The 55,237-nt window shown below is 70.2% G+C and carries 55 protein-coding genes (2 of these 55 only partly in view); 20 read left to right on the top strand and 35 right to left on the bottom strand.

The window, feature by feature from the left end; genetic code table 11:
- The 4 genes from NVS89_RS08240 to NVS89_RS08255 all read right to left on the bottom strand — a co-directional run.
- Positions 1-268: the 5' portion of an alpha/beta hydrolase gene (locus NVS89_RS08240; protein WP_258732125.1), read on the bottom strand. Its footprint begins 656 nt before the window's first position; the window shows 268 of its 924 coding nt (coding positions 1-268); it begins with the start codon at positions 266-268; the stop codon falls past the left edge of the window.
- A gap of 14 nt (positions 269-282) precedes the next feature.
- Positions 283-1,395 (bottom strand): ABC transporter ATP-binding protein, encoded by a 1,113-nt coding sequence (locus NVS89_RS08245; RefSeq protein ID WP_258732126.1) that lies wholly within the window; start codon positions 1,393-1,395, stop codon positions 283-285.
- The gene (locus NVS89_RS08250; protein ID WP_258732128.1) at positions 1,395-3,137 is read right to left on the bottom strand and encodes an ABC transporter permease; all 1,743 of its coding nucleotides are present in this window, start codon (positions 3,135-3,137) and stop codon (positions 1,395-1,397) included. The genes NVS89_RS08245 and NVS89_RS08250 overlap by 1 nt, the downstream gene beginning before the upstream one ends.
- A 76-nt stretch (positions 3,138-3,213) precedes the next feature.
- Positions 3,214-4,074, bottom strand: coding sequence for a fumarylacetoacetate hydrolase family protein (locus NVS89_RS08255; protein WP_258732129.1), 861 nt, complete (start codon positions 4,072-4,074; stop codon positions 3,214-3,216).
- 171 nt (positions 4,075-4,245) lie between these two features.
- Between NVS89_RS08255 and NVS89_RS08260 the strand changes: the two genes are divergently transcribed.
- Positions 4,246-4,944 (top strand): FadR/GntR family transcriptional regulator, encoded by a 699-nt coding sequence (locus tag NVS89_RS08260; protein WP_258732131.1) that lies wholly within the window; start codon positions 4,246-4,248, stop codon positions 4,942-4,944.
- Between the two features lie 28 nt (positions 4,945-4,972).
- Here the strand turns inward: NVS89_RS08260 and NVS89_RS08265 are convergent, their stop codons facing one another.
- From NVS89_RS08265 to NVS89_RS08290, 6 genes are all read right to left on the bottom strand, one after another.
- Positions 4,973-6,760 (bottom strand): monovalent cation:proton antiporter-2 (CPA2) family protein, encoded by a 1,788-nt coding sequence (locus tag NVS89_RS08265; protein WP_258732132.1) that lies wholly within the window; start codon positions 6,758-6,760, stop codon positions 4,973-4,975.
- Positions 6,761-7,167: 407 nt separating this feature from the next.
- A complete protein-coding gene (locus NVS89_RS08270; protein WP_258732133.1) occupies positions 7,168-7,455 on the bottom strand; it encodes a formate dehydrogenase subunit delta in 288 nt (95 codons plus the stop codon).
- Complete coding sequence (gene fdhD, locus NVS89_RS08275) at positions 7,445-8,278, bottom strand: formate dehydrogenase accessory sulfurtransferase FdhD (RefSeq protein ID WP_258732134.1); 834 nt, start codon at positions 8,276-8,278, stop codon at positions 7,445-7,447. Before fdhD ends, NVS89_RS08270 begins: the two co-directional genes overlap by 11 nt.
- 13 nt (positions 8,279-8,291) lie before the next feature.
- On the bottom strand, positions 8,292-11,147 hold the full coding sequence (gene fdhF, locus NVS89_RS08280; RefSeq protein WP_258732136.1) for a formate dehydrogenase subunit alpha: 2,856 nt from the start codon (positions 11,145-11,147) through the stop codon (positions 8,292-8,294).
- 14 nt (positions 11,148-11,161) lie between these two features.
- On the bottom strand, positions 11,162-12,718 hold the full coding sequence (locus NVS89_RS08285; RefSeq protein ID WP_258732137.1) for a formate dehydrogenase beta subunit: 1,557 nt from the start codon (positions 12,716-12,718) through the stop codon (positions 11,162-11,164).
- Positions 12,715-13,188, bottom strand: coding sequence for a formate dehydrogenase subunit gamma (locus tag NVS89_RS08290; RefSeq protein ID WP_258732138.1), 474 nt, complete (start codon positions 13,186-13,188; stop codon positions 12,715-12,717). The genes NVS89_RS08285 and NVS89_RS08290 overlap by 4 nt, the downstream gene beginning before the upstream one ends.
- Positions 13,189-13,429: 241 nt before the next feature.
- On the opposite strand from NVS89_RS08290, the gene NVS89_RS08295 reads away from it, so the two are divergent.
- The 4 genes from NVS89_RS08295 to NVS89_RS08310 all read left to right on the top strand — a co-directional run bounded on the left by NVS89_RS08295 (position 13,430) and on the right by NVS89_RS08310 (position 17,971).
- On the top strand, positions 13,430-14,962 hold the full coding sequence (locus tag NVS89_RS08295) for a YifB family Mg chelatase-like AAA ATPase (RefSeq protein ID WP_258732139.1): 1,533 nt from the start codon (positions 13,430-13,432) through the stop codon (positions 14,960-14,962).
- 1,075 nt (positions 14,963-16,037) lie between these two features.
- A complete protein-coding gene (gene olsB / locus NVS89_RS08300; protein ID WP_258732375.1) occupies positions 16,038-16,910 on the top strand; it encodes a l-ornithine N(alpha)-acyltransferase in 873 nt (290 codons plus the stop codon).
- A 311-nt stretch (positions 16,911-17,221) separates the two neighbouring features.
- Positions 17,222-17,644, top strand: coding sequence for an Hsp20 family protein (locus NVS89_RS08305; RefSeq protein ID WP_258732140.1), 423 nt, complete (start codon positions 17,222-17,224; stop codon positions 17,642-17,644).
- A 42-nt stretch (positions 17,645-17,686) separates the two neighbouring features.
- A complete protein-coding gene (locus NVS89_RS08310) occupies positions 17,687-17,971 on the top strand; it encodes a BQ00720 family protein (protein ID WP_258732141.1) in 285 nt (94 codons plus the stop codon).
- Between the two features lie 183 nt (positions 17,972-18,154).
- Here NVS89_RS08310 and gshB read toward each other — a convergent pair whose 3' ends face one another.
- The 3 genes from gshB to rsmI form a co-directional block, all read right to left on the bottom strand.
- Entirely contained in the window at positions 18,155-19,099 is a 945-nt protein-coding gene (gene gshB / locus NVS89_RS08315) for a glutathione synthase (RefSeq protein ID WP_258732142.1), read from the bottom strand.
- Positions 19,100-19,210: 111 nt separating this feature from the next.
- Positions 19,211-19,573, bottom strand: coding sequence for a YraN family protein (locus NVS89_RS08320; protein ID WP_258732143.1), 363 nt, complete (start codon positions 19,571-19,573; stop codon positions 19,211-19,213).
- Entirely contained in the window at positions 19,566-20,513 is a 948-nt protein-coding gene (rsmI, locus tag NVS89_RS08325) for a 16S rRNA (cytidine(1402)-2'-O)-methyltransferase (protein WP_258732144.1), read from the bottom strand. Before rsmI ends, NVS89_RS08320 begins: the two co-directional genes overlap by 8 nt.
- Positions 20,514-20,732: 219 nt before the next feature.
- On the opposite strand from rsmI, the gene NVS89_RS08330 reads away from it, so the two are divergent.
- The gene (locus tag NVS89_RS08330; protein ID WP_258732145.1) at positions 20,733-21,980 is read left to right on the top strand and encodes a penicillin-binding protein activator; all 1,248 of its coding nucleotides are present in this window, start codon (positions 20,733-20,735) and stop codon (positions 21,978-21,980) included.
- 6 nt (positions 21,981-21,986) lie between these two features.
- Here the strand turns inward: NVS89_RS08330 and hemW are convergent, their stop codons facing one another.
- Genes hemW through rph form a run of 3 tightly spaced genes read right to left on the bottom strand, consistent with a single transcriptional unit; the run spans position 21,987 to position 24,549 of the window.
- Complete coding sequence (gene hemW / locus NVS89_RS08335) at positions 21,987-23,189, bottom strand: radical SAM family heme chaperone HemW (RefSeq protein ID WP_258732146.1); 1,203 nt, start codon at positions 23,187-23,189, stop codon at positions 21,987-21,989.
- Complete coding sequence (gene rdgB, locus NVS89_RS08340; protein WP_258732147.1) at positions 23,182-23,832, bottom strand: RdgB/HAM1 family non-canonical purine NTP pyrophosphatase; 651 nt, start codon at positions 23,830-23,832, stop codon at positions 23,182-23,184. Before rdgB ends, hemW begins: the two co-directional genes overlap by 8 nt.
- Positions 23,833-23,835: 3 nt before the next feature.
- Positions 23,836-24,549, bottom strand: a complete 714-nt coding sequence (rph, locus tag NVS89_RS08345) for a ribonuclease PH (protein ID WP_258732148.1) — start codon at positions 24,547-24,549, stop codon at positions 23,836-23,838.
- A 132-nt stretch (positions 24,550-24,681) separates the two neighbouring features.
- Here rph and hrcA point away from each other — a divergent pair, with 132 nt between their 5' ends.
- A complete protein-coding gene (gene hrcA / locus NVS89_RS08350) occupies positions 24,682-25,782 on the top strand; it encodes a heat-inducible transcriptional repressor HrcA (protein ID WP_258732149.1) in 1,101 nt (366 codons plus the stop codon).
- A gap of 94 nt (positions 25,783-25,876) precedes the next feature.
- Positions 25,877-26,497: a nucleotide exchange factor GrpE gene (grpE, locus tag NVS89_RS08355; protein WP_258732150.1), complete on the top strand. Its 621-nt coding sequence runs from the start codon at positions 25,877-25,879 to the stop codon at positions 26,495-26,497.
- A 122-nt stretch (positions 26,498-26,619) separates the two neighbouring features.
- On the opposite strand, the gene NVS89_RS08360 is transcribed toward grpE, so the two are convergent.
- From NVS89_RS08360 to hisB, 9 genes are all read right to left on the bottom strand, one after another.
- A complete protein-coding gene (locus NVS89_RS08360; RefSeq protein WP_258732151.1) occupies positions 26,620-27,582 on the bottom strand; it encodes a hypothetical protein in 963 nt (320 codons plus the stop codon).
- An 80-nt stretch (positions 27,583-27,662) separates the two neighbouring features.
- Complete coding sequence (locus NVS89_RS08365; protein WP_258732152.1) at positions 27,663-28,337, bottom strand: alpha-ketoglutarate-dependent dioxygenase AlkB family protein; 675 nt, start codon at positions 28,335-28,337, stop codon at positions 27,663-27,665.
- Positions 28,338-28,347: 10 nt separating this feature from the next.
- Positions 28,348-29,307, bottom strand: a complete 960-nt coding sequence (coaA, locus tag NVS89_RS08370; RefSeq protein ID WP_258732153.1) for a type I pantothenate kinase — start codon at positions 29,305-29,307, stop codon at positions 28,348-28,350.
- A gap of 240 nt (positions 29,308-29,547) precedes the next feature.
- A complete protein-coding gene (locus tag NVS89_RS08375; RefSeq protein ID WP_258732154.1) occupies positions 29,548-29,883 on the bottom strand; it encodes a phosphoribosyl-ATP diphosphatase in 336 nt (111 codons plus the stop codon).
- Positions 29,880-30,686, bottom strand: a complete 807-nt coding sequence (gene hisF / locus NVS89_RS08380) for an imidazole glycerol phosphate synthase subunit HisF (protein ID WP_258732156.1) — start codon at positions 30,684-30,686, stop codon at positions 29,880-29,882. The genes NVS89_RS08375 and hisF overlap by 4 nt, the downstream gene beginning before the upstream one ends.
- A 16-nt stretch (positions 30,687-30,702) precedes the next feature.
- Positions 30,703-31,437 (bottom strand): 1-(5-phosphoribosyl)-5-[(5-phosphoribosylamino)methylideneamino]imidazole-4-carboxamide isomerase, encoded by a 735-nt coding sequence (gene hisA / locus NVS89_RS08385; protein WP_258732157.1) that lies wholly within the window; start codon positions 31,435-31,437, stop codon positions 30,703-30,705.
- The gene (gene hisH, locus NVS89_RS08390) at positions 31,434-32,093 is read right to left on the bottom strand and encodes an imidazole glycerol phosphate synthase subunit HisH (protein ID WP_374114550.1); all 660 of its coding nucleotides are present in this window, start codon (positions 32,091-32,093) and stop codon (positions 31,434-31,436) included. The genes hisA and hisH overlap by 4 nt, the downstream gene beginning before the upstream one ends.
- Positions 32,093-32,569 carry a DUF2628 domain-containing protein gene (locus NVS89_RS08395; protein ID WP_258732159.1) on the bottom strand — a complete coding sequence of 159 codons (477 nt, stop codon included), beginning with the start codon at positions 32,567-32,569 and terminating at the stop codon, positions 32,093-32,095. The genes hisH and NVS89_RS08395 overlap by 1 nt, the downstream gene beginning before the upstream one ends.
- A gap of 10 nt (positions 32,570-32,579) precedes the next feature.
- The gene (hisB, locus tag NVS89_RS08400; RefSeq protein WP_258732160.1) at positions 32,580-33,173 is read right to left on the bottom strand and encodes an imidazoleglycerol-phosphate dehydratase HisB; all 594 of its coding nucleotides are present in this window, start codon (positions 33,171-33,173) and stop codon (positions 32,580-32,582) included.
- Between the two features lie 218 nt (positions 33,174-33,391).
- On the opposite strand from hisB, the gene NVS89_RS08405 reads away from it, so the two are divergent.
- The 3 genes from NVS89_RS08405 to hslU are packed head-to-tail and all read left to right on the top strand — an operon-like array spanning position 33,392 to position 36,573.
- A complete protein-coding gene (locus NVS89_RS08405; protein ID WP_258732161.1) occupies positions 33,392-34,627 on the top strand; it encodes an MFS transporter in 1,236 nt (411 codons plus the stop codon).
- A gap of 43 nt (positions 34,628-34,670) precedes the next feature.
- Positions 34,671-35,216: an ATP-dependent protease subunit HslV gene (hslV, locus tag NVS89_RS08410; RefSeq protein ID WP_258732162.1), complete on the top strand. Its 546-nt coding sequence runs from the start codon at positions 34,671-34,673 to the stop codon at positions 35,214-35,216.
- Positions 35,217-35,265: 49 nt separating this feature from the next.
- On the top strand, positions 35,266-36,573 hold the full coding sequence (gene hslU / locus NVS89_RS08415; protein ID WP_258732163.1) for an ATP-dependent protease ATPase subunit HslU: 1,308 nt from the start codon (positions 35,266-35,268) through the stop codon (positions 36,571-36,573).
- Positions 36,574-36,630: 57 nt separating this feature from the next.
- Here the strand turns inward: hslU and NVS89_RS08420 are convergent, their stop codons facing one another.
- The 4 genes from NVS89_RS08420 to NVS89_RS08435 are packed head-to-tail and all read right to left on the bottom strand — an operon-like array spanning position 36,631 to position 39,688.
- The gene (locus tag NVS89_RS08420) at positions 36,631-36,996 is read right to left on the bottom strand and encodes a helix-turn-helix domain-containing protein (RefSeq protein ID WP_258732164.1); all 366 of its coding nucleotides are present in this window, start codon (positions 36,994-36,996) and stop codon (positions 36,631-36,633) included.
- Positions 36,993-37,604, bottom strand: a complete 612-nt coding sequence (locus NVS89_RS08425) for a Smr/MutS family protein (protein WP_258732165.1) — start codon at positions 37,602-37,604, stop codon at positions 36,993-36,995. Before NVS89_RS08425 ends, NVS89_RS08420 begins: the two co-directional genes overlap by 4 nt.
- On the bottom strand, positions 37,601-38,950 hold the full coding sequence (mltA, locus tag NVS89_RS08430; protein ID WP_258732166.1) for a murein transglycosylase A: 1,350 nt from the start codon (positions 38,948-38,950) through the stop codon (positions 37,601-37,603). The genes NVS89_RS08425 and mltA overlap by 4 nt, the downstream gene beginning before the upstream one ends.
- 12 nt (positions 38,951-38,962) lie before the next feature.
- On the bottom strand, positions 38,963-39,688 hold the full coding sequence (locus NVS89_RS08435; protein WP_258732168.1) for a Tim44/TimA family putative adaptor protein: 726 nt from the start codon (positions 39,686-39,688) through the stop codon (positions 38,963-38,965).
- Between the two features lie 437 nt (positions 39,689-40,125).
- Here NVS89_RS08435 and secB point away from each other — a divergent pair, with 437 nt between their 5' ends.
- On the top strand, positions 40,126-40,593 hold the full coding sequence (secB, locus tag NVS89_RS08440; protein WP_258732169.1) for a protein-export chaperone SecB: 468 nt from the start codon (positions 40,126-40,128) through the stop codon (positions 40,591-40,593).
- Between the two features lie 52 nt (positions 40,594-40,645).
- Here the strand turns inward: secB and dnaQ are convergent, their stop codons facing one another.
- The 5 genes from dnaQ to NVS89_RS08465 are packed head-to-tail and all read right to left on the bottom strand — an operon-like array spanning position 40,646 to position 44,261.
- Entirely contained in the window at positions 40,646-41,344 is a 699-nt protein-coding gene (dnaQ, locus tag NVS89_RS08445) for a DNA polymerase III subunit epsilon (protein WP_258732170.1), read from the bottom strand.
- Positions 41,337-41,960, bottom strand: coding sequence for a dephospho-CoA kinase (gene coaE / locus NVS89_RS08450; RefSeq protein WP_258732171.1), 624 nt, complete (start codon positions 41,958-41,960; stop codon positions 41,337-41,339). The genes dnaQ and coaE overlap by 8 nt, the downstream gene beginning before the upstream one ends.
- Positions 41,957-42,802, bottom strand: coding sequence for a shikimate dehydrogenase (locus NVS89_RS08455; RefSeq protein ID WP_258732172.1), 846 nt, complete (start codon positions 42,800-42,802; stop codon positions 41,957-41,959). Before NVS89_RS08455 ends, coaE begins: the two co-directional genes overlap by 4 nt.
- On the bottom strand, positions 42,799-43,425 hold the full coding sequence (locus NVS89_RS08460; RefSeq protein WP_258732173.1) for a Maf family protein: 627 nt from the start codon (positions 43,423-43,425) through the stop codon (positions 42,799-42,801). Before NVS89_RS08460 ends, NVS89_RS08455 begins: the two co-directional genes overlap by 4 nt.
- Before the next feature lie 2 nt (positions 43,426-43,427).
- Positions 43,428-44,261: a pyruvate, water dikinase regulatory protein gene (locus NVS89_RS08465; RefSeq protein ID WP_258732376.1), complete on the bottom strand. Its 834-nt coding sequence runs from the start codon at positions 44,259-44,261 to the stop codon at positions 43,428-43,430.
- Between the two features lie 328 nt (positions 44,262-44,589).
- On the opposite strand from NVS89_RS08465, the gene hemE reads away from it, so the two are divergent.
- From hemE to NVS89_RS08485, 4 genes are all read left to right on the top strand, one after another.
- Positions 44,590-45,642 carry a uroporphyrinogen decarboxylase gene (gene hemE, locus NVS89_RS08470; RefSeq protein WP_258732175.1) on the top strand — a complete coding sequence of 351 codons (1,053 nt, stop codon included), beginning with the start codon at positions 44,590-44,592 and terminating at the stop codon, positions 45,640-45,642.
- Between the two features lie 18 nt (positions 45,643-45,660).
- Positions 45,661-46,086 (top strand): protoporphyrinogen oxidase HemJ, encoded by a 426-nt coding sequence (gene hemJ / locus NVS89_RS08475; RefSeq protein WP_258732176.1) that lies wholly within the window; start codon positions 45,661-45,663, stop codon positions 46,084-46,086.
- Positions 46,087-46,328: 242 nt separating this feature from the next.
- Positions 46,329-47,594 carry a transcription termination factor Rho gene (gene rho, locus NVS89_RS08480; RefSeq protein ID WP_258732177.1) on the top strand — a complete coding sequence of 422 codons (1,266 nt, stop codon included), beginning with the start codon at positions 46,329-46,331 and terminating at the stop codon, positions 47,592-47,594.
- Positions 47,595-47,627: 33 nt separating this feature from the next.
- Complete coding sequence (locus tag NVS89_RS08485; RefSeq protein WP_258732178.1) at positions 47,628-48,041, top strand: hypothetical protein; 414 nt, start codon at positions 47,628-47,630, stop codon at positions 48,039-48,041.
- Between the two features lie 216 nt (positions 48,042-48,257).
- Here NVS89_RS08485 and NVS89_RS08490 read toward each other — a convergent pair whose 3' ends face one another.
- Complete coding sequence (locus tag NVS89_RS08490; protein ID WP_258732179.1) at positions 48,258-50,291, bottom strand: thioredoxin domain-containing protein; 2,034 nt, start codon at positions 50,289-50,291, stop codon at positions 48,258-48,260.
- A 90-nt stretch (positions 50,292-50,381) separates the two neighbouring features.
- On the opposite strand from NVS89_RS08490, the gene mnmE reads away from it, so the two are divergent.
- The 4 genes from mnmE to NVS89_RS08510 form a co-directional block, all read left to right on the top strand.
- A complete protein-coding gene (mnmE, locus tag NVS89_RS08495; protein WP_258732180.1) occupies positions 50,382-51,785 on the top strand; it encodes a tRNA uridine-5-carboxymethylaminomethyl(34) synthesis GTPase MnmE in 1,404 nt (467 codons plus the stop codon).
- Between the two features lie 185 nt (positions 51,786-51,970).
- Entirely contained in the window at positions 51,971-53,827 is a 1,857-nt protein-coding gene (mnmG, locus tag NVS89_RS08500; protein WP_258732181.1) for a tRNA uridine-5-carboxymethylaminomethyl(34) synthesis enzyme MnmG, read from the top strand.
- Positions 53,828-53,883: 56 nt separating this feature from the next.
- On the top strand, positions 53,884-54,537 hold the full coding sequence (rsmG, locus tag NVS89_RS08505; protein ID WP_258732182.1) for a 16S rRNA (guanine(527)-N(7))-methyltransferase RsmG: 654 nt from the start codon (positions 53,884-53,886) through the stop codon (positions 54,535-54,537).
- Positions 54,538-54,567: 30 nt separating this feature from the next.
- Positions 54,568-55,237: the 5' portion of a ParA family protein gene (locus tag NVS89_RS08510; protein WP_309486528.1), read on the top strand. Its footprint extends 203 nt past the window's final position; the window shows 670 of its 873 coding nt (coding positions 1-670); it begins with the start codon at positions 54,568-54,570; the stop codon falls past the right edge of the window.

Consider the following 55,237-nt stretch of genomic DNA (forward strand, 5'->3'; position numbering starts at 1 on the left):
CGGAGCGGCCATAACCGCGCATGTCGACGGTCCAGGTCTCGAAGCCCTTGTCGACGAAATAGTCCATCGCCGAGGACCAGGGGCGGCCGGGCACCTGGAGGTCGAAGGTCGGCTGCGAGGCCATGGACGAGCCGTGCACGAACAGCACCGTCCCGGAAGGCGCGCCGGCCTCGGGCGCCTTCTGCCAGAGGAACAGCTCGGCATCGCCGTTATGGGTCCAGTGCTCGCGGCCGGCGATGGCCGGCTTCAGCGCGGTGGCGCTCTGCATGGTGGGCTCCGTTGTCAGTGCTTGACCATCGGCGTCGCCGCCGCGGCCTGGGGGAAGACGCTGCATTCGCCGGCGTCGATCGAGACATGGACCTCGTCGCCGACCTGGAACGGCTCGAGCGGATGGGTCTGGGCGCGCAGCACCGCGCCGGAGGCGAGTTCGAGCCAGTATTCGCTCAGATTGCCGAGATAGGTGTGCTCGGTGACGCGGGCGACGAGCTGGTCCGGGCTCTCGCGCAGGCGCGAGATCCGCACGTTCTCCGGCCGCACGGCGAGGTCGACCGCCTGGCCGGCGTGAAGCTTGGAGCCGACCGGAGCGGCCATCTCCACCCCGTCCACCACCAGCACGGGCGCGCCGCCCGTACCCGCGCGCAGCTCGCCGGGCAGGAAGTTCACGATGCCCATGAAGTCGGCGACGATCTTGTTGGCCGGGCGCCGGTACACCTCGTCGGGCGAGCCGTATTGCTGCAGCTTGCCGCCATGCATCACCGCGATCTGGTCGGAGAGCGCGAGCGCCTCGGCCTGGTCGTGGGTGACGTAGACGAAGGTGATGCCGGTACGGCGCTGGAGCTGCTTGAGCTCGACCCGCATGCGCTCGCGCAGCTTGGCGTCGAGATTGGAGAGCGGCTCGTCGAGCAGCAGGATGCCCGGCTCCACCACCAGGCTGCGCGCCAGCGCCACGCGCTGCTGCTGGCCGCCGGACAGTTCGTTCGGCAGCCGGGCCTCGAGCCCGGCGAGGTTCACCAGCGCCAGCGTCTCCTCGACCTTGCGCCGCGCCTCATCGGCCGGCACCTTGCGCAGCTTCAGCCCGAAGACGACGTTCTCGAACACCGTCTTGTGCGGCCACACGGCGTAGTTCTGGAACACCATGCCCATGCCGCGCCGGTCCGGCGGGGCGACGCCGTCGACCGAGGAGATGACCCGGTCGTCGACGCGGATGGTGCCCGCATCCGGCATCACGTAGCCGGCTATGAGACGCAGCGTCGTGGTTTTTCCGCAGCCCGAGGGGCCGAGAAGGGTGACGAACTGGTTGTCCTTGATGTCGAGGTCGAGGTCGGTCAGCGCGGCCATGCCGCTGTCCTTGCCGCCGTAGAACTTCGACAGTCCGGAGATGCGAATGCCTGCCATCAGCCCATAACTCCCGGTCGCGAATTGCCTGAGGCCCCGGTCTTCATGCCGAGCCGGCTGCCGCCGAACCGCCGGGCGATGCCGATGGCGGTGGCGATGATGATCATGTTGATGATGGCGAGAGCGGCGACGGGTTCGGTGTAGCCGGTCTCGTAGAGGTTGTAGACGGCGACGGCGAGGGTGATGGAGTTCGAGGAGAACAGCAGGATCGAGGCCGAAAGCTCCTGGATCACCGGCACGAAGACCAATAGCCAGCCGGCAAACAATCCCGGCTTGATCAGCGGCAGGGTGATCTCCTTCATCGTCTGGCCCCAGGAGGCGCCGAGGATGCGCGCGCTTTCCTCCAGCGAGGGGTCGATCTGGCGCAGCGAGGAGTTCGCCGCCCTGACGCCGAGCGGAACGTAGCGCCCGACATAGGCGAGCAGCAGGATGGCGAAGGTGCCGTAGAGCGAGACCGGCATGGAGAGCCAGAACTGCAGCAGCGCCACCGCCATGACGATGCCCGGCAGGCCGAGCGGGATCAGCGAGGCGTAGTCGAGCAGCTTGCGGCCCGGCATGGTGGTGCGCACGTCGATCCACGAGATCATCGCGCCGAGGAACACGCAGGCGGTGGCGGCGAGGATGGCGAGGCCGAGGCTGTTGACGATGGCGCGGCGCGTCACGTCGTAGTCGATCAGCACGAAGCGGTAATTGTCGAGCGTCAGGTTGTGCCAGAAGTCGAGGCCCCAGGACTTCGAGAACGACACCGCGATCAGCGAGCCGTAAGGCAGCAGGATCGCCACGATGAAGGTGCCGACGCAGGCGGCGAACAGCACCCAGCGCCACGGCCCGAGGTCCATGAGCTGCGGCCGCGCGCCCTTGCCGGCCAGCGTCACATAGGAGCGCTTGGCGAGGAAGGCGCGCTGCAAATAGAGCGCGGCGACGGTGATGGCGATGAACATCAGCGACAGCGCCGAGGCGGTGCCGAACTGCGGGGGATAGTCGAACAGCGAGTAGATCCGCGTCGGCAGCGTCACGATCCGCCCGGGCAGGCCGATGATGGCCTGCGAGCCGAACAGGGCGATGGCGTTGACGAAGGCGAGCAGCGTGCCCGACAGCACCGCCGGCGCCACCAGTGGCAGGGTGATGGTGAGCGCCGTGCGCAGCTTGGAGGCGCCGAGAATCTGCGCCGCCTCCTCATAGGAGGCGTCCACCGACTGCAGCGCCGAGGAGGAGAGCAGGTAGACGAAGGGAAAGGTGTGCAGCACGGTCACGAAGACCAGGCCGCTCATGGTGAAGATGTTGAAGCCGATGTCGAGCCCCAGCACATCGCGCAGGAAGACGTTGATCACGCCCGCATTGGGGCTGAACAGGTTGACGAAGGCGATGGCGGTGAGAAAGGGCGGCGACAGGTAGGACAGCGTCGCGGTGACCTGGATCAGGCCCTTGCCCGGCACGTTGGTGCGGCTCACCGCCCAGGCCAGCGGCACGCCGATGAGCACGCTGATGAGGCCGGTCCAGCTACCGAGGATCAGCGAGTTGCCGAGCGCCCGCAGATAGGAGCGCCCGGTCAATGCCTCGGCGAAGAATTCGCCGGTCAGCCGGCCGTCCTGCCAGACGCTGGCCGCGATCAGCGACAGGACCGGCAGAACGACCAGGATGACGAGCGCGCCGATCGCCGTCGCGATGACGACGGTCTCGAGCCGCAGCCAGTTCGGCAGCGCAGGTGCACGCATCGGCGACGCGATGGTGATGATAGCCATTTTTCCTCCCAGAGCCGGCACCTTCTTCGGGGCGCTTCGGCCGTCAGACGAACCCGTGCCTTCGCGGGCGCGGATGTCAGGCGAACGGGTTGCTCAGCGTGCCGAGCCCGGTGATCGACATGGTCACGTTGTCACCCGCCTTCAGGAATTTCGGCGGGCTGAAGCCGAGGCCGACGCCCGCCGGGGTGCCGGTGGCGATGAGGTCGCCCGGCTCCAGCGTGGTGCCGGCGGAGATGGTCTCGATGAGGCCGGGAATGTCGAAGATCAGGTCGCGCGTATTGGCGTCCTGGCGCAGCTCGCCATTGACCCAGGTGCGCACCTGCAGGTTGGCGGCGTCGACCTCGTCGGCGGTGGTGATCCACGGCCCCATCGGGCAGAAGGTGTCGAGCGCCTTGCCGAGGAACCACTGGCGGTGGTTCTTCTGCCGGTCGCGCGCGGTCACGTCGTTGATGATGGTGTAGCCGAAGATGTGCTCGAGCGCGTGCTCGCGGGCGATGTCGCGCCCGCCCTTGCCGATGACGATGGTCAGCTCGACCTCGTAGTCGACGGCGCTGGTCACCTTCGGGTGGGTGTCGACCGTGGCGCCGGGCCCGACCACGCAGGTCGCCGGCTTGGTGAAGACGGCCGGGTAGTCGTCGATCTCCGCGCCCTTCACCGCCCCGGCCTCGTAGCCGGAGCTGGCGAATTCGCGGGCGTGGTCGCGATAGTTCTTGCCGACGCAGAAGATGTTGCGGCGCGGATAGGGGATCGGCGCCAGCAGCTCGACCTGCGACAGCTCCACGGCGTTGCCGTTCATGCGGATCTTCGGCGCGATCTCGTCATAGCGGGCGATCAGCTCGACCATGTCGGCGACGTCGACCGGATAGACGCGCTCCGCCTCGCTATCGACGAGCCCGACCTGCTCGCGCCCGCCATGCCGAAAAGTAGCGAATTTCATGTTGTGGCCTTGATTGGTGTACCAATTTGAACCATTATAGCGACATTGGTTGACCGGATGTCAACGGGTCGCGCTCGCGAAATCTTGCGGATGCGCTCGTTTTGAGTGATTTCTGATTTCACGTCGGTGCGAGAATTGGTATACCAAATACCTCATATCAAGCGAGTTGCCATGGATCGCGTTCTGATCGACCGTAAGCCCACCGTCCTGGTCCAGGAGTTCCTGGACGGCGCCATCGGCTCCGGGGCCTATGCGCCCGGCGCCAAGCTGCCCACCGAGCGGGCCATCGCCGAGGAGCTGGGCGTGCCGCGCTCGGCGGTGCGCGACGTGCTCTCGGTGCTGGAATCGCAGGGCCGGGTGGTGCGGATCATCGGCAGCGGCACCTATGTCGCCAAGAACGCGCCCAGTGCGGCCTCCCGCGCGGAGCCGCCCGCCGGCGCGCAGGCGGGCGACGCCAGCCCGACCGAGATCATGGCGGCGCGCCTGATCGTCGAGCCGCGCCTCGCCCAGCTCGTGGTGATGAACGCCAAGGCGGCCGATTTCGAGCGCATGGAGGAGTGCAACCGCCAGGGCGAGGCGGCGGACGATTTCGAGGCGTTCGAGCACTGGGACGCGGCGCTGCACCAGGCGATCGCCGACGCGACCCACAACCCGCTGATGGTCGCGATCTACGCGACCATCACCAGCGCCCGGGAATTCGCCGAATGGGGCGAGCTCAAGCGGCTCAGCATCACCGCCGAGCGGCGCGATGCCTACCGCCAGGAGCACCGCGAGATCGTGGCGGCGCTGCGGGCGCGCGACGCAAGGCTGGCCGAGGCCGCGCTGACCCGCCACCTGCTGCGGGTGCGCCGCAACCTGCTGGGCGAATAGCCGCGCCGCCGGCCGGCCGCGCGCGCTGCTAGCCGGAGAACTCGGTCTCGCGCTTGAGCACGTCCTCGGCTTCCGGATTGAGCGGATGAGCTTCGCGCTCGGGCGGGATCAGCGGTTCCGGCTCGACGACGCCGGTCAGGCCCGGATCGACGCCCCCCGCCTCCTGCAGCGCGAGCCGGGCAAGGTCGCGCTCGCGCACGTCGTTCACCGTCGCGCGCGCCGCCGCCGCGTCGAGCCCGCTCGCGCGCAGCGTCGCCTCGCCGAAGGTCAGCGCCGATTCGAAGGTTTCGCGGATCTCGAAGTCGACCCCGCGTGCGCGCAGCGCCAGCGTGTGGGTGCGGTCATAGGCGCGCACGAAGAGCTGCGGCGCGGGAATGTTGGAGCGCAATATGTCGATGATCCGGTCCGAGGTCTCGCGGCGGTCGACGCAGACGGCGATCACCCGCGCCCGCTCGGCACCGGCGGCGCGCAGCACCTCGAGCCGGGTGCCGTCGCCGTAATAGATGCGGAAGCCGAAGCGGCCGGCGTTCTGGATCATCTCCACGTCGTTGTCGATGATGGTCACGTCGAGCCCGCGCGCCAGCAGGCATTGCGAGACGATCTGGCCGAAGCGGCCGAAGCCGACCACCAGCACCGAGCCGTGCGCGTCGCTGAAGTCCTCGTCCGGCTCCTGCGTCACCGCGCTGCGCTCCAGCCGGCGCGCCAGCCGCTCGCCGAACAGCGCGATCGGCGGGCCGAGCAGCATGGTCATGCCGGCGCAGGCGGCGAGCATGTCGCTCTGGCGCGAGGTGATGAGGCCGAGGCCGAGCGCGAGCGGAAACAGCACGAAGGAGAACTCGCCGGCCGGGGTCAGCACCGAGGCCGAGCGCACCGCGTCCGCCCGCGTGCCTTCCGACAGGCGGAACACGGTCCACACCGAGACCGCCTTCACCAGCGTGACCAGCAGCGTGCCGACGATCAGCAGCCAGGCATTGGCGAGCACCACGGCGAGGTTCATCGACATGCCCACGCCCATGAAGAACAGGGCGACCAGAAGCCCGCGAAAGGCCTCCACATTGGCCTCCAGCTCGTGGCGGAAGCTCGATTCGGACAGCATCACCCCGGCGAGGAAGGCGCCCATCGCCATCGACATGCCGACCGACGCCATCAGCGCGCCGGCGCCGAGCACCACCAGCAGCGCGGCGGCGGTCATCACCTCGCGCGCGCCGCTGCGCGCCAGCACCTGGAACATCGGCGTCAGCAGGTAGCGCCCGGTAAGGATGACGATCGCCAGCGCGCCGACGATGATCGAGACGTGGCCGAGCCCCTGCTCGAAGGTCTGCGCCTCGTGGGTGCCGGGGGTGAGCAGCGGCATCAGCGCGATCAGCGGCACCACCGCCATGTCCTGGAACAGCAGCACCGCGAAGGCGCGCTGGCCATAGGGCTGGGACAGGCCGCCCTTCTCCTCGAGCAGCTGCAGCGCGATCGAGGTCGCCGACAGCGACAGAGCGAGCCCGGCGACCAGCGCCGCGCGCCAGTCGAAATCCTGGCCGGCGAAACGGGTGAGCGCGGCGATCGCCGTTCCGGTGAAGACGAGCTGCGCCAGCCCCATGCCGAAGATCGCCCGCTTGAGCGCGAGCAGGCGCGAGAGCTGGAGCTCCAGCCCGATGATGAAGAGCAGCAGCACGACGCCGATCTCGGCGACGGTGATGATGCGCTCGGGATCGTGGAACACGCCGATGCCCGAGGGGCCGATGGCGACCCCCGCGAGCAGATAGCCGACGATGGGGGAGAGGCCGAGGCGCCGCGCCACCGGCACGGCCACCACCGCCGTCACCAAGAATATCAGAGCACCAATAAGGTATCCCTGCCCCTCACCGTGCATTGACCACCGTGCCTTCGCCCCACGACCTCAAAATACCACTGCACGCTACAGGATGGCATGCCGCTTCGGGATGGCAGAACCATGGTTCTTTCACGGCTGCACGGTTTCCGTCCGGAAATGCGTAACCGGCCTCCCGAAAGGCCGCACGCGGTGTCCCCCGGAAGCCCGAAGCGGGCCCGGACGACGGCATCCCGGCGCGATACGAACACGCCCCCGAACGCCGGCGAGAGGGAGCGCGGCGTCAGGAAGCGCGAGCGGATCGGCGCGTGCCGGCCGGAAAACGGACGGGCGGGCCGCCTTCCGGCAGCCCGCCCCATCGATCGTCGGAAAGGGCCGTCCCCGGCCCGGGTCGCCCCGCCTCAGTGATGAGAAGCGGTCGGGCCGGGCGGGTTGAGCGTGGGATGGGGGGCTGGAATGGTGTCGCGGCTCACCGGCGGCAGCGTCTTCAGCGCCTCGAACACGGTCGGCATCAACCCGGCGCCGCCGGCGGCGATGTGGTCTTCCATGCGCGCGCGCATGCGCGGGTCCCAGAAGTCCTTCACATGCTTGGCGACGCCCTTCACGGCGCGCTCATGGCCCTGCGGCTCGAAGAACTTGCCGATCTGGTTGGCCATGTAGACCAGCCGGTCCATCGTGTTAGCCGACATGGGCCATCAACTCCGTCTGTGCCCCGCCGAACGCGATGCGATGGGGGTGGGTGAACACTTCAAATCCGTCGTCGCGGGCGATCGCCGCCAGCGTGATGCCCGAGGCCTCGGCCGTGCGCACGGCGAGCGCGGTGGGCGCGGACACCGCCACCAGCACCGGCGCCCCGAGCATGGCCGTCTTCTGTACCATCTCGATCGAGACCCGGCTGGTGAGCAGCACGATGCCGGCCGCCGCGTCCCGCCCGGTGCGGGCGAGATGGCCCACCAGCTTGTCGAGCGCGTTGTGACGCCCGACATCCTCGCGCACCGCCACCAGCCCGTCCCCGGGCTGCCAGAAGGCGGCGGCGTGGACGGCGCGGGTCTCGTGGTTCAGCCGCTGCGCGGGCGGCAGCGCGGCGATGGCCTCGCCGATCTGCGCCGCGGTGAAGCTGCGCCCCTCAGGCACCAGCTTCGCCGGCTTGGTGGCGAGCTCCAGGCTCTCGACCCCGCACAGGCCGCAGCCCGTGGGGCCGGCGATCTGGCGGCGGCGCGCCACCATCTGGCCGGCGCGCTCCTCGTTGAGCCAGAGGCGGATCTCCACCCCCTCGTCGAATTCCAGCGTCTCGATGGATTCGACGTCGGACAGGGAGCCGACCACACCCTCGGTGAGGCTGAAGCCGTAGCCGAAATCCTCAAGGTCGGCGGGCGTCGCCATCATCACGGCATAGGTAGAGCCGTTATGGACGATCGCGACCGCCGTCTCCTCGGGGATGGCGCGCTCGCCCGGACGCACCTCGCCCGCCTTGACGGCGAGACGAGGGACCCGGACGACCGGCGCGATCATGACACGCGTCCGCTCACTCCGCCGCGACCGCGATGCGGCGGCTCTGGCGGGCGAAGGCGTCATAGTCTTCCTGCCACTCGGACGGACCGTTCGAGCGCGAGATCTGCACCGCCGTCACCTTGAACTCGGGGCAGTTGGTCGCCCAGTCCGAGAAGTCGGTGGTGACGACGTTGGCCTGCGTGCCCGGGTGGTGGAAGGTGGTGTAGACGACGCCCGGCGCCACGCGGTCGGTGATCTCCGCGCGCAGCGTGGTCGAGCCGGCGCGACTGTCGATCCGCACCCAGTCGCCCTCGCGCACGCCGCGCTGCTCGGCGTCGTGCGGGTGGATCTCCAGCACGTCCTCCGGATGCCAGACGCTGTTCTCGGTGCGCCGGGTCTGCGCGCCGACATTGTACTGGCTGAGGATGCGGCCGGTGGTGAGCAGCAGCGGGAAGCGGGCGCCCGAGCGCTCGTCGGTCGGCACGTATTCGGTGACGACGAACTTGCCCTTGCCGCGCGCGAAGCCGTTGATGTGCATGATCGGCATGCCCTCGGGATTGGCGTCGTTGCAGGGCCACTGCACCGAGCCCATCTCGTCGAGCTTCTTGAACGACACGCCGGCGAAGGTCGGGGTCAGCGCCGCGATCTCGTCCATGACCTGCGAGGGGTGGGTGTAGGTCCAGTCCAGCCCGATCGCCTGGGCGAGCATCTGGGTCACCTCCCAGTCGCCATAGCCGTTCTTCGGCGCCATCACCTTGCGCACGAGCTGGATGCGGCGCTCGGCATTGGTGAAGGTGCCGTCCTTCTCGAGGAAGGTGCAGCCCGGCAGGAAGACATGGGCGTAGTTGGCGGTCTCGTTCAGGAACAGGTCCTGCACGATGACGAGCTCCATCGCCGCCAGGCCCGCCGCCACGTGGTGCGTGTCGGGGTCCGACTGGAGGATGTCCTCACCCTGGATGTAGATCGCCTTGAAGGTGCCGTCGACCGCCGAGTCCAGCATGTTGGGGATGCGCAGGCCCGGCTCCGGATCGAGCGGCCGGCCCCACATCGCCTCGAAGGTGGCGCGGGTGGCATCATCGGAGATGTGGCGGTAGCCCGGCAGCTCGTGCGGGAACGAGCCCATGTCGCACGAGCCCTGCACGTTGTTCTGGCCGCGCAGCGGGTTCACGCCGACGCCGCGGCGGCCGATATTGCCGGTCGCCATGGCGAGGTTGGCGATGGCCATGACGGTGGTCGAGCCCTGCGAGTGCTCGGTGACGCCGAGGCCGTAATAGATCGCCGCATTGCCGCCGGTGGCGTAGAGCCGGGCGGCGCCGCGGATCAGCTCGGCCGGCACGCCGGACAGCTTCTGGACCTCTTCAGGCGAGTGGCGCTGGTCGGCGACGAACTCGGCCCAGTCCTGGAACTCGTCCCAGTCGCAGTACTGGCGGACATATTCCTCGTTCACCAGACCCTCGGTCACCACCACATGGGCGAGCGAGGTGACGACGGCGACGTTGGTGCCCGGCTGCAGCGGCAGGTGGAAGTCGGCCTTGATGTGGGCCGAGCGCACGAGATCGATGCGGCGCGGATCGACGACGATCAGCTTCGCACCCTCGCGCAGGCGCTTCTTCATGCGCGAGCCGAACACCGGGTGGCCGTCGGTCGGGTTGGCGCCGATGATCAGGATGACGTCCGAATCCTCGACCGAATCGAAGTCCTGGGTGCCAGCCGAGGTGCCGAAAGCCTGGTTGAGGCCGTAGCCGGTCGGCGAGTGGCACACCCGCGCGCAGGTATCGACATTGTTGGTGCCGAAGCCGGCGCGGATCAGCTTCTGGACCAGATAGGCCTCCTCGTTGGTGCAACGAGAGGAGGTGATGCCGCCGACCGACTTGCGGCCATAGGCGTCCTGGATCCGCTTCAGCTCGGAGGCGGTGTGGGCGATCGCCTCCTCCCAGGTGACCTCACGCCACGGGTCGGTGACCTTGGCGCGGATCATCGGGTTGAGGACGCGGTCCTGATGGGTGGCATAGCCCCAGGCGAAGCGGCCCTTGACGCAGGAATGGCCGCGATTGGCCTTGCCGTCCTTCCACGGCACCATGCGCACGACTTCCTCGCCGCGCATCTCCGCCTTGAAGGTGCAGCCGACGCCGCAATAGGCGCAGGTGGTGACGACCGAGTGCTCGGGCGTGCCGATCTCGATCAGGCGCTTCTCGGACAGGGTGGCGGTCGGGCAGGCCTGCACGCAGGCGCCGCAGGACACGCATTCCGAGGTCAGGAAGGCTTCCGACTGGCCGGCCGAGACGCGCGAATCGAAGCCGCGGCCGGAGATCGTCAGGGCGAAGGTGCCCTGCACTTCCTCGCAGGCGCGCACGCAGCGATTGCAGACGATGCACTTGGACGGGTCATAGGTGAAGTAGGGGTTCGATTCGTCCTTCGGGAGGGTGAGCTCGGAGGCCGGGGCGAAGTGGTTCGCGCCCTCCATGCCGTAGCGCACCTCGCGCAGGCCGACCGCGCCGGCCATGTCCTGCAGCTCGCAGTCGCCATTGGCGGCGCAGGTGAGGCAGTCCAGCGGGTGGTCGGAGATGTAGAGCTCCATCACGCCCCTGCGAAGCTGGGCGAGGCGGGCCGTCTGGGTGTGCACCTTCATGCCCGGCGCCACCGGCGTGGTGCAGGAGGCGGGCGTGCCGTTGCGGCCCTCGATCTCGACCAGGCACAGACGGCAGGAGCCGAAGGCGTCGAGCGAATCGGTGGCGCAGAGCTTGGGGATCTGGGTCCCCATCTCCATCGCGGCGCGCATGATGGAGGTACCTTCGCGCACCGACACTTCCATGCCGTCGATGGTGAGCGTCACCATCTTGTCGGTCCTGGGGGCGGGCGTACCGTAGTCGATCTCATGGACGAGGGACATGGTTTGCGTCCTCCTCATTCAGCGGCTTCGAGGCGTGGCGGGGCGCCGAATTCCTCAGGGAAGTGGTTCAGCGCGCTCAGCACCGGATATGGGGTGAAACCCCCAAGGGCGCAAAGCGATCCAAGTTTCATGGTCTGGCAGAGGTCGGTAAGGGTGGCGAGGTTCGCCTCGACCCGCTCGCCGGCCATGATGCGGTCCAGCAGCTCGACCCCGCGGGTGGAGCCGATGCGGCACGGCGTGCACTTGCCGCAGCTCTCGACCGAGCAGAACTCCATGGCGAAGCGCGCCATCTTCGGCATGTCCGCGTCCTCGTCGAAGACGACGATGCCGCCATGGCCGATCAGCGCGTCCTTGGCCGCGAAGGCCTCGTAGTCGAAGGGCAGGTCGAACTGCCAGGTCGGCACATAGGCGCCGAGCGGGCCGCCCACCTGGGCCGCCTTGACCGGCTTGCCGGTGGCGGTGCCGCCACCGATGTCGTTGACCAGCTCGCCGAGCGAGATGCCGAAGGCGGTCTCGAACAGGCCGCCATGCTTGATGTTGCCGGCGATCTGGATCGGCATCGTGCCGCGCGAGCGGCCCATGCCGAAATTGGCGTAGAACTCGCCGCCATCGGCCAGGATGTGCGGCACGGCGGTCAGCGAGAGCACGTTGTTGATGACGGTCGGCTTCTGGAACAGGCCCTTGTGCGCCGGCAGCGGCGGCTTGGCGCGCACCGTGCCGCGCCCGCCCTCGAGGCTGTCGAGCAGCGCCGTCTCCTCGCCGCACACATAGGCGCCCGCGCCCATGCGCACTTCCATGTCGAAGCTGTACGGCGAGCCGGCGATGTTCACGCCCAGCATGCCGTGGGCCCGCGCGACCTGGATCGCCTTCTCCATCGCCGCGATGGCGTGGGGATATTCGGAGCGGGTGTAGACGTAGCCCTTGGTGGCGCCCACCGCGATGCCGGCGATGGTCATGCCCTCGATCAGCTCGAAGGGATCGCCTTCCATGATCATGCGGTCGGCGAAGGTGCCGCTGTCGCCCTCGTCGGCGTTGCAGACGATGTATTTGCGGTCGTCCTGCGCATCGGCCACCGTCTTCCACTTGATGGCTGTGGGGAAGCCCGCGCCGCCGCGCCCGCGAAGGCCCGACTTCTTGACCTCCTCGATGATCTCGACCGGGCCGAGCTGCAGCGCGCGCTCAAGGCCCTTGTAGCCGCCCATGGCGACGTAGTCGCTGTAGGAGGCCGGGTCGACGATGCCGCACCGCGCGAAGGTGAGGCGGGTCTGCTTGGCGAGGAAGGGATGCTCCTCCGGCTTGCCGATGCGCAGCGCGTGCGCGCCGCCGGTCAGGAAGCCGGCCTCGAACAGGCCCTCGACGTCGCCCTCTTCCACCGGGCCGTAGGCAATGCGCCCCTCGGGGGTCACCACCTCGATCATCGGCTCCAGCCACAGCATGCCGCGCGAGCCGTTGCGAACGATCTCGACCGGCTGGCGGCGGGTGAGCGCCGCGGCCTGGATCGCCTCGGCCACCTCGTCGGCGCCGCACGCGACCGCGCAGGCGTCCTTGGGAACGTAGATACGGATGCTCACGACTGCGCCTCCGTGATCAGCTTGTCGAGCCGGTTCTCGTTGAGCCGGGCGACGATGCGCCCGTCCAGCATCGCCGAGGGCGCCGTCGCGCACAGGCCGAGGCAGTAGATCGGCTCGACCGTCACGCGGCCGTCCGCCGTGGTCTCGCCCAGCTTGCAGCCGAGCCGCTGCTCGGCATGGGCGGCGAGCGCGTCGCCGCCGGCGGCCTGGCACGCCTCGGCGCGGCACAGCTTCAGCACGTGCTGGCCAGCGGGCTCGTGGCGGAAATCATGATAGAACGTCACCACGCCATGCACCTCGGCGCGCGAGACGTTGAGGTGTTCGGCGAGCATCGGCACAACCGCGTCCGGTACATGGCCGAAGGTCTCCTGCATCGCATGGAGCATCGGCATGAGGGGACCCTCGAGGTGCGCGAACTCCGCGATCACGGCGCGGGCGCGATCTTCGCTCCAGGGTTCGTAATGCGGCATTTCTCCCGGCCTTCTTTTAGAATTTTCCAAAGAAAAAGATCTAATGCCTTTTGGATAAAATCAATTCCGGTGTTTCGTGCCTCGATAGAATTTTTCTATCGTCAAGGTACCACGGCCCGTGTCGGATCGCCGCGCCGCAATGTTCCCTAATTGTTCTTGACGCATGGCGGCAAGCCCTTAATCTGCGGGCATTCGGGCGATGGAGCGCGGGTGGGGACGAGGCGACGTTCGGGGGGCGGCCATGGTCCAGCGAGTGGCGACGGTGGCGTTCGAGGGGGTGGAGGCGCGCCCGGTCGACGTTCAGATTCAGGTGAGTTCCGGCCTGCCGGCCTTCAACCTGGTCGGGCTCGCCGACAAGGCGGTGACTGAGGCCAAGGAGCGGGTGCGCGCGGCGCTGATCGCCTCCGGCCTCGCCCTGCCGGCCAAACGCATCACCGTCAACCTCGCCCCCGCCGACCTGCCGAAGGAAGGCAGCCATTACGACCTGCCGATCGCGCTCGGCCTGATGGCGGCGATCGGCGCCATCGCCGCGGACGCGCTTGAGGGTTACACGGTGGTGGGCGAGCTGGCGCTCGACGGGCGGATCGCCCCGGTCGCCGGCGTGCTGCCGGCCGCGATCGGTGCCAATGCGCGCGGCCACGGGCTGATCTGCCCGGCCGAATGCGGCTGCGAGGCAGCCTGGGCGAGCCCTGAGATGGCGGTGCTGGCGCCGGCCTCGCTGATCCAGCTCGTCAATCACTTCGCCGGCCGGCAGACGCTCGGTCGGCCCGAGCCGCGGCTCGAGGCCGGCAACACTGCGCTGCCCGACCTCGCCGAGGTGAAGGGGCAGGAGACGGCCAAGCGCGCGCTCGAGATCGCCGCCGCCGGCCGGCACAACCTGCTGCTGTGCGGCCCGCCGGGGGCGGGAAAGTCCATGCTCGCCCAGCGCCTGCCCTCGATCCTGCCTCCGCTCGCGCCCGCCGAGCTGCTCGAAGTGTCGATGATCGCCTCCGTCGCCGGGGCGCTGCAGGGCGGGGCGCTGACCAATCGCCGCCCGTTCCGCGCGCCGCACCATTCGGCCAGCATGGCGGCGATGGTGGGCGGGGGCATGCGGGCGCGCCCGGGCGAGGTGTCGCTCGCCCATGGCGGGGTGCTGTTCCTCGACGAGTTGCCGGAATTCGCGCCCGCCGTGCTCGATTCGCTGCGCCAGCCGCTGGAGACCGGCGAGGCGGTCATCGCCCGCGCCAATCACCGCATCGCCTATCCTGCCCGGTTCCAGCTCATCGCGGCGATGAACCCGTGCCGGTGCGGGCGCGCGGGCGAGCCGGGCCATACCTGCCGGCGCGGCCCGCGCTGCGCGAGCGACTATCAGGAGCGGCTGTCGGGCCCGTTCCTCGACCGCATCGACCTTCATCTCGAGGTGCCGGCGGTCTCGGCCATCGACCTGGTGCGCCCGGGCCCGGCCGAGCCGAGCGCGGCGGTGGCCGCGCGGGTGATGGCGGCGCGCGAGGCCCAGCGCGCGCGCTTCGTCACCCTCGGCCGGCCGGACCTGTTCACCAATGCCGAGGCGAGCGGCCCGATGCTGGAGACCATAGCCTCGCCCGACGCGGCGGGCGGCGCGCTCCTCGCCGACGCGGCGCGGCTGATGCGGCTGTCGGCGCGCGGCTATCACCGCGTGCTGCGGGTGGCGCGCACGCTGGCCGACCTCGCCGGCGCCGAATCGGTCGGCCGCGCCCAGATCGCCGAAGCCCTCGCCTACCGCTCCGCCGCCGACCGCGCGGCAGCGGCGGCGTGAGGGGGTGGGTTGGGGGTGCTGCGTGCGATGGGCATGTACCGGGTGGCGAGATGGGTGCGTGGCGGGGGAATCGCCGGGCAGTCGGGAGGCGGAAGAGAGGCGCAGAGCGGCCTAAAGAGAGCGACCTAGTTGTGGGAGCGTCCGACGACAGTAGAGCGGCGGTGATAGTCGCCGCGGCAGCGGCCGTTGGTCCGCCTTAGTCGCCGGTGTTTGAAGATCAGGATGGAGCCGCCGAGAAGGTGGCAAGCGCTGAATTGCTCCACACCGACAGCGGCTTGGTCCGCCCGAGGCGCAGGCGCGTGTGGGCGAACGGATGTTGGCCGGTGCGGGAATCGGCCGGCGTCGGCGGGTTCGGAGATCGGCAAGGGTCTTGCCAAACGAGGACGCGGTTGTCGGGCATCCTGGCTCGAAGGCGGGTCAGGCTTCCGGTGGGAGGTTTCTCGCTGAAATCCTCCGGGCGCAATGTTCTGGACTTGCCGCGCCGGCGCACATGTCGACGCCAACCGGCCTGCCAGTGCCGGACCATGGCGTCCGCCACCCGGCATCGAGCCTCCCGCACACCGGCTGCCCCCGGGGCGCATCCGAGCCTGCTCCGCACACTCGGGTTTCGGGTCACCCCAATTTGCCCGAATGCCTCCGTCCCGGCAAAGTCCAGCCCCGCCTTTGCCAGACCTCGCGCCTCCGACTACCCTTGCGTCAGCTCCGGTCTCCGCCACGCCGCCGCGACCCGGCGGACGGGACTCGCGCGGCGGGGTCGGGTCTGTCACATACGCGTCCGACAAATGTGATTCCTGTCGTAGAACGCTATAGTGTGACGAGGGTCAGGGGCCGGGTCATGACGCAGATGCTCGCCGACGGACATGCCGGGAACGCACCTTCCGCCGTCGCCAGCGCGTTGCGCCAGATATTCGGCGGGCGGGGTCTGTTCCCGGTCGCGCCGGCCGTTGCCGTCCCGGCTTCCCCGATCTCCGCTGAGGCGATCCCCGCAGCCGCCCAGCCCGCTCCCGTTCCCCCAGCCGCCGGCCGGGCGGCGCCGCTTCGGCTGGTGCCGGCGGCGTTCGCGCCCTCGCGGCTGATGCCGGCGCTGCGCTCCTATTCGGGCCTGCGCCACCGCGAGAGCCGGCGCGACCCCGGCCCGGTCACGCTCGGGCGCATCGGCGCGCTCGAGGTGCGGCTCGCCACCACGGCGGCCGACGTGCGCCGCGCCCAGCGCCTGCGCTACGAGGTGTTCTACGAGGAGATGTCGGCGATTCCTGCCGCCGCCGCCCGCCTCGCCCGGCGCGATTTCGACCATTTCGACGCCATCTGCGATCACCTTCTCGTGCTCGACCACGAGGATTGCCGGATGGTGCGCGGCAAGCGCGTGCCGCGCGTGGTGGGCACCTACCGCCTGCTGCGCCAGGAAATCGCCGACCGCCATGGCGGGTTCTACACCGCCGGCGAGTTCGACATCGGCCCGCTGATCGCCCGCCACCCGCACCGCCGCTTCCTCGAGCTCGGCCGCTCCTGCGTGCTGCGCCCCTACCGCACCAAGCGCACGGTGGAACTGCTGTGGCACGGCATCTGGGCCTATGTGCGCCGGCACGGCATCGACGTCATGTTCGGATGCGCCAGCCTCGAGGGCACGGACATCGCCGCGCTCGCCCGGCCGCTGTCCTTCCTGCACCACTTCGCGCCCGCGGATGCGGAATGGTCGGCCGCGGCGCTGGCGCACAACATGGTGGCGATGGACCTCGTCGCCTCCGAGGCGCTCGACGCCAAGGCGGCGCTGGTCGAGCTGCCGCCGCTGATCAAGGGCTATCTGCGGCTCGGCGCCCAGATCGGCCGCGGGGCGGTGGTCGACCGCCAGTTCGGCACCACCGACGTGCTCATCGTGCTGCCGGTCGAGCGCATCAACCCGCGCTACCTCGATCATTTCGGCGTCAACGCCGAGCGCCACGCGGCCTGAACACCCGCCGCCCGGCTCCCCGGAAGGCAACCCGGCGACGCGCCTCGCGGTTTTCGCCGCGCGCATGAGCGAAGCCGAATCCGTCGCAAGGCAAGGTCCTGCGCAAACCCGGCCGGCGGAGCGGACATGCGCGGCCGCAAAGTCGCGCAACCATGCCGCTTCGCCAGCGCGTGGCCGGAGCTTGGGCGGCGGACGGCAGCGGCCGGGCGGTATCTTGCGCGGGTCGCCGGCACTGCCCATATGCTGAGGCAACGGAATGCCCCCCGGGGGTTCCACAACGCAAAGTCGCTTCAGACGAGGACTTTGGGAGCATGTCGCGTATCCCCACGCTGTCGAGCCCCTTTCTGCTCGGCTTTGACGAGGTCGAGCGGGCGCTCGATCGCGTCATGAAGGGTTCGGACGGCTACCCGCCCTACAATGTGGAGCGGGTGTCGGTGCCGGGCCAGCCGGACAGGCTCCGCATCACGCTGGCGGTCGCCGGGTTCACCCGCGACCAGCTCGACGTGACGCTGGAGGAGAAGGAGCTCGTCATCCGCGGGCGGCAGCTCGACGAGACCGATCGTGTCTATCTTCACCGCGGCATCGCCGCGCGCCAGTTCCAGCGCACCTTCGTGCTGGCCGACGGCATGCGGGTGATCGGCGCCGATCTGAAGAACGGTCTTCTCTCGGTCGATCTGGTCCGGCCGGAACCGGAACGCGTCGTCCGGCGTATCTCCATTGCGACCGACGAATGAAGCCCGAAGCCGGTCTCGACAGCTAGACAGGAGTCGCGGACCATGACCAACGAATTCGAGATCAATTCGCCCGACGCAGGCTCGGCCGTGGCCGGTGCCCTTTCGCCGGAGGCCTTCGCCAATCTCGGCGGCGGGCACATCGCCTATGTGCGTGCCATCGATTCGCAGATGGCGGCCGAGCTGTTCCCGCAGGCGCGGCTCGCGCCGGGGCTGAAGCTCTTCACCCTGCACGCCGCCGACGGCACGCCGATGATGCTGACCGACAGCCGCGAGGCCGCCGTCGCCAGCGCGATGCAGAACGAGCTGGTGACGCTCAGCGTGCACTGACGCCGCCTCGGGACTACACGGCGTCGGCCGAACGGGCCGGTAGGCGTCCGGAAATAGGTAAAACGCCGCCATCTCCCGCCGCCCATGAGCGGCGCCGCGATGGCGGCGTTTTATTTCGTAAACGAAACGAGGCCGGCTGACGTCTCGTAGGCGTCAGCCATTCCCCGCCTCACCCCTTCCGCCCTAGCCCTTCCGCTTGGCCTCGATCACGTCCCAGATCCGCGCCGCGATGTTCGGCCCGCCGAGACGGGCGATGGCGCGGATGCCGGTCGGCGCGGTGACGTTGATCTCGGTAAGATTGCCGTCGATCACGTCGATGCCGGTGAAGAGCAGGCCGCGGGCGCGCAGCGCCGGGCCGAGCCGCTCGCAGATCTCGCGCTCGCGCGGGGTCAGGTCGGTCTCCTTGGCCGCCCCGCCGCGCACCATGTTGGAGCGCAGGTCGCCCTCGCTCGGCACCCGGTTCACCGCCCCGGCGAACTCGCCGTCGACCAGGATGATGCGCTTGTCGCCGTGCTTCACCTCGGGAATGAAGCGCTGCACCACCCAGGCCTCGCGGAAGGTGGTGGCGAACAGGTCGTAGAGCGAGCCGAAATTGAGGTCGTCGCGCGTCAGCCGGAACACCGAGGCGCCGCCATGGCCGTAGAGTGGTTTGACCACGATGTCGCCGAACTCCTCGCGGAACGCCTTGATCTCGTCGAGGGCGCGCGTGATCAGCGTCGGCGGCATCAGCTCGGGAAACTCGGTGACGAAGATCTTCTCCGGCGCGTTGCGCACATGGGCCGGGTCGTTCACCACCAGCGTCTTCGGGTGCACGCGCTCCAGCAGGTGCGTGGCGGTGATGTAGTTCATGTCGAAGGGCGGGTCCTGGCGCATCAGGATGACGTCGTAGCTGTCGAGGCGCACCCGCTTCGCCTCGCCGAGGGTGAAATGGTCCCCCGCCACGTCGCGCACCTCGAGCGCCCGGGTGGTGGCGAACACCTCGCCGTCGCGCATGGCGAGGCGGTCGGTGGTGTAATAGGAGAGCGCGTGCCCGCGCGCCTGCGCCTCGAGCAGCAGCGCGAAGGCGGAATCGCCCGCAATGTTGATGCGGTCGATCGGGTCCATCTGGACGGCGACATTGAGCGTCATGGGAGGTCTTCTCGGAGGAGGGGGCCGCGTGGCGGCATTCCCTTCCTGTTTAGCCGCTCGCGCGCCGACATGCCATGACGGGCGCGGCCGGTAGCGACCGGATCGGCGGTGCTAGCCGACCTCGAAGGCGCCGGGCAGGTGCACCGGCGCGCGGCCGGGCGCCACCAGCACCACGTCGAGCCGCATGTCGAGCCCCGCATAGGCCGGATTGCGGGCGAGGAAGATCTCCGCCGCCTCGCCGATCCGCCGGCGCTGGCGCGGCAGGATCGATTCCGCCGCCGCCGTGAGACTGGCGCGCGCCTTCACCTCGACGAAGACAAGCAGGTCGTCGCGGCGCGCGATCAGGTCGATCTCGCCGCGCGGCGTGCGCACCCGGGTCGCGAGCACGGCGAAACCCTTCGATTCCAGCAGCCGCGCCGCCGCCGCCTCGGCGTCGACCCCGCGCGTGAAGGCGGCGCGGCGGGCCTCAGTCATCCCCCTCGCCCTGCTGCAGCGCCAGCGCGCGGGCATAGACGGCGCGCCGCGGCACGCCCATCGCCGCCGCCACCGCCGCCGCCGCGTCCTTCACCGACAGGGTGGCGAGCGCCCGGCGCAGCGCCGCGTCGACATCCTCCTCGTCCGCCGCCGCCGCGACCGGTGCCCCGATCACCAGCACGATCTCGCCCTTCGGCGGCCCGGCTTCGGCGTAATGGGCGGCGAGGGTGTCGAGAGGGCCGCGCCGCACCTCCTCGAACGCCTTGGTCAGCTCGCGGCACACCGCCGCCGGGCGCGCGCCGAGGCCGGCGGCGAGGTCGGCGAGGCAGTCGGGCAGGCGCGGGCCGGTCTCGTAGAGCACCAGCGTCGCGGGGATCGCCTTCAGCTCGGCGATGCGGTTTCGCCGCGCGCCACTCTTGGCCGGCAGGAACCCCTCGAAGAAGAAGCGGTCGGTCGGCAGCCCGGCCGCCACCAGCGCGGCGAGGCTCGCCGAGGCGCCGGGCAGCGGCACCACGCGGTGTCCCGCCTCGATCGCCGCGCCGACCAGCTTGTAGCCTGGATCGGAAACCAGCGGCGTGCCGGCATCCGATACCAGCGCCAGCGCCGCCCCTTCCGCCAGCCGTGCCAGCAGCCGCGGGCGCACCTGCTCGGCATTGTGGTCGTGATAGACGGTGAGCGGCGTTTCGATGCCGTAACGATCCAGCAGGCGCCGGGTGACGCGCGTGTCCTCGCACACGACGAGGTCGGCGCCGGCCAGCGTCTCCAGTGCCCGCAAAGTGACGTCGCCGAGATTGCCGATCGGGGTCGCGACGACATAGAGGCCGGGCTGCGGCCGCGCGACGGCGACCTCATACGCGCCGGACGGGGCGCCGGGGTCGGCGCCGGGCCGGGAGCCGAGGCGGAAGAGGCGGGGGCGGGCGGGCGATTCGCTGGCGTTCATGCGGCCGCACTCTAGAACCGCCGGCCGGCGCCGTCATGCCCGCCGGCAAGCACCCCGCAGGCCCGCGCGATCGATCGTGATGGGCGGAACGGGGGGAAATGTGGGCTTTTTGCCCGAAGCCGGCAGGGGGCGAGGTGACAGGGCGCGACCACGCGGCCTAAAAAGGACGACGCGCGCGCCGCAGGGGCGGGCGCACCGGGAGCTCCAAGCGCGCACGCAATGAGCGACGACGACCATCCGGCTTCGGGGCCCTCCGGCCCGTTCCCCGCCCGTGCGTCCCGCCGCACCTTTCTGGTCATGGCCGGCGCCACCACGCTCGGCACGGCGCTGTCGGCCTGCGGCTCGATGCCCGAGTCCCCGCCGCCCCAGGCCGGGCTGCCGACCGAGCCGGCGCCGCAGATGCCGCAGCAGCCGGCCAACTCGATCGGCACCGGCTCGGTGCGGATCGGCCTCCTGCTGCCGCTCGGCGCCAGCGGCAATGCGGCGCTCGCCGCCCAGTCGCTGCGCAACTCGGCCGAGATGGCGATGTCGGAATTCACCGGCGCCAACATCCAGCTTCTGGTGAAGGACGACGGCGGCACCGGCCCCGGCGCCCAGGCCGCCGCCCAGCAGGCGATCGACGAGGGCGCGCGGGCCATCATCGGCCCGGTCTTCGCCCATACGGTCGCCGCCGCCGGCCAGGTGGCGCGCCAGCGCGGCGTGCCGCTGGTGGGCTTCTCCACCGACACCAACGTCGCCACGCAGGGCGTCTACCTGCTCAGCTTCCTGCCGCAGACCGACGTCGAGCGCGCGATACGCTACGCCGCCTCGCGCGGGCGGCGCGGCTTCGTCGGCATCGTGCCGGACAACGCCTATGGCTCGGTGGTCGAGGCCGCCTTCCGCGAGACCGTGCCGGCCGTCGGCGGGCGCGTGCTCGGCATCGAGCGCTACGCCACCGGCGACGGCGGCAAATATGCCGAGGCCGCGCAGCGCGCCGCCGCCTCCGCCCGCGAGGCGGACGCGATCTTCCTGCCCGACGCCGCCGACGCGGTGCCGCAGATCATCCAGGCGCTGGCGGCGGCCGGGGTCAACATGTCGGGCAAGCAGCTCATCGGCACCGGCCTGTGGGACGACCGGCGGCTGTTCGCCGCGCCTTCCGTGGCCGGCGGCATCTTCGCCGCACCCGACCCGGCCGGCTTCCGCGCCTTCTCCGAGCGCTACCGCGCCCGCTACGGCCAGGAGCCGGTGCGCACCGCCACCCTCGCCCATGACGGGGTGTCGCTGATGGCGGCGCTGGTCAACGCCAAGGGCGAGATGGGCATCACCGACGCGGCGATCCAGAATCCGTCGGGCTTCATCGGCGTCGACGGCATCTTCCGCTTCCGCGCCGACGGCACCAACCAGCGCGGCCTCGCCATCATGCAGGTCGGCAACGGCACCTCGCAGATCATCGACCCCGCCCCACGCAGCTTCGCCGGCGCGATCTGACGCGGCTCAGGCGGCGAGATCCGCCACGATCGCGTCGAGCACCGGGAAGCCGCGGGCGGTGGCGCGCAGGCGGTCGCCGGGCAGCGCCTCGATCATCCCCTCCTCGCGCAGAGCCGCCACGCGGCCGGGATCGAAGTCGTGACCGGAGAGGCGCGCATAGCGGGTGCGGTCGATGCCCTCGACGAGGCGCAGGCCCATCAGCAGATATTCGTCGGACTGCTCGACCCGGCTCAGCCCCTCGTCGAGCACGATGCCGTGGCCGAAGCGCTCGACCCGGGTCAGCCACTCCTCCGGCCCGCGCTCGGTGCTGGTGGCGCGGCGGCCGTCGTCGGTGTCGATGCGGCCATGCGCGCCGGGGCCGATACCGGCATATTCGCCGTAGCGCCAGTAGAGCAGGTTGTGCCGGCTTTCCGCACCGGGGCGGGCGTGGTTGGAGATCTCGTAGGCCGGCAGGCCGGCCGCCGCCGTCACCTCCTGCGTCACGTCCCACAGCGCGCGCGCCCGTTCGCCGTCCGGCGTCACGAGGCGGCCGGCGCGGTGCAGCGCGGCGAAGGGCGTGCCCTCCTCGATGGTGAGCTGGTAAAGCGAGAGATGCTCGCAGCCCTCGGCGATCGCGCGGGCGAGCTCCGCGCCCCACGCGTCCGGCGACTGCTCGGGGCGGGCATAGATGAGGTCGAACGACACACGCTCGAAGGCGGCGCGCGCCACCGCCACGGCGGCCAGCGCCTCCTCGGCGCTGTGCATGCGCCCGAGCGCCCGGAGCGCGGCGTCGTCCAGCGCCTGAACGCCGAGCGAGACCCGGTTGACGCCGGCGGCGCGGTAGCCGCGGAAGCGGGCGGCCTCGACGCTGGTGGGGTTGGCCTCCAGCGTCACCTCGGCGTCGCGGTCGAGCGGCCAGGCCGCCTCGATCGCCTCGAGGATCGCGCCGACCGTCGCCGGCTCCATCAGCGAGGGCGTGCCGCCGCCGAAAAACACGCTCTGGGTACGCCGCTGGCCGGTGAGCGCGCGCATATGCGTGATCTCGGCGCGGAAGGCGGCGACGAAGCGGGCCTGGTCGGGCGGGGAATGGCGGACGTGGGAATTGAAGTCGCAATAGGGGCACTTGGCCTTGCAGAACGGCCAGTGCACATAGACCCCGAAGCCGGGATCGGCCGGCACGGCGCGCCGCAGCACCTGCCGCGCGGGCTGCCGGAGCAGGTCCTCAGTCAAATTTCGCCCCGAGGCAGGCCTGCGCCAGCGCCATGAAGGCGCGCGCCCGGTGCGACAGGCCGCGCCCGAGCGGCGGCAGGCCGTGCTTCTCGGCTCCCGTCATCTCGCCGAAGGTCTTCTCGTAACCGTCCGGCTGGAACATCGGGTCGTAGCCGAAGCCGGAAGGCCCGCGCGGCGGCCAGACCAGCGTGCCCTCGACCACGCCCTCGAACTCCTCCACATGCCCGTCCGGCCAGGAGAGGCACAGCGCGGAGATGAAATAGGCCCGGCGCAGGTCCGGCAGGTCGGCATTGGCCTCGCGCAGGCCCTCCTCGACCTTGGCCATGGCGGCCATGAAGTCCTTCTCCGGCCCGGCCCAGCGTGCCGTGTAGAGCCCCGGCGCGCCGCCCAGCGCCTCGACGCACAGCCCCGAATCGTCGGCGAAGGCGGGAAGCCCGGTCGCCTTCGCCGCCGCGTCGGCCTTGAGCCGGGCGTTCTCGGCGAAGGTGCCGCCGGTCTCCTCGGGCTCGGGAAGGCCGAGATCGCCGGCCGAGACCGCGTCCACGCCATAGGGCGCGAGCAGGCCGCGCATCTCCTCGAGCTTGCCGGGATTGTGAGTTGCGATGACGAGCCGGCCCTGGAGGCGGCGGGGCGCTTCGCTCATGATTCAGGCCACCGCCATCTTCTGCAGGTCGACCAGCTTGTCCACGCCCTTGCGGGCGAGCGCGACCATGGCGTCGAACTCGGCCCCGGTGAAGGGCGTCTTCTCCGCCGTGCCCTGGATCTCGACGAAGCCGCCGGTGCCGGTCATGACGAAGTTGCAGTCGGTCTCGGCCTCCGAATCCTCGGCATAGTCGAGGTCGAGGCGCGGCTCGCCGTCGATGATGCCGCAGGAGACGGCGGCGATGTGGTCGCGCAGCGGGATCGCCGGGATCATGCTGCGCGCCTTCATCCAGGACAGGCAGTCGTGCAGCGCGATCCAGGCGCCGGTGATGGAGGCGGTGCGGGTGCCGCCATCGGCCTGGATCACGTCGCAGTCGACGGTGATCTGCCGTTCGCCGAGCCGCTCGAGGTCCACCACCGCGCGCAGCGAGCGCCCGATCAGGCGCTGGATCTCCATGGTGCGGCCGGTCGGCTTGCCGGCGGTGACCTCGCGGCGCGTGCGCTCATGGGTGGCGCGCGGCAGCATGCCGTACTCGGCCGTCACCCAGCCGCGCCCCTGCCCCTTGAGCCAGGGCGGCAGGCGCTCTTCCAGCGTGGCGGCGACCAGGACGTGGGTCTCGCCGAACTTGACCAGGCAGCTTCCCTCGGCGTGGCGCAGCACCCCGCGTTCGAAGCTGACGGCTCGCATCTCGTCGGTGGCGCGGCGGGAGGGGCGCATGCGGGGCACTCTCTTCAGGTTTCGGCCGGCCCTTGTACGGGGCGCGCCATCCGCGCTCAAGTCCGCAGATCGCTTGAACCGGCATGATGAATACCGAAATATAGCGGTGTCACGTCAGGATTCAGCAGCGCAATGCCACTCGATCCGCTTCTCACCGCCACCACCCCGCAACTCGCGCGGCTCGACGAGCGCTCGCGCGAGATCTTCCGCCAGATCGTCGAGACCTATCTCGCGACCGGCGAACCGGCGGGGTCGCGCAACATTTCACGCCTCATCCCGATGACGCTCTCGCCGGCCTCGGTGCGCAACGTCATGGCCGATCTCGAGGCGGCCGGGCTGATCTTCGCCCCGCACACCAGCGCCGGCAGGCTGCCGACCGAGCGCGGGCTGCGCTTCTTCGTCGACGCACTGCTGGAGATCGGCGACGTCTCGGAGGAGGAGCGCAACGCGATCGAGGCGCAGGTGCGCGCCGCCGCGCTGGCGCAGTCGGTGGAAGGCGTGCTGGCGGAAGCCTCCAACATGCTGTCCGGCCTGTCGCGCGGGGCGGGCATCGTGACCGCGAGCCGGGTCGACGGGCGGCTCAAGCACATCGAGTTCGTGCCGCTCGACGCCACGCGGGCGCTGCTGATCCTCGTCTCCGAGGACGGCGAGGTGGAAAACCGGCTGGTGCCGCTGCCGACCGGCCTCCCCGCCTCGGCGCTGGTCGAGGCCACCAACTTCCTCAACGCCCGCACCCATGGGCGCACGCTGGCGGAATTGCGCGCCGAGGTGGAGCGCGCGCTCGCCGAGCGCCGGGCCGAGCTCGACGCGCTCACCGCCCATGTGGTCGAGACCGGGCTCGCGAGCTGGTCCGGCGGCGACAAGGCCGAGCGCCGGCTGATCGTGCGCGGCCAGACCCGGCTGCTGCACGACCTCAAGGCGATCGAGGACCTGGAGCGGGTGCGCCTGCTGTTCGACGACCTCGAGGGCAAGCAGGAGGTGGTCGACCTGCTCGGCCGCGCCGAGGAGGCGCAGGCGCTGCGCATCTTCATCGGCTCGGAGAACAAGCTGTTCTCGCTGTCGGGCTCCTCCACCATCGTCGCCCCCTATCGCGACGGGCAGGGCCGGGTGGTGGGCGTGCTCGGCGTGATCGGGCCGACGCGGCTGAACTATGCCCGCATCGTGCCGATGGTCGACTTCACCGCCCGGGTGGTAAGCCGCGTCTTGGCCGGCCCCGGGGCCGACGCGGCTTGATTTTTCATGCCCGCACCCCGATATGGCGCAGGTCTGCACGAAATGGCCGCCTGACAGGGTCGGCGGACGCGAAATTTCTCCCGACGAGGTACTTATGAGCGATAATTCCCGCAATCCGGCGGACCAGACCGACGCAACGCCCGGCGCTCCCGACGAGGAGATCGGCGCGGCGACGGCCCCGGCGGATGACGCCGCCCCGTGGGCGGCCGAGAAGGAACGCCTCGAGGCCGAGGTCGCGAGCCTGAAGGACAAGTTCCTGCGCGCCTTCGCCGAGGCGGACAATGTGCGCCGGCGCGCCGAGCGCGAGGTGGCGGACGCCAAGGTCTACGGCATCACCGGCTTCGCCCGCGACGTGCTGACCGTGGCCGACGATTTCGAGCGCGCCATGGGCGCCATCGACGCCGAGGCCCGCGCCACCGCCGAGGGCACGCTGAAGACGCTGATCGACGGCATCGAGCTGACCTCGCGCGCGCTGAACCAGACGCTCACCAAGCACGGCGTGGCGCGCATCGAGGCGGAGGGGTCGAAGTTCGACCCGAACCTCCATCAGGCGATGTTCGAGGTGCCGAACGAGGACGTGCCCTCCGGCACCGTGGTGCAGGTGATCCAGCCCGGCTACACGATCGGCGGCCGGGTGCTGCGCCCGGCGCTGGTCGGCGTGTCGAAGGGCGGGCCCAAGGCGGCCCCGGCCGAAGCGCCCGCCGCCGAGAGCTGAACGGGCCGCCGGCCTTCCCCGGCGATCCTTTCATCGATCCGCGAATCCTGGATTCTTAAACCGCCGGGCGACGAGGCAACCGTCGCCCGGCGGTTTTCTCGTGCGCGCTCTGCCGCCCGCGCTCAGCGCAGCTCGATGCCGTCGCGCAGGCCGCGCATCTCGTTGAAGCTGGTGTCGAAGCCCTCCGCCGGCGCGACGCCGACCATGCGCACATAGCCGGAGCGCCCGAAGCGCACCCACTGCGCCACCTTGACCGGCGTGCCGGTGCGCATCTCCACCGCGTTGGCGATCAGCTCGTAGCCCGGCTGCCCGCCGATGCGCAGCGTGCCGCCGCGCTCGATCTTCAGCTCCTTCACCCCCGGCACGCTGGAGATGGCGCGCTTGGCGAGGCTTTCGCGGTCGTCCTCGCGCACCTCACCCGGGGCGATGGAGACGATGAAGAAGGGCTGGCGCGAGAGGTCGCCGCTGGCGGCGTCGCCCTTGGTCAGCAGCGCGGCATTGGTGCCGAACACGCGCACCACCCGGTAGCCTTCCATGTCCTTGATGGTGAAGGGCAGGCGCGAGAGCAGCTCCTCCTGGGTCGGCGGCGGGCGGAAGGTGACGCTCATCAGCGCCGCCTCGACCGCGTCGTCGGAATAGCGGGCGGCCGAATCCTCGGGGAACTGCACCGTGACCATGGCGCCCTGCTTGCCGTCGCCAACCAGCATGATCCACTTCTTCAGCGCGGCCGCGCCCATGGTCTGGTAGCCGCTCATCAGCACGCCCTTGGCCCCGCTCTTAAGGGTCACGTCGCGCTTGTTCTCCACCGTCACGCCCTTGGTCTCGAGCGCCTCGGGGGTGAAGCTCTTGGAGACGTCCTCCAGCGCGGTGCCGGGCACCTCCATGATGAGGATCGCGGCGTGGGCCACCCGGTCCTCGAAGCCGGGAACGCCGGGAATTTCCGACATGCCGGACGGCGGCACGAGGCCGACCGTGCCGTCATTGGGGAACACCGCCTCCTGCGCGGCGGCGGGAAGCGCCGCGGCGACGAGCAGGAACCAGGCGGCGAGGACGTGGCAGAGGCGGGCACGGGCGAGGCGGCTCATTCCGTTTCCTTCGAGTGAGATCGGCGGTCCGCCCCCGAACCTGTCCGGTACGTGTCGGGCGGTCCAGCCCAATTGGGACGTCAAGACGGCGGAATTCCGCCATTTCCTGCAGGATTTACACGACGTAACGTGAGATTGATGCGGCCGGGCTGCTTCAGCAGGGTCGAGCTGTCGGGCACGATGCGGTCGATGCCGTGAAAGGCGAGGCGGCTCGGGCCGGCCAGAACGAGCGCGTCGCCCGAGGCGAGGCGGATCGAGCGGGTCGGATCGCGCCGGCTGGTGCCGCCGATGCGGAACAGCGCGGTGTCGCCCAGCGAGAGCGAGAGCACCGGCGCGCCGAATTCGCGCTCGTCGCGGTCCTGGTGGAGCCCCATGCGGGCGCCGGGCGCGTACCAGTTGATGAGGCAGGCCTCGGGCGCGACGTCGGCGCCGGAGAGCTTCTCCCAGGCTTCCAGCAGCACCGCCGGCATGGGTGGCCAGCGCTCGCCGGTCTCGGGATGGGTCGGCTGGTAGCGGTAGCCGGTCTCGTCCGACACCCAGCCGAGCGGCCCGCAATTCGACATCCGCACCGAGAACGGCTTGCCGGTGCGCGGCATGCACGGGGTGAAGAGCGGCGCGCGGGCGAGCACCTGCCGCAGCTCGGCGGCCAGCGCCTCCTGCGCCGGGCGGTCGAGCCAGCCGGACCACCACAGGCAGCCGGGGGCGATCTCGACCGGCGCGGCCGGCACGGGAGCGGTTTTCGTGGCCGTGGCCATCGCCTGCCCCTCAGAGCTTGCGCAGCGAGACCGCCTCGACCTCATGGTCCCCGCCCTTGCGCAGGATGAGGTCGGCGCGCTGGCGGGTCGGCAGGATGTTCTCGCGCAGGTTGAGCAGGTTGATCGAGCGCCAGATCGAGCGGGCGGTGGTGTCGGCCTCGCTGTCGGAAAGCCCGGAATAGCGGTGGAAATAGGCGGCCGGGTCGCGGAAGGCGGTCTCGCGCAGGCGCATGAAGCGCTCGACATACCAGCGCTCGAGGATCGCCTCGTCGGCGTCGATGTAGATCTTGAAGTCGAAGAAGTCGGAGACGAAGGGAATGCCCTTGCCGTCCTTGGGCGGGCGGCTGGTCTGCAGCACGTTCAGCCCCTCGACGATGAGGATGTCCGGCTGGTCGACCTCGACCGTCTCGTGCGGCAGGACGTCGTAGTTGAAATGGCTGTAGATCGGCGCGCGCACCGGCCGGCGGCCGGCCTTGATGTCAGACAGGAAGTGCAGCAGCGCCGGCAGGTCGTAGCTCTCGGGAAAGCCCTTGCGCCCCATCAGCCCCTCGCGCTCCAGCACCGCGTTGGGCAGGAGGAAGCCGTCGGTGGTGACCAGCGCGACCTTGGGCGTGTTCGGCCAGCGCCCGAGCAGCGCCTGCAGCACGCGCGAGGTTGTGGACTTGCCCACCGCCACCGAGCCGGCGACGCCGATGACATAGGGCATCTTGCCGGTATCCTCGGGGCCGAGGAACTTCTGCATCGCCCGGAACAGCTTCTGCGTCGCGCCGACATAGATCGACAGCAGGCGCGAGAGCGGCAGGTAGATCTGCTCGATCTCCGACAGCGAGAGCCGGTCGTTGAGGCCCTGCAGACGGGTGATCTCGTCCGGCGTCAGCGGCTGGGGCGTGTCGGCGCGCAGTCCCGCCCATTCCGCGCGCGAGAAATTGCGGTAGGGCGACAGCCCGGCCTTGTCGAGCTTCAGATCCATGGGCGGGATTCCGAGGACGTTTCCAGAACCATCGCCCGGTCATTGCCGGCGCCGGGCGCTGGTCGACCACATAACCCAGAGCGGGGCAAAGCGATACAGCAAGCTGCGATGGCGGCCGCGACGCCCGCGCATGGCACGGCGCGGGCCGACGCAGCGGCAGGACGGAAGGTCGCGAAACGGAAGGCGACGAAGCGGGAGGCGACGAGGCAATGGGCGCGAGGGCGGCCGGCGGCCGCGCGTTCACGCCTTCGGCCGGGAGGCCTTCTCCTCAAGGCCGGACTGGTGCGTCCGGCGTCCCAGTTCCGCATAGACGTCGTCCAGGCTGACGCCGCGCGCCTGCAGCAGCACGGCGAGATGGTAGAGAAGATCGGCGCTCTCCGAAATGACGGCTTTGGTATCGGTGCCGACCGCCGCCAGCGCCGTCTCCACCGCCTCCTCGCCGAGCTTCTGGGCGCATTTGGCGACCCCCCTGGCGATCAGGCTGCGCGTGTAGGAGCTCTCCCCGCCCGTGGCCGCGCGGGCGGCGACGATGGCGGCGAGGTCCTCGAGGCTCACCCGGCCCGGCGCTTCGCTCATGTCCCGCTCTCCTGCCCGAAATCGTCGCCCCCGCCGGTCCGCACGGCAAGCCCGGCGGCGGCCAGGCGGTCTTTCGCCTCGCCGATGGTGAAGGTGCCGAAATGGAAGATCGAGGCGGCGAGCACCGCCGAGGCGCCGCCCTTGCTGATGCCCTCGACCAGATGGTCGAGCGTGCCGACGCCGCCCGAGGCGATCACCGGCACCGGCACCGCGTCGGCGATGGCGCGGGTCAGCGCGAGGTCGAAGCCCTCGCCGGTGCCGTCGCGGTCCATCGAGGTGAGCAGGATCTCGCCGGCGCCGAGCGCGGCCACCTCGCGCGCATACTCGACCGCGTCGATGCCGGTGCGGTTGCGCCCGCCATGGGTGAAGATCTCCCAGCGGTCCGGCTCGCCCTCGCCCGAGACCTTCTTGGCGTCGATGGCGACGACGATGCATTGCTCGCCGAACTTCTCCGCCGCCTCGCGCACGAAATCGCGCCGGTTCACCGCGGCGGTGTTGATCGACACCTTGTCGGCGCCCGCGTTCAAGAGCGCGCGGATGTCCTCCACCGTGCGCACGCCCCCGCCCACGGTCAGCGGCATGAAGCACTGCTCGGCGGTGCGGCTGACCACGTCGATCAGCGTGCCGCGCGCCTCGTGGCTGGCGGTGATGTCGAGGAAGCACAATTCGTCGGCACCCGCGGCGTCATAGGCCTTGGCCGCCTCCACCGGATCGCCGGCGTCGCGCAGGTCGACGAACTTCACGCCCTTGACGACCCGGCCGTCCTTGACGTCGAGGCAGGGGATGACGCGGACCTTCAGCATGGGCGCTCCGCCGGGTTCATGCCGCGAGCCCCGCCACCAGCGCCAGCGCCGCGTGCGGGTCGAGCCGCCCGTCATAGAGCGCGCGGCCGGTGATCGCGCCTTCGAGCCTGGCGGCGCGCGGGTCGAGCAGCGCGCGCACATCGTCGAGCGATGCGAGGCCGCCCGAGGCGACGACCGGGATCGAGATCGCCTCGGCGAGGGCGATGGTGGCGTCGAGGTTCAGGCCCTTGAGCAGCCCGTCGCGGGAGATGTCGGTGTAGATGATCGCGGCGACGCCGGCATCCTCGAAGCTGCGGGCGAGCTCCAGCGCGGTCAGGTCCGAGGTCTCGGCCCAGCCTTCCACCGCCACGCGGCCCTCGCGCGCGTCGAGCCCGACGGCGACGCGGCCGGGATGGCGGCGCGCCGCCTCGCGCACGAAGGCAGGGTCGCGCACCGCGGCGGTGCCGAGGATCACCCGGGTGATGCCCTTCTCCAGCCATGCCTCGACGCCCGCGATATCGCGGATGCCGCCGCCGAGCTGGACCGGCATGGTCACCGCCTCGAGGATCCGCTCCACCGCATGGGCGTTGACCGGCTTGCCGGCGAAGGCGCCGTCGAGATCGACGATGTGCAGGTAGCGGAAGCCGTCATGCTCGAACTGCGCCGCCTGCTGGGCGGGGTCGTGGTTGAAGACGGTCGCCTGCGCCATGTCGCCCTGCTTCAGGCGTACGCACTTGCCGTCCTTGAGATCGATGGCGGGGAAGAGGATCACGGCGTCCACGCAAGGAAGTTGGCGAGGAGGGCGAGGCCGAGGCGCTGGCTCTTCTCGGGATGGAACTGCGTGCCGGCGACGTTGTCGCGCGCGACCATGGCGGTCACCGCCTGCCCGTAATCGGTGGTGGCGACCACGTCCTCGGGCCGCGCCGGCGCGAGGTGATAGGAATGCACGAAATAGGCGTCGAGCCCGTCCGCGCCGGTCGGGATGCCCGCGAGCAGGGGGTGCGGGCGCCGCATGTCGAGCCCGTTCCAGCCCATATGGGGGATCTTCAGCCCCGGGTCGTCCGGGGTGATCTTCACCACCTCGCCGGCGATCCAGTCGAGCCCCGGCGTCACGCCGTGCTCCAGCCCGCGCGTCGCCAAGAGCTGGAGGCCGACGCAGATGCCGAGGAACGGCCGGCCGCGCCCCATCACCACCTCGGTCAACGCCTCCACCATGTCGGGCACGGCGTCGAGCCCGCGCCGGCAGTCGGCATAGGCGCCCACGCCGGGCAGCACCACGCGGTCGGCGGCGCGCACCACCTCCGGGTCGGCGGTGACGATGATCGCCCGGCCGCTGCCGCTCTCGCGCGCGGCGCGCTCCAGCGCCTTGCCGGCGGAATGCAGATTGCCCGACCCGTAGTCGATCAGGGCGACGGGAGCGGGCGGCATCATCGTCCCGCCTCCGGGAACAGGCCGAGCACGTCGGCCGCGGCCGGGCGCGCGGGCAGAGGGGCCGCCGCGGGGGTCTCGCGCGGGGCCGGCACGGCGTTGAGGCGGGCCTCGAAATAGCGCTGCTCGGCCTCCTCCAGCCGGCGCGCGGCGACCGCTCCGGTCTCCTCGTAGCCCCACAGCAGCAGCTTGCCGCGCCGCAGGTCCGGCAGCATGAGCGCCACCGCGAGATGGGTCAGCGCCAGCAGCACCAGCGCGTCGGAATCGACGTCGAGCAGGTAGACCGTGCCCAGCAGCGCGCCCTGGATCGCGAGATAGGCCAGCAGGCCGAGCCACAGCCGGTGCGCCAGCAACACCAGCGGCGCGAAGAAGAGCGCGCTCCACGAGAAGCCCTCGCGCACGAAGGCGACCTTCTGCGCCCAGCGCTCGGTCGTCGCCTCCGCCTCGTCCGGCTCGAATACGGTCCAGATCGCCATGGCTTCGCCCTCAGCCGCCGAGGCTGCCCTTGGTGGACGGGATCTCGCCGGCCGTCGCCGGGTCGATCGCCACCGCGAGCCGCAGCGCCCTCGCCAGTCCCTTGAAGCAGCTCTCGGCGATGTGGTGCGCATTGAGGCCGTAGAGCGTCTCCACATGCAGCGTCAGCCCGGCATTGATGGCGAACGCCTGAAAGAACTCGCGCACCAGCTCGGTGTCGAACTCGCCGATCTTCGGCGCCGGGAACTCGGTGCGGAACACCAGGAACGGGCGGCCGGAAATGTCGAGCGCGACCCGGGTCAGGGTCTCGTCCATCGGCAGGTGCAGGCTCGCATAGCGGGTGATGCCGCGCATGTCGCCGAGCGCGGTCTTCACCGCCTGGCCGAGCGCGATGCCGACATCCTCCACCGTGTGGTGGAAGTCGATATGCAGGTCGCCCGTGGCCTCGATCTCCATGTCGATGCGCGAATGGCGCGCGAGAAGGTCGAGCATGTGGTCGAAGAAGCCGATCCCGGTCGCGATCGACGCCTTGCCCGTGCCGTCGAGGTCGACGGCAAGGCGGATCTGCGTTTCCTTGGTGGCGCGGGTGATGCTGGCCGTGCGCATGAAAGGGGCTCCCGGAAGAGCGGGCGTCTTAGCAGCAATGGCACCGCGATGCCATACGCGCGGCGCGGGGCGGCGAGCGGCCCGCCAGGCGGGCGGCAAACGCGCGTTCGAACGGCGCGGCGGCGCTGGCGTACCGGGGTGAAGTCGGCCATCATCGGCACTACCGGCCTGCCCGCGCGGCCCCTCTCCCCGACCCTGCAGCATCGAAGGCCTTCGCCATGGACGTCACCGGTCTGCAGAGCACGCGGCTGCGCGCCCGGGCGCCGCTGTTCCTGGCCGTCTTCATCGACATCTTCTCCTTCGGGCTGATGTACCCGCTGATCGTCGCCCTGTTCGACGGCGGGGCGATCACGGCCGGCTATTCGCCCGCGATGCGCGACGCGCTGCTCTCGCTCGCCTTCTCGCTGTTCCCGGTCGGCATGTTCTTCGGCGCCGCCCTGCTCGGCGACTTGTCGGACGCGCTGGGTCGCCGGCGCACGCTGATGATCTGCATGGGCGGGCTGGCGCTGAGCTACGCCCTGATGTGGGCTTCGCTGGAGATCGGCCATCTGTGGCTGTTCTTCCTCGGCCGGCTGCTGTCCGGCCTCATGGCCGGCACCGCGCCGATCGCGCAGGCGGCGATGGTCGATTCGGTGCCGGAGGAGCGGCGCAGCGCGGCGGTGGCGCAGGTGGTGCTGGCGAACACGCTCGGCATGGTGGCCGGCCCGGCGCTGGGCGGCCTGCTCGGCCATCTCGACTTCCGCCTGCCGCTCGCCCTTGCGCTGGTGCTGTGCGTCGCGACGCTGGTGCTGCTGCGCGGCGCCCGCTTCGCCCATGACGAGGCGCGCCGGACGCTCGCGCTCGACTGGCGCCAGCCCTTCCTGCTGCTGGCGCGGATCGGCCAGCGGCGGGCCATACGGGTGCCGGCGGCATCGTTCCTGCTGTTCCAGTTGGGCTTCCTGATCTACTACACCTTCATCCTGGTCGAGATGCAGCGCAGCTACGGCTTCTCGACCGGGGGGCTCGGCCTGTTCTCGATGGTGCTGGGGCTCGGCTGCGCCTTCTCCTCGGCCATCGGCTTCAAATGGGCGCGCGCGCGGCTCGGCAGCGACCGGGCGACGGCACTGCTCGGCCTCGCCCTGTGCGGGCTGTTCCTGATCGTCAGCGCGGCGCCGCTGCCGGCCTGGGGACAGGTCACGGTGGCGTTCCTGTCGACCGCGAGCAACATCCTCGCCTATGTCACCCTGCTCGCCGCCATCTCCTCGGCGGTCGACGAGACCGAGCGCGGCTGGGCGCTGGGCATCGCCAATGCCAGCGTCGCGCTCTCCGTGTTCCTCGCCGGGCTGCTCACGAGCCTGCTCGCCGTGCTGCCGGCGGACCTGTTCCTGGCCCTCGGCGGCGTGCTGGTGCTCACCGCCCTGCTGCCGGGGCTGAAGCTCGCCCGCGCGCCCGTGCCCGCGCCCGAGTTGCGCTGAGACGGCGAGGGCTTAAGTAAGGGCTTCCCGATCGGAGCTCTTCATGACGCATTCCCCCGACACGATCTACGGCACCACCATCGTCTCCGTGCGCACCGGCGGGCGGGTCGCCATCGGCGGCGACGGGCAGGTGACGCTCGGCAACACGGTGATGAAGTCGAATGCGCGCAAGGTGCGCCGGCTCGGGCGCGGCGACGTGATCGGCGGCTTCGCCGGCGCCACCGCCGACGCCTTCACCCTGTTCGAGCGGCTGGAGGCCAAGCTCGAGCAGTATCCGGGCCAGCTCCAGCGCGCCGCGGTCGAGCTCGCCAAGGACTGGCGCACCGACCGCTACCTGCGCCGGCTGGAGGCGATGATGATCGTCGCCGACGCCACCACCACCCTGGTCCTGACCGGCACCGGCGACGTGCTGGAGCCCGAGAACGGCATCGCCGCCATCGGCTCGGGCGGCGGCTACGCGCTGGCGGCCGCGCGCGCGCTCGCCGACAGCGGGCAGGACGCCGAGCAGATCGTGCGCAAGAGCCTCGCCATCGCCGCGGATATCTGCATCTACACCAATGGCAACGTCGTCGTGGAGACGATCGGCTGAGGCCGCGCCCGACCCGCGCCGGCCCGACCCGCTGCTGAAAGACCTTTCAATGACCAATTTCTCGCCCCGCGAAATCGTCTCCGAGCTCGACCGCTACATCGTCGGCCAGCACAACGCCAAGCGCGCCGTCGCCATCGCCCTGCGCAACCGCTGGCGCCGCCAGCAGCTCGAGGGGAGCCTGCGCGAGGAGGTGCTGCCGAAGAACATCCTGATGATCGGCCCGACCGGGGTGGGCAAGACCGAGATCTCCCGCCGCCTCGCCAAGCTCGCTGGCGCGCCCTTCCTGAAGGTCGAGGCGACCAAGTTCACCGAGGTCGGCTATGTCGGGCGCGACGTCGAGCAGATCGTCCGCGACCTGGTCGAGGTCGGCATCGGCATCGTGCGCGACGTGCGCCGCAAGGACGTGGAGGCCAAGGCGCACCTCGCCGCCGAGGAGCGCGTGCTCGACGCGCTGGTCGGCTCCACCGCCTCCTCCGGCACCCGCGAGAGCTTCCGCAAGAAGCTGCGCGACGGGCTGATGGACGACAAGGAGATCGAGATCGAGATCACCTCCGGCGGCCAGGGCATGCCGATGTTCGAGATTCCCGGCATGCCGGGGGCGCAGATGGGCGCCATCTCGATCGGCGACATGCTCGGCAAGGCGTTCGGCGGCCGCTCCAAGCCGCGCCGCGTCACCGTGCGCGACGCCCATCCGCTGCTGCTGTCGGAGGAAGCCGACAAGCTGATCGACCAGGACGCGATCGTCCAGGAGGCGATCCGGGCGGTGGAGGAGAACGGCATCGTGTTCCTCGACGAGATCGACAAGATCGCCGGCCGCGAGGGCCGCTCGGGCGCCGACGTCTCGCGCGAGGGCGTGCAGCGCGATCTGCTGCCGCTGATCGAGGGCACCACCGTCTCCACCAAGCACGGGCCGGTGAAGACCGACCACATCCTGTTCATCGCCTCGGGCGCGTTCCACGTCTCCAAGCCCTCCGACCTGCTGCCCGAGCTGCAGGGGCGGCTGCCGATCCGGGTCGAGCTGGAGGCGCTGACGCGCGAGGACTTCAAGCGCATCCTCACCGAGACCGAGGCCAGCCTCGTCAAGCAGTCGGTGGCGCTGATGGGTACCGAAGGGGTGACGCTCGACATCACCGAGGACGCGGTGGAGGCGATCGCCGACGCCGCGGTGCAGGTGAACGGCTCGGTCGAGAACATCGGCGCGCGGCGGCTGCAGACGGTGATCGAGCGGGTGCTGGACGATCTGTCCTTCAACGCGCCGGACCGTAACGGCGAGACCATCGTCATCGACGGCGCCTATGTGCGCGAGCGGGTCGCCGACCTCGCCGGCAATGCGGACCTCTCCCGCTTCATCCTGTGAGGCGCGAACCGGGTGGGGCATGCGCCTGGCGGGCGTTTCACGTGAAACGCCGCCCGCTCACCCCCAGCGGCTGAGGATCTTCAGCCGGCCCAGCAGCTCGGCCACCGCCTCGGTCGGCAGGGTGGCGATCTCGCGCGCCAGCAGGTTGGCGAGTTCGGTCGCCTCGGGCGAAAGGCCGGCGGTGTCGACCGTCACCCGCGGGTCGGAGATGTCGGCCAGCATGCGCAGCGCCTCGGCCTCGTCCCAGATGACGTTGAAATAGGCCATGATGCGCTGGAGCATGATGAAGGTCGGCTGGCCGCGCTTGCCGTGCTCCAGCGCCGAGAGATAGGCCGGCGAGACGCCGATGCCGTCGGCCATCTGGGTCAGCGTCACGCCGCGCTCGGCGCGCAGCTCGCGCATGCGGCGGCCGAACGGCGTCATCGTCCCCCCTCCCTCAGCCGGCGCACCCGCACATAGAGCGCGCCTTCCCCGCCATGGCCGCGCCCGGCGGTCTCGAAGCCGACCACCACCGCGCGCAGCTCCGGCGAGGCGAGCCATTGCGGCACCATGCGGCGCAGCACGCCGCGCCCGCCCTCGCCGGCGAGCAGGCCGCCGCCGTCGCCCTTGCCGGTGATCACCAGAACCAGCGAATGACCCGAATGCTGGGCGCCGCGCAGGAAGCCGAGCAGCCGGCCATGGGCGGCCGCCTGGGTCATGCCGTGCAGGTCGAGGCGCGCATCGACCTCGGCGCCGCGCGACAGGCGGCGGCGCAGCTTCGGCTCCAGCGGGGCGAGCGGCGTCAGCGGCGGGGGTGCCGGCGCGCGCGGACGGGGCGCAGGGGCGGCGGGACGGGCGGTCTTGCCGTTGGACAGCGCCTCGGGAGCTTCCGGCACCGCCTCGGGCGGCGTCTCGGCCTTGGGCGCCGGCTTCGGCTTCTCGGGGCGCAGCCGATGGACCGAGCGGGTGACGAGCTCCCACAATTCACGTTCCTCGGCGCCGAGCACGCGCCGCCGGCGCGGCCGACCTCCGCTCTCGCCCGCCCCGCTCATGGCACTTCCGAGACCGCTTCGGGCCTCACCGGCGGCTTGGGCGGCAGAGGCACGCGGTGCCGGGCGGGGTCGAGCGCGCGCGGCAGCAGGATGACGAAGCGGCCGGGATGCTGGATGCGGCCGGAGATCGAGCCCGCCTCAGCCCCCGCGCCGAAGAAGATGTCGGCCCGGGCCGGCCCGACAATGGCCGAGCCGGTGTCCTGCGCCACCATCAGCCGGTCGAAAGGCTGCAGCGCGCCGTCGGTGCCGGTCGGCAGCGCGGCGGCGATGTAGAACAGCGTGCCATAGGCGTGGATGCGCTTGTCGACGGCGATGGAGCGCCCGGCCACCAGCGGCAGGCCCTGCGCGCCGACGGCGCCGTCGTCGGCCTTCAGTTCGTGCGCCTCGCGGAAGAAGATGAAGGAGCGGTTCTCGCGCATCAGCGCCTGCCCCTCCTCCGGATGCGCCCCGATATAGGCGCGGATGGCGTCCATCGACATCTTCTCGCGCGGCACCAGTCCGCGCTCGATCAGCAGGCGGCCGATCGGCGTGTAGGGCTGGCCGTTATGGCCGTCATAATTGAGTCGCAGCACGCCGCCATCGGGCAGGCGGATGCGGATCGAGCCCTGGATCTGGGCGAAGAAGGCGTCCGCCGGGTCGCGCACCCAGGCGATCTCCAGCCCCTTGTCCTTCAGCGCCCCGTCGTCGATCGCCGCGCGGTCGAAATAGGGCACCAGCTTGCCGTCCACGCGGCGGTAGGCCGGGGCGCGGTTGGAGGGCGGGCTGCCCCTGGGCGGCGGCTCGGTGACGAGGTCGGGCGGGCGCCGGTAGAGCGGGGTGTGGAATTCGGCCGTGCGCGTGCGCGAGCCTTCCACCTCCGGCTCGTAATAGCCGGTGAGAAAGCCGTCCGGCTGGCCGATCGAGGCGATGGCGTAGGGGCGGAATTCGCGCTCGAGGAAGGCCCGCGCGCGGTGCTCGCTCACATGCCTGGGCAGGTGCCGCGCCCGGGCGCAGATCGGCGCCAGCGCGGTGAAGAAGGGACGCGGCGGCGTGACGAGGTCGCCCTTGGCCGCGTTCATCGCGCAGCTCCGGCGGAAGGCTGCGAGCGCGGCGGCGACGTCGTCCGACGCCCAGCCGGGCAAATCGGCGAAGCGCACCGGCTCCAGCGCCGCCTGCGGGAACAGCACCGGCACGGAGTCGGGCCGGTGGCGATCGCGATGGGTGCGGGAGGCGTGCTTGCCGGCGGAGGAGGCATGGGCGAGCCCCGTGCCCAACGCTCCCGCGAGCCCGGGGACGGGCGGCGGGACGAAGCCGGTCAGCGCGCCCGACAGCGCCAGGGCGGCAAGGGTGAGAAGAGCGGTTCGCACCCCATCATCTTCTCACGAAGCGGCCTCTGTGGCGACGAGCTTCCAGTTGGGGTCGCGCGCACCGAGATCGCGGGCGAAGGTCCACACGTCCGTGACGTCGACCACCTGCTCGGCATCGCCGTCGATGACGTCGCCGGCGCGGTTACGCGTCACCGAGATGAGCTGGGAGAGGAAGCGCACGGTGATCTGGGCGCTACGGCCCTTCACCTGTGCCTCGACGATGTCCGCCTTCTCGAGGCCGACGAAGTGGGTCTCCATCTTCTCGCCGCGCTGCTCGCGCTCGGCGATGGCGGAGGAGAAGCCCTCGAACACCTCGCGGGCGAGCAGATCCTTCAGCGCCGCGCGGTCGCCCTTGGCGAAGGCGACGACGATCATCTCATAGGCCGCGCGGGCACCGGTGATGAAGTGCTGGGCGTCGAAGCCGCGCTCCTGCACCGCGATCGCGTCGAGCCCGGCGGCGACCGGCGAGCCTTCCTCGGCGACGCCGGTCCAGCGGGCCGGGCGCGGCTCGTTTGGATCGGCGGGCTCGACCGGCTCGGGAATCGCCGGAGCCTCGGCGGCGCCCGGAAAATTCACGACCTTGTCCGAGCCGCCGGCCGGCGCCTTGGCGGGATCGCGCCGCGAATAGGGGTCATAGGGCGGTCGCTCGCGCCCGGTACGCTGACCCAGCACGCTGCGCAGCCGTATGAAAATAAACACGGCGAGAGCCAGGAAGATGATCGTATAGATATCGAACACGTTGCTAATCGCCGTCGTTTCGCCTTGCCTCAGGCATCCATGGCACCCTTATCGTCATATGTGGTGTGAGCTGCGTTCAAGTCCACCACCGACGACCGATCCCGGCCTTCTACAGCCTATTTACGCCGTCCGCGCGATTTCGCCAGCCCGGGAACTGACGTAACGTCATCACCTCGCGCGAGGGCCGGAACGCCCTTACCTTACGCAAGAGTAGAGCAAGGGGCCATCCGGCGCCAACGCTCGATGCGATTTGCCGCGCCCGGCGGGCCGCCTCCGGTACCCGGGCGCGGCCCGGCGCGGCGCGCCTTGAGGCCGGGCGGCAACCGTGTTAGCGACACGCGCCGATTTGACGTCCGACTGCGGCGGCACCCTCCGACCCAGCGGCGAACGACCCCGCAAAGGCGCCCTGCCGCCGGCGGGGACCCGAGGAGATCCTGATGGCCGATACCGACAACGCCGCCGCGTCCATGCCCACCCTCCAGGTGCTGACGCAGTACACCAAGGACCTGTCCTTCGAGAATCCGGGCGCGCCCGAATCGCTGCAGCCGGCGGGACAGCCGCAGATCGGCATCCAGATCGGCGTAAACGCGCGCCCGATCCGCGACGGCGACTTCGAGGTCGAGCTGAAGATCGAAGCCAAGGCCGAGCGCGGCGGCAAGACGCTGTTCGCGGTCGAGCTCGCCTATGCCGGCGTGTTCCGCGCCCAGAACGTGGCGCAGGAGACCATGCACCCCTTCATCATGATCGAGTGCCCACGCATGCTGTTCCCGTTCGCGCGGCAGATCGTCGCCGACACGGTGCGCAATGGCGGCTTCCCGCCGCTGATGATCGATCCGGTGGATTTCGTCACGCTCTATCGCGAGCGCATGGCCAAGACCCCGCCGAGCAACGTGCTCGCCTCCTGAGCGAACGCAATCCCGGCCGGCGGCACTCCTCACACGGAGGCCGCCGGGCGGTTCACTTCTCCGCCACGTAGCCGTTCCAGAGCGCGCCCTCGCCCAGCGTGGCGATGAACGCCTCATGCGCGGCGAGCTCCTCGGCATGCACCCGGGGGGGCAGCGGGTGCGGGCGCTGCAACGGCGCCGCCGGCCCGCCATCGGCAACGACGACCGTGCGTTCCTCGATGGTGAGGCTGAGCGCGGTCTGCTTGCCGCCGCACAGTTCGGCATAGACCTCCGCCAGCAATTCGGAATCGAGCAGCGCCCCGTGCTTGGTGCGGCGCGAGCCGTCGATGCCGTAGCGCGTCATCAGGTCGTCGAGGCGGTTCGAGCCGCCCGGATGGCGCCGCCGAGCCAGGCTCAGCGTGTCCACCACCCGGTCGAACACGATCGCCGGACGGCCGAGCCGCGCCAGCTCGGCATTGAGGAAGCCGATGTCGAAGGCGGCGTTGTGGATCACCAGCGGGTCGTTGCCGATGAAGGCGAGGAACTCTTCCGCCACCGCCGCAAAGAGCGGCTTGTCGGCGAGGAACTCGCTCGACAGCCCGTGCACGGCGAAGGCCTCGGCCGGCATGTCGCGCTCGGGATTGATGTAGACGTGGTAGTTCTGGCCGGTCGGGATGCGGTTGTAGATCTCGACGCAGCCGATCTCCACCAGCCGGTCGCCGGTGAGCGGGTTGAGGCCGGTGGTTTCGGTGTCGAGCACGATCTCACGCATGGCCGGCCTCCCCTTTGGCGCGCTGGCGAAGCGCGGCGATCAGCTTTTCCACCTGCTCGCGCGCATGCTGCAGCCCGTGGCCGGTGTCGATGAGGTAGTCCGCCCGCGCGCGCTTTTCCGAATCGGGCACCTGACGCGACAGGATCGCCTGGAATTTCGCCTCGGTCATGCCCGGACGGGCGAGAACGCGGGCGCGCTGCACCGTTTCCGGCGCGGTGACGACCAGCGTCGCGTCGACCCGCCCCTCGGCGCCGGTCTCGAACAGCAGCGGGATGTCGAGCACGACCACCGGTTCGCCCGCCGCGGCGGCGCGTTCGAGAAAGGCGGCCTCGCGGGCGTGCACCAGCGGGTGGACGATCGCTTCCAGCTTCTCCATCGCCGCCTTGTCGTGCAGCACCCGGGCGCCGAGCAGGGTGCGGTCGATCCGCCCGCCCATGGAGACGCCGGGAAAGGCCTCTTCGACCGGGCCGACGCCTTCCGCGCCATAGATGGCGTGGACCGCCGCGTCGGCGTCGTGCACCGGGACGCCAAATTCACGGAAGATCGCAGCGGTGGTCGACTTGCCCATGCCGATCGAGCCGGTCAGGCCGAGCCGGAGGGGACGCGCGCCGCTCATGCGAGCTGGCCCTTGGCGGCGAGGTCGGCGAGCACCAGTTCGCGCAGCTCGGACGTGACCTGCGGGCGCACGCCGAACCAGCGCTCGAAGCCCGGCACCGCCTGATGCAGCAGCATGCCGAGCCCGTCCACCGTGGCGAGCCCCTGCGCCCGCGCGGTGGCGAGAAGCGGTGTCACCAGAGGCACATAGACGATGTCGGTGACGAGCGCGGCCGGCGACAGCGGCGACAGGTCGATGTCGAGCGGCGGCTGACCCTTCATGCCGAGCGAGGTGGTGTTCACCAGGAGCCGGCAGCCGGCGAGCCTGGCCGGCATGTCGCGCCACTCGACCGGCAGCACGCGGGGCCCGAAATGGGCCCCCATCGCCTCGGCGCGGGCGAAGGTACGGTTCGCCACCACCACGCGGTCGAGGCCGCGGCTGAGCAGGCCGTGGATGATGCCGCGCGCGGCCCCGCCCGCGCCCAGCACCACGGCTTCGCCGAGCGCGCGGGTCCAGTCCGGCTGGGCGGCGTCGAGATTGGCGAGGAAGCCATGCACGTCGGTATTGGCGCCGCACAGGCGCCCGTCCTCCAGCCACAGCGTGTTCACCGCGCCGAGGGCCACCGCCACCGGGTCGAGCTCGCGCGCGGCGCGAAAGGCCGCCTCCTTGTGCGGCACCGTCACATTGGCACCGACGAGGCCGCTGGCGGCGAAGTCGCCGAGAAAGCGGTCGATGTCGCCCGGCGCGACATCGAGAAGCCCGTAGCTGCCGTCGATGCCGTGCGATTTCAGCCAGTAGCCGTGGATCAGCGGCGAGCGCGAATGGGCGACCGGATGGCCGATGACGGCGGCGCGGCGGGTCATGTCAGGTCTCCATGCCGGCGCAGGAAGGCGAGCAGCGCCAGCAGCGGCAGGCCGAGGATCACCGAATGGTCGCCCTCGATGCGCTCGAACAGGTGGATGCCGAGATTTTCGAGCTGGTAGCCGCCGACGCTCGAAGTCACCGCCTCGCCGGCGGCGTCGAGATAGGCGTCGAGCGTGTTCGCGTCGAGCGGGCGCATCGTGAGGCGCGCGGTCTCGACGGTCTCGAACAGCACCACGCCGTCCCGGGCAAGCGCGATGGCGGAATGGAGCGCATGGGTATGCCCGGCGAGGCGGGCGATCTGGTCCCGCGCGCCCGCGCGATCGGCCGGCTTGTGGAAGGCCTCATCGCCCAGCGCCAGCGTCTGGTCGGCGCCGATCACCAGTCGGCCAGGGCAAAGCGCGCCGCCCGCCAGTGCCTTGGCGCGGGCCAGAACCGAGGCGACCTCGGCGGGAAATGCGCCGCGCGAGACGGCCTGCGCCTCCAGCGCGCGCTCGTCGATATCCACGGCGAGCGCCTCGACCGGCAGCTGGGCGGCCTCAAGGAGCGCGCGGCGGGCGGCGCTTTTCGAGGCGAGCACCAAGGGCGCCGTTCCGCGCCAGAGCGGATGGGTCGCGGGCGCCATCGCTAGCGCGCCTCGGAGAGCTTGCGCCGGTGCTCCTGCAGCAGCGCGATGATGGCGGCCGCGGTCTCCTCGATCGAGCGGCGGGTGACGTCGATCACCGGCCAGCCATGGCGCGCGCACAGGCGGCGCGAAAACGCCACTTCCTCGGCCACGGCGTCGCGGTCGGTATAGGCGTCGTTGGGCTGGGCGGCATTCAGCCCGAGCAGGCGGTTGCGGCGGATCTCGACGACGCGCTCGGGGCTCGCCACCAGCCCGACGACCAGCGGGCGCCGCAATTCGTCGAGGCCCGGCGGCACTGGGATGTTCGGCACCAGCGGGATGTTGGCGGTCTTGATGCCACGATTGGCGAGATAGATGCTGGTCGGCGTCTTGGACGAGCGGGAGATGCCGAGCAGCACCACGTCGGCCGCGTCGAGCCCGCTGGTGTGCTGCCCGTCATCGTGCATCACCGTGTAGTTCATGGCGTCGATGCGGCGGAAATACTCTCCGTCGAGCTGGTGCTGGCCGCCGACGCGCGGGGTCGGGTCGCCGCCGAGATAGGCCTGGAACAGCCGCACCACCGGCGCCAGCACGGAGAGCACGGGAATGCCGTTCTCCAGGCAGAAGGATTTCAGCCGGTTGCGCAGATCGGGCTCGGTCAACGTGTAGAGCACGATGCCGGGATATTCCTCGAGATCGCAGATCACCTTGTCGAGCTGCTTGTGCGTGCGGACCAGCGGGTAGATGTGCTCGATCGCCTTCACATTGTACTGCGCCGAGGCCGCCCGGCCGACGCTCAGCAGCGTCTCGCCGGTCGAATCCGACACGAGATGAAGGTGGAAATAGCTTTCCGGAATCTCAGCGTCGTCGATCACGGCGCTTGTCCACAGGGCTGTGCATGGAGCGGGAACAAGACACGCCCGGCGCGCGTTAGCAAGTCCGGTCTGGGGAAAGCGGGGCCGCCCTTCCACAGTTCAACGTGCTGTGCGTGGAATCCGGCCGTCCGCGCGAACAGCGTGGATAAACTGTCGCGCCCGCGCAAGCGGCGGTAATTCCAGCCCTTTTCGGAACGCGCCGAAGGCCGCGCCGTGGGCGGGGCTGGGGGCCGGTTGTGATGAGCCCGGAACCCGTCTAATGCCCTGTCCTAAACACAGACGACTCTTCATTCAAAGAGATTAAATAAGTATGAAGGCGCCGGCGGACAGAGGGGATGGACAGCCGATCCTGCTCCAGGCACTCGACGGGCATGTGCCCGATCGCACGCCGATCTGGATGATGCGCCAGGCCGGCCGCTACCTGCCCGAATATCGCGAGCTGCGCGCCAGGGCCGGCGACTTCCTCACCCTGTGCTACACGCCCGATTTCGCCGTCGAGGTGACGCTGCAGCCGATCCGTCGCTTCGGCTTCGACGCGGCGATCCTGTTCTCGGACATCCTCGTCGTTCCCCATGCGCTGGGCTGCGACTTGACCTTCGAGGCCGGCGAGGGACCACGGCTGAGCCCGGTGCCCGATCTCGCCGCCCTGAAGGCGCTGCGGGGCGATCTGGATGCGGACAAGGTCGACCGGGTGCTTGAAGCTGTGTCCGGCATCCGGGCGAAGCTGCCGCGCGAGACCGCGCTGCTCGGCTTCTGTGGGGCGCCGTGGACGGTCGCGACCTACATGGTTGCCGGTCGCGGCACGCCCGACCAAGCGCCGGCACGGCTCGCCTCGCTCACCGACCCCGCCTTCTTCGAGGCGCTGATCGACCGGCTGGTCGAAGCTTCCGCGCGCTATCTCGTCGGCCAGCTCCGGGCCGGGGCGGACGCGGTGCAGATCTTCGACAGCTGGGCCGGCGTGCTCGACCCGGAAGCGTTCCGGCGCTGGAGCATCGAGCCGATCCGGCAGATCGTCGCGTTGGTGCGGGCCGAGGTTCCGGATGCGCGCATCATCGCCTTTCCGAAAGGGGCGACGCTGGCGGGGCTCACTGAGCTCGTGGCGCGGACCGGCGTCAATGGCGTCGGGCTCGACTGGACCGCGGACCGGCGCGGCGTGCGCTACGCGCTGGGCGCGAAATGCGCACTGCAGGGCAATCTCGACCCGCTGGCGCTGATCGCCGGCGGGACGGCGCTGGAGGAGGCGGTCGGCGCGCTGATGCAGGATTTCCGCGGCGCGGCGCACATCTTCAATCTCGGCCACGGCATTCGCCCGGAGACGCCGATCGCCCATGTCGAGAAGATGATCGCCCTGGTGCGCGGCTGAAGAAATCGGGAGCGAGCGATGGCCTATGAATGGATCAAGGCCCTGCACGTCGTCGCCATCATCTCCTGGATGGCGGCGCTGCTCTACCTGCCGCGGCTGATGGTCTATCACTGCGACGCGCCGGTGGGCTCGCCCCAGTCCGAGACCTTCAAGGTGATGGAGCGGCGCCTGCTCAACGCCATCGCCCGCCCGGCCATGGCGGTCGCCTGGATGGCGGGCGCCTATCTCGCCTGGGAGGGCGGCTGGCTCACCTCCGGCTGGTTCCACGCCAAGCTGGCGCTGGTGATCGCGCTGAGCGTGGCGCAGGAATTCCAGGCCCGCTGGGTGCGTGACTTCGCGGCCGACCGGAACACCCGCCCGGCGCGGTTCTTCAGGATCATGAACGAGGTGCCGACGCTTTTGATGATCGCCATCGTCATACTGGTCATCGTAAAACCGTTTTGAGGTGCTGAAAGCGCGGCGAGGCGGGTTGCGGAGGATCGCGGCTTTGCCTATGGTGCCCACTCTTCCACGAAGCTGGCTGACGCTCCGCTGAAACCGCCATCGTCTCGCGATGTCGGTCGGGGTGTCGGACAGGGGGCCGGATCCCTTCGGCCACGTCCGCAGACCAGCGCTTCCCTTATCCTTCTTTCCCGGCGGCTTTCATCTGGCCTTTCCGGGCAATCCAACATCCGAGGCCCTTTCCCATGGGGGAAATGAAGCTCCAGGACCTCAAGTCCAAGAATCCGGCTGAACTGCTCGTTTTCGCCGAGGAACTCGAGGTCGAGAACGCCAGCACGCTGCGCAAGCAGGAGCTGATGTTCGCCATCCTCAAGCAGCTTGCCGCGCGCGAGACCGACATCATCGGCGAAGGCGTCGTCGAGATCCTCTCCGACGGCTTCGGCTTCCTGCGCTCGCCGGACGCCAACTACCTGCCAGGTCCCGACGACATCTATGTCTCGCCCTCGCAGATCCGCCGTTTCGGCCTGCGCACCGGCGACACCGTCGAGGGGCAGATCCGCAGCCCGAAGGACGGCGAGCGCTACTTCGCGCTGCTCAAGGTCAACACGATCAATTTCGAAGACCCGGACAAGATCCGGCACAAGATCAACTTCGACAACCTTACCCCGCTCTATCCCGACGAGCGGCTGAAGCTCGAGATCGAGGATCCCACGCGCAAGGACTTCTCGGCGCGGATCATCGACATCGTGGCGCCGATCGGCAAGGGCCAGCGCGGCCTGATCGTCGCTCCGCCGCGCACGGGTAAGACGGTTCTGCTCCAGAACATCGCCCAGTCGATCACCACCAACCATCCCGAGTGCTACCTCATCGTGCTGCTCATCGATGAGCGGCCGGAGGAAGTCACCGACATGCAGCGCTCGGTGAAGGGCGAGGTGGTCTCCTCCACCTTCGACGAGCCGGCCGCGCGCCACGTGCAGGTCGCCGAGATGGTGATCGAGAAGGCCAAGCGCCTCGTCGAGCACAAGCGCGACGTGGTGATCCTGCTCGATTCGATCACCCGCCTCGGGCGCGCCTACAACACGGTGGTGCCGTCCTCGGGCAAGGTGCTGACCGGCGGTGTCGACGCCAACGCCCTGCAGCGCCCCAAGCGCTTCTTCGGCGCGGCGCGCAACATCGAGGAAGGCGGCTCGCTCACCATCATCGCTACCGCGCTGATCGAGACCGGTTCGCGCATGGACGAGGTGATCTTCGAGGAGTTCAAGGGCACCGGCAATTCCGAGGTCATCCTCGACCGCAAGGTGTCCGACAAGCGCGTCTTCCCGGCGATCGACATCACCCGCTCGGGCACGCGCAAGGAAGAGCTGCTGGTTCCTTCCGACGTGCTCAAGAAAATGTACGTGCTGCGGCGAATCCTCAATCCGATGGGCACGGTTGACGCGATCGAGTTCCTGCTCGACAAATTGCGCCAGACCAAGACCAATTCGGACTTCTTCGACTCGATGAACACCTGACGTCGGGAAGCCAGGGAGAGCCGGGAGGCGGGCATGACGGCCGCTGCGGCAGGCATAGTGCGATGGATCGCCCTGGTGGGCGCGGCGTGGCTGGTGCCCGCCGCTCCCGCCTTCGCGGGCGTCGCCGAGCGCGAGCCGCCTTCCGCCGTGCTCTGGCTTCTCGTGGTCGGCGTCGCGGCGCTGAGCTGGGTGATGGCCTGCCGGCGCTGGTGGCTGCCGCTGGCGCTCTGGGTGCCAGTGGCGCTGTTCGACTCCTCGCTGGTGGCCGACCTGGTCGACCCGGTGATCGGGCCGGCGGTGCGCGAGGAGCTCGGACTCTCCTACATGATGCAGGCGGACCTCACGAGCGCGCTCACGCTCGTGCTGCCGCTGATGTTCGCGAACCTCATGTTCAGCCGCCGCGAGCAGGACAAGGCCAAGCTGTCGCGAGACATCTGGCGGCGTTGAAACTTCCGCGAGTCAAAACTCGATTCGTACGCGAAACGGTTGTCCCCACAATTGACTGCTGACGGGCGTTCCGCTGTCGTTCCAAGGAACGATATGGCGGCAAGTCCTTTGCCGTCAGCGGTCATTTCTGGGCCGATCTGTGCCATGCGGCCGCCTGATCGCTGATTTATCCACAGGGCTGTCCACATTGAGCGCCTAGGGCGAGCGCGCTACCCTTCATCCGGCCGGGGCGCCGGCATCGACTCGTGTAACCTGCTCGGCAAGTCGATTCGGTTCCGTAACGGGTAGCGAACAGACCGCTCCGCTGCATACGAAGGCGGCCGCGCCCTCGGCCGCCGTCGCCTTGGCGCGTGCCGGATGGGTCTCCGGCAGCGCGGCGGGATCACCGGCGCGCTGGATGACGAGACCGGCCCGCGGCAGCCGCCGCGCCGCGTCGAGCAGCGCATCGGCGGCCGGGTCGTCGGCGGGGCCGGTGATGACGATCTCGGTCGTCCGCACCCGCGCGTCGAGCGCGTTGAGCAGGCCGGCATGGCTGTAGAGATTGGCTGCCGCGCGCGGCAGCAGCCCGTCGAACAGCCGGTCGGCCCGCGCGCGCCAGGCTTCCTCGCCGGTGAGCGTGGCAAGCGTGACGAGGTTGCGGGCGATCAGCGCGTTCGGGTTGGTGATGGCGTCGTCCGCCGTCGCCTCCGGGCGCAGGATGAGCCCCTCGGCGTCATCGGCGGTGAGGTAGTAGCCGCCGTCTTCGGCCGCGTGATGGGTCTCCAGCGCCCTCTGCCAGGCGATGGCCTGCTCGAGATAGAAGACCTCGCCGGTCGCCTGGTGAAGGGCGAGGCCGGCGCCGATCATCGCCGCGTAGTCGCTGGAGAGCCCGGGATAGACCAGCTTGCCGGTGCGCCAGCTATGGCCGAGCCGGCCGTTCCGGCTCATCGATTCGGCGATGAAACGGAAGGCGCGCGCCGCCATCCCGGTCCATTCCGGGCGCCCGAAGCGCGGCGCGGCACCGGCGAGCGCGGCGATCATCAGCCCGTTCCAGTCGGCGAGCACCTTGTCGTCGCGCCCCGGCGGCACGCGCGCGGCACGCACCGCCAATAGCTTGTCGCGCAGCATGGCGAGGCGCATCTCGTCGGCGCCGGAGCGCTCCGTCTCCTTCAGCCGGTTGGGGATCGACACCCCCTCCCAGTTGCCGAAGGGGGTGATGTCGTAGTGCCGGGCGAAGAACTCGGCATCCTCCGCGCCGAGCGCGTCGAGGATTTGCCGGAGCGTCCAGACATAGTAGCGCCCCTCATGGCCTTCCGAATCGGCGTCGAGGCTGGCGGCGAAGGCGCCGCTTTCGGTCAGCATCTCGCGCTTCAGCCAGGCGACGGTTTCCTCGGCGCGGGCACGGAACAGGTCGGCCAGCGTCTCGCTATAGGCAAGGCCCAGCAGCTCCAGGATCTGCGCATTGTCGTAGAGCATCTTCTCGAAGTGCGGCACCAGCCAGCGCTCATCGACCGAATAGCGGGCATAGCCGCCGCCGATGTGGTCGTAGATGCCGCCCTCGCTCATGCCGTCCAGCGCGTGCAGCGCGGCGTCGCGGAAGCGCTGCCGCCCGGTGCGCTCATGGGCGCGCCAGAGCAGTTCCAGGAACGGCGTGTTGGGGAACTTCGGCGCGCCCTGCAGCCCGCCATGGGCGGTGTCCATGATGCCGAGGATGCGGCCGGCGACGTCGTCGAGCTCGTTCGGGCCGATGGTGACGCGCCCCTCCGGCTGCGCCTTGGTGCGCAGGCGCTCGAGCAGCGCCTCCCGGTTGGAGGCGATGCGCGGGTCGCCGCTGCGATAGGCGCCGGCCATGGTCTGCAGCACGTCGGTGAAGGCGGGCTGGCCGTAGCGGGCTTCCTTGGGAAAATAGGTGCCGCCCCAGAACGGCGCGCCCTCGGCGTCGAGGAACATGGTCATCGGCCAGCCGCCCTGGACGCCGAGCTGCTGCAGCGCCGACATGTAGATCTGGTCGACGTCGGGCCGCTCCTCGCGATCGACCTTGATGTTCACGAACAGCTCGTTCATCACCGCGGCGGTCGCCTCGTCCTCGAAGCTCTCATGGGCCATGACGTGGCACCAGTGGCAGGCCGCGTAGCCGACGGAGAGCAGGATCGGCCGGCCGCTGCGGCGGGCCTCCTCGAACGCGTCGGGCTGCCATTGCCACCAGTCGACCGGGTTGTCCTTGTGCTGGAGCAGGTAGGGGCTGGCGGCGTGCTGGAGGCGGTTGGGCAAGACTCTCTCCGGCTTCTGACGGGTCGGCGGAATAGTGATGCTAGCGAGATAGGGCGTCGTGCGGGACGGGTCACGTAAAAAGGAAGACCGATGAAGGACGCGCGCCGGGTTAATGAGGACGGGCCGAGCGGGCGCACGGCAGATGGGCGCGCGACCAGCGGCTCGACCATTGCCGCCGTCTCGTCCGGCAGCGGCACGGCAGCGGTGGCGGTGATCCGCGTCTCCGGCCCTCAGGCGGGCGCGGCGGTGACGGCGCTCGCCGGGCGCCTGCCCGAGCCGCGCCGGGCCACGCTCGCCACGCTGCGCCATCCCGCGAGCGGGGCCGAGATCGACCGCGCGCTGGTGCTCTGGCTGCCGGGACCGCGCAGCGCGACCGGCGAGGACATGGCCGAGTTCCAGGTGCATGGCGGGCGCGCCGTGGTGGCGGCGGCGCTCGACGCGCTGATCGCCGTGCCCGGCATCGTGCCGGCCGAGCGGGGCGAGTTCACCCGCCGCGCCTTTCTGAACGGGCGGATGGACCTCGCCGAGGCGGAAGGCCTCGCGGACCTGCTCTCGGCCGAGACTGAGGCGCAGCGCCGGCTAGCCTTCGCCCATGCCTTCGGTCATCTCGGCGAGCAGGTGGCGCGCTGGCGCGAGCGGCTGATCCGCGCCATGGCGCTGATCGAGGCGGGCATCGACTTCGCCGACGAGGACGACGTGCCGGCTGAGGCGCGCGCTCTCGCCCGGCCGGAGGCGGAGCAGTTGCGCGCCGAGCTCGAGGCGGCGCTGAAGGATCGGCGCGGGGCGCTGCTGCGCGACGGCGCGACCATCGCCATCGCCGGCCGGGTGAATGCCGGCAAGTCCTCGCTCATCAACGCGCTCGCCGCGCGCGACATCGCCATCGTCTCTGACGAGCCGGGCACCACCCGCGACGTGCTGGAAGTCGCGCTCGATCTCGGCGGGCACAAGGCGACGCTGATCGACACGGCCGGGCTGCGGACGGCGGAGGGGGCGGTGGAGGCGGAAGGAATCCGCCGCGCCCGTGCCCGCATCGAAGGGGCGGATCTCGTGCTCTGGGTTCACGACGTCGCCGCGGAGCCGCCCCCGCAGACGCGACCGGACATCGATTCGCAGGCGGAACTTTGGCTGCTCGCCAACAAGGTCGATGCCGGCGCGGCGGCCTTCGTGCGGCCCGATTGGGCGACACGCGACTTCGCGATCTCCGCCCGCGAGGGCGAGGGGCTGGACACGCTGACCTCCGCGCTGGCGGAGGCCGTCGCCGCGCGGGCGGGAGGGGGCGAGCACCCCGCGCTGATCCGCGAGCGGCATCGGGCGAATGCGCAGGATGCAGCCGGGCATCTGTCGGTCGCGCTCGCGGGATGGGACAAACTGAGCGACGAGCTTCTCGCCGAAGAACTGCGTCTCGCCGGCCGCGCACTCGGTCGGATCACCGGCGCCATCGACATCGAGGACCTGCTGGACGTGGTGTTCCGCGAGTTCTGCGTCGGCAAATAGGAGCCCGGTTTCACGTGAAACAGCGGCGGCGCAAAGAGCGATTCGCACCCGGAATGTTTCACGTGAATCACGTGTGAGGACTTGCGCCTCCGGCCGCTTCATCTCGTGAGGCTTGACGGCGGCGGACGGACAGGGCTCAACAGCGGCGATTTACATGCGGGCGCGCACCCGCGACGAGTGACGCCATGGCAGTCGATGAAATGAAATTCGATGTCGTCGTGATCGGCGGCGGGCATGCGGGGACCGAGGCGGCTGCCGCGGCGGCGCGGCTTGGCGCGGCGACGGCGCTGGTCACCCATCGGCGCGATACGATCGGCGCCATGTCCTGCAATCCGGCCATCGGCGGGCTCGGCAAGGGCCACCTGGTGCGCGAGATCGATGCGCTGGACGGGCTGATGGGGCGGGTCGCCGACGCGGGCGGAATCCAGTTCCGGGTTCTCAACCGGCGCAAGGGGCCGGCGGTACGCGGCCCGCGGGCGCAGGCCGACCGTCGTCTCTATGCACGGGCAATGCAGCAGGCGATCGATTCGCAGGCGAACCTTTCCGTCGTCGAGGGCGAGGCGGACGAGCTGATCGTCGCCAACGGGCGGGTCGCCGGCCTGCGGCTCGCGGATGGGCGCCGGCTGAGCGCCGGCGCGGTGGTCATCACCACCGGCACCTTTCTCAACGGGCTGATCCATATCGGCGACCGCCAGCTTCCGGCCGGGCGGATGGAGGAGGCGCCGGCGCGCGGGCTTTCCACCTCGCTGGCGCGGCTCGGCCTGACGCTCGGCCGGTTGAAGACCGGCACGCCGCCGCGGCTCGACGGGCGGACTATCGACTGGGCATCGCTGGAGATGCAGCCGGGCGATTCGCCGCCGGAACCATTCTCGACCCTGACGGAGCGCATCACCACCGAGCAGATCGCCTGCGGCATCACCCGCACCACACCGGCGACGCATGAGGTGATCCGCGCCAACATCGCCCGCTCGGCGATGTATTCGGGGAACATCCGCAGCGTCGGCCCGCGCTACTGCCCCTCGATCGAGGACAAGATCGTGCGCTTCGGCGAGCGGGAGGGTCACCAGATCTTCCTGGAGCCGGAGGGGCTCGACGACCCGACGGTCTATCCGAACGGCATCTCCACCTCGCTGCCCGAGGAGGTGCAGGCGGCGCTGCTCGCCACCATTCCCGGGCTCGAGCGGGTGGTGATGAGCCGGCCCGGCTACGCCATCGAGTACGACCATGTCGACCCGCGGGAGCTGGAGCCGACGCTGGAGTTGCGGCGCCTGCGCGGGCTCTTCCTGGCCGGTCAGATCAACGGTACCACCGGCTATGAGGAAGCGGGCGCGCAGGGTCTGGTCGCCGGGCTGAATGCGGCGCGCCGCGCGGGCGGGGAGGAGGGCGTCACCTTCGACCGGGCCGAGGCCTATATCGGGGTGATGATCGACGACCTCGTCACCCGGGGCGTCAGCGAGCCCTACCGCATGTTCACCTCGCGCGCCGAGTACCGCCTGTCTCTGCGGGCCGACAATGCAGACCAGCGGCTGACTGCGCGCGGCGAGGCGCTGGGGCTGATCGGGGACGAGCGGCGGGCGCGGTTCGGGGCGAAGAGCGCCGCGCTGGCTCGGGTGCGCGAGTGGAGCCGTTCCGTCTCGCTGACGCCGGGCGAGGGCGAGCGGCACGGGCTGGCGCTGAACCGCGACGGCCAGCGGCGGACGGCGTTCGACCTGCTGTCCTATCCGCATGTCGGCTGGACCGACATCTGCCGCATCTGGCCGGAAGCCGCGGGTGAGGATGCGCGGATCGGCGAGCAGGTCGAGATCGACGCGAAATACGCGGTCTATCTCGACCGGCAGGAAGCCGACATCCTGTCGTTCCGCCGCAACGAGGCGGCGGCGCTGCCGGAGGTCGACTATTCGGCGCTGGCCGGCATCTCCAACGAGATCAAGGCCAAGCTTCAATCGATTCGGCCCCGTACCATTGGCCAGGCGAGCCGGATCGACGGCATGACGCCGGCCGCGCTTGCCCTGCTGGCGGCGCAGGCTCGCAAGGCGCGATAGGCCCGCGCGACGCGTGGCCAGTAGCGCGGCCGGGCCGTTCGGGGCGAATATGGCGCATGAGCAAGAGCGATTCGGCCGGCCGGGACCGGGCCCTGGAGCTGGTCCCTGTTTCACGTGAAACAGCGGAGCGGCTCGACGCCATCGTCACGCTGCTGCAGAAGTGGCAGCGCACCATCAACCTCGTCGCGCCGGCGAGCCTGCCGGATGTGTGGATGCGCCATGTGGCGGATTCGCTCCAGCTCGTGCCGCTCGCCGGGGAGGCCCGGCGCTGGGTCGACCTCGGCTCGGGCGGCGGCTTTCCCGGGCTCGTCGTGGCGGCGATGCTGGCCGAGCGGCCGGGGGCGGATGTGACGCTGGTCGAGAGCGACAGCCGCAAGGCGGCATTCCTGCGCGAGGCGGCGCGGATCGCCGAGCTGCCGGCGACGGTGGTGCCGGCGCGGATCGAGCGTGTCGCCGCCGAGTTGGCACCGGGTGTCGAGGTGGTGTCGGCGCGGGCGCTCGCCCCGCTCGCCAGGCTCCTCGAACTCGCCCATCCCTTCCTCGCCCAAGGCGCCACGGGGCTTTTTCTGAAGGGACAAGATGTTGATAACGAATTGACCGATTCAGCTAAATCTTGGAGAATCGCGTCAAGGATCGCGCCCAGCGTGACGGACCGCAGCGGCCGGATCCTGATCGTGACATCCGCCGTCCCAGTGGCGCCGGCCACGTGATGCCGCCGGGCAGGTGAAAGGGTCGAAACGATGAGTGAGCAGGCTCCGCTTGTCCCCCTTGCGCCGGAAGGCGCCGGGCGGCGCATGCCGCGCGTGCTGGCCCTCGCCAACCAGAAGGGCGGTGTCGGCAAGACGACGACGGCGATCAATCTCGGCACCGCGCTCGCGGCCATCGGCGAGACGGTGCTGGTGGTCGACCTCGACCCGCAGGGCAACGCTTCGACCGGCCTCGGCATCGACCGGCGTGCCCGCCGGATCTCGACCTATGACGTGCTGGTGGGCGAGGTGGAGCTGCGCGACGCGGTGCTGGAAACCGCGGTGCCGCGCCTGCATATCGTGCCCTCCACCATGGACCTGTCCGGGCTGGAGCTGGAACTCGCCACTGCGCGCGACCGCGCGTTCCGCCTGCGCGACGCCATCGCGCGGCTGAACGGCGACACGTCGTTTCGGGATGGAAACGATTTTCCCTACAGCTACGTGCTGATCGACTGCCCGCCCTCGCTAAACCTGATCACGGTCAACGCGATGGCGGCGGCGAACGCGATCCTGGTGCCGCTGCAGTGCGAGTTCTTCGCGCTGGAGGGCCTGTCTCAGCTTCTCAAGACGGTCGACCAGGTTCGCACGACGCTCAATCCCGGTCTGTCGATCCACGGCATCGTGCTCACCATGTTCGACGCGCGGAACAATCTGTCGTCGCAGG

Origin of the sequence: Ancylobacter mangrovi (assembly GCF_024752355.1) — a bacterium.
GTDB classification, from domain to species: domain Bacteria; phylum Pseudomonadota; class Alphaproteobacteria; order Rhizobiales; family Xanthobacteraceae; genus Ancylobacter; species Ancylobacter mangrovi.

Coding starts and splice junctions, on each gene's coding strand:
- grpE (WP_258732150.1), top strand. CDS start 25,877: ATGAGCGATAATTCCCGCAATCCGGCGGACCAGACCGACGCAACGCCC.
- hemE (WP_258732175.1), top strand. CDS start 44,590: ATGAAGGCGCCGGCGGACAGAGGGGATGGACAGCCGATCCTGCTCCAG.
- NVS89_RS08420 (WP_258732164.1), bottom strand. CDS start 36,996: ATGACGCCGTTCGGCCGCCGCATGCGCGAGCTGCGCGCCGAGCGCGGC.
- gshB (WP_258732142.1), bottom strand. CDS start 19,099: ATGACGCTCAATGTCGCCGTCCAGATGGACCCGATCGACCGCATCAAC.
- mnmG (WP_258732181.1), top strand. CDS start 51,971: ATGGCAGTCGATGAAATGAAATTCGATGTCGTCGTGATCGGCGGCGGG.
- NVS89_RS08460 (WP_258732173.1), bottom strand. CDS start 43,425: ATGGCGCCCGCGACCCATCCGCTCTGGCGCGGAACGGCGCCCTTGGTG.
- hslU (WP_258732163.1), top strand. CDS start 35,266: ATGACCAATTTCTCGCCCCGCGAAATCGTCTCCGAGCTCGACCGCTAC.
- olsB (WP_258732375.1), top strand. CDS start 16,038: ATGCCGGCGCTGCGCTCCTATTCGGGCCTGCGCCACCGCGAGAGCCGG.
- NVS89_RS08290 (WP_258732138.1), bottom strand. CDS start 13,188: ATGCCGCATTACGAACCCTGGAGCGAAGATCGCGCCCGCGCCGTGATC.
- NVS89_RS08360 (WP_258732151.1), bottom strand. CDS start 27,582: ATGAGCCGCCTCGCCCGTGCCCGCCTCTGCCACGTCCTCGCCGCCTGG.
- NVS89_RS08425 (WP_258732165.1), bottom strand. CDS start 37,604: ATGAGCGGGGCGGGCGAGAGCGGAGGTCGGCCGCGCCGGCGGCGCGTG.
- NVS89_RS08375 (WP_258732154.1), bottom strand. CDS start 29,883: ATGAGCGAAGCGCCGGGCCGGGTGAGCCTCGAGGACCTCGCCGCCATC.
- hisF (WP_258732156.1), bottom strand. CDS start 30,686: ATGCTGAAGGTCCGCGTCATCCCCTGCCTCGACGTCAAGGACGGCCGG.
- NVS89_RS08455 (WP_258732172.1), bottom strand. CDS start 42,802: ATGACCCGCCGCGCCGCCGTCATCGGCCATCCGGTCGCCCATTCGCGC.
- hrcA (WP_258732149.1), top strand. CDS start 24,682: ATGCCACTCGATCCGCTTCTCACCGCCACCACCCCGCAACTCGCGCGG.
- hemJ (WP_258732176.1), top strand. CDS start 45,661: ATGGCCTATGAATGGATCAAGGCCCTGCACGTCGTCGCCATCATCTCC.
- rdgB (WP_258732147.1), bottom strand. CDS start 23,832: ATGAGCGAAGCGCCCCGCCGCCTCCAGGGCCGGCTCGTCATCGCAACT.
- fdhD (WP_258732134.1), bottom strand. CDS start 8,278: ATGATCGCGCCGGTCGTCCGGGTCCCTCGTCTCGCCGTCAAGGCGGGC.
- NVS89_RS08250 (WP_258732128.1), bottom strand. CDS start 3,137: ATGGCTATCATCACCATCGCGTCGCCGATGCGTGCACCTGCGCTGCCG.
- coaA (WP_258732153.1), bottom strand. CDS start 29,307: ATGGATCTGAAGCTCGACAAGGCCGGGCTGTCGCCCTACCGCAATTTC.
- NVS89_RS08365 (WP_258732152.1), bottom strand. CDS start 28,337: ATGGCCACGGCCACGAAAACCGCTCCCGTGCCGGCCGCGCCGGTCGAG.
- NVS89_RS08270 (WP_258732133.1), bottom strand. CDS start 7,455: ATGTCGGCTAACACGATGGACCGGCTGGTCTACATGGCCAACCAGATC.
- rsmG (WP_258732182.1), top strand. CDS start 53,884: ATGAGCAAGAGCGATTCGGCCGGCCGGGACCGGGCCCTGGAGCTGGTC.
- secB (WP_258732169.1), top strand. CDS start 40,126: ATGGCCGATACCGACAACGCCGCCGCGTCCATGCCCACCCTCCAGGTG.
- NVS89_RS08320 (WP_258732143.1), bottom strand. CDS start 19,573: ATGACTGAGGCCCGCCGCGCCGCCTTCACGCGCGGGGTCGACGCCGAG.
- NVS89_RS08405 (WP_258732161.1), top strand. CDS start 33,392: ATGGACGTCACCGGTCTGCAGAGCACGCGGCTGCGCGCCCGGGCGCCG.
- NVS89_RS08395 (WP_258732159.1), bottom strand. CDS start 32,569: ATGGCGATCTGGACCGTATTCGAGCCGGACGAGGCGGAGGCGACGACC.
- NVS89_RS08305 (WP_258732140.1), top strand. CDS start 17,222: ATGTCGCGTATCCCCACGCTGTCGAGCCCCTTTCTGCTCGGCTTTGAC.
- NVS89_RS08310 (WP_258732141.1), top strand. CDS start 17,687: ATGACCAACGAATTCGAGATCAATTCGCCCGACGCAGGCTCGGCCGTG.
- fdhF (WP_258732136.1), bottom strand. CDS start 11,147: ATGTCCCTCGTCCATGAGATCGACTACGGTACGCCCGCCCCCAGGACC.
- mnmE (WP_258732180.1), top strand. CDS start 50,382: ATGAAGGACGCGCGCCGGGTTAATGAGGACGGGCCGAGCGGGCGCACG.
- NVS89_RS08485 (WP_258732178.1), top strand. CDS start 47,628: ATGACGGCCGCTGCGGCAGGCATAGTGCGATGGATCGCCCTGGTGGGC.
- rph (WP_258732148.1), bottom strand. CDS start 24,549: ATGCGCCCCTCCCGCCGCGCCACCGACGAGATGCGAGCCGTCAGCTTC.
- NVS89_RS08255 (WP_258732129.1), bottom strand. CDS start 4,074: ATGAAATTCGCTACTTTTCGGCATGGCGGGCGCGAGCAGGTCGGGCTC.
- rho (WP_258732177.1), top strand. CDS start 46,329: ATGGGGGAAATGAAGCTCCAGGACCTCAAGTCCAAGAATCCGGCTGAA.
- hisB (WP_258732160.1), bottom strand. CDS start 33,173: ATGCGCACGGCCAGCATCACCCGCGCCACCAAGGAAACGCAGATCCGC.
- rsmI (WP_258732144.1), bottom strand. CDS start 20,513: ATGAACGCCAGCGAATCGCCCGCCCGCCCCCGCCTCTTCCGCCTCGGC.
- hslV (WP_258732162.1), top strand. CDS start 34,671: ATGACGCATTCCCCCGACACGATCTACGGCACCACCATCGTCTCCGTG.
- NVS89_RS08260 (WP_258732131.1), top strand. CDS start 4,246: ATGGATCGCGTTCTGATCGACCGTAAGCCCACCGTCCTGGTCCAGGAG.
- dnaQ (WP_258732170.1), bottom strand. CDS start 41,344: ATGCGTGAGATCGTGCTCGACACCGAAACCACCGGCCTCAACCCGCTC.
- NVS89_RS08295 (WP_258732139.1), top strand. CDS start 13,430: ATGGTCCAGCGAGTGGCGACGGTGGCGTTCGAGGGGGTGGAGGCGCGC.
- NVS89_RS08245 (WP_258732126.1), bottom strand. CDS start 1,395: ATGGCAGGCATTCGCATCTCCGGACTGTCGAAGTTCTACGGCGGCAAG.
- NVS89_RS08330 (WP_258732145.1), top strand. CDS start 20,733: ATGAGCGACGACGACCATCCGGCTTCGGGGCCCTCCGGCCCGTTCCCC.
- coaE (WP_258732171.1), bottom strand. CDS start 41,960: ATGAGCGGCGCGCGTCCCCTCCGGCTCGGCCTGACCGGCTCGATCGGC.
- hisH (WP_374114550.1), bottom strand. CDS start 32,093: ATGCCGCCCGCTCCCGTCGCCCTGATCGACTACGGGTCGGGCAATCTG.